The 57671-nt window shown below is 62.9% G+C and carries 47 protein-coding genes, 1 tRNA gene and 1 riboswitch (1 of these 49 running past the window's edge); of the genes, 27 read left to right on the top strand and 21 right to left on the bottom strand.

Annotated elements, in window-relative coordinates:
• Together NKI72_RS09705 and NKI72_RS09700 are read right to left on the bottom strand one after the other, a co-directional pair.
• A protein-coding gene (locus NKI72_RS09705; protein ID WP_352830471.1) for a 4Fe-4S dicluster domain-containing protein crosses the window boundary here: on the bottom strand, window positions 1-108 show its 5' portion. The gene continues 627 nt to the left of window position 1, outside the view; only the first 108 of its 735 coding nucleotides appear in the window; it begins with the start codon at window positions 106-108; its stop codon lies beyond the left edge, outside the window.
• A complete protein-coding gene (locus NKI72_RS09700; RefSeq protein WP_352830473.1) occupies window positions 105-3035 on the bottom strand; it encodes a molybdopterin oxidoreductase family protein in 2931 nt (976 codons plus the stop codon). The genes NKI72_RS09705 and NKI72_RS09700 overlap by 4 nt, the downstream gene beginning before the upstream one ends.
• A gap of 279 nt (window positions 3036-3314) precedes the next feature.
• On the opposite strand from NKI72_RS09700, the gene NKI72_RS09695 reads away from it, so the two are divergent.
• Complete coding sequence (locus NKI72_RS09695; protein ID WP_352770812.1) at window positions 3315-4217, top strand: LysR substrate-binding domain-containing protein; 903 nt, start codon at window positions 3315-3317, stop codon at window positions 4215-4217.
• Between the two features lie 5 nt (window positions 4218-4222).
• Here the strand turns inward: NKI72_RS09695 and NKI72_RS09690 are convergent, their stop codons facing one another.
• From NKI72_RS09690 to NKI72_RS09675, 4 genes are all read right to left on the bottom strand, one after another.
• On the bottom strand, window positions 4223-5479 hold the full coding sequence (locus NKI72_RS09690; protein WP_352830476.1) for an Hsp70 family protein: 1257 nt from the start codon (window positions 5477-5479) through the stop codon (window positions 4223-4225).
• Between the two features lie 108 nt (window positions 5480-5587).
• Complete coding sequence (locus NKI72_RS09685) at window positions 5588-6379, bottom strand: TIGR02186 family protein (protein ID WP_352455141.1); 792 nt, start codon at window positions 6377-6379, stop codon at window positions 5588-5590.
• Window positions 6379-7302, bottom strand: a complete 924-nt coding sequence (locus NKI72_RS09680) for a sulfite exporter TauE/SafE family protein (protein WP_023676949.1) — start codon at window positions 7300-7302, stop codon at window positions 6379-6381. Before NKI72_RS09680 ends, NKI72_RS09685 begins: the two co-directional genes overlap by 1 nt.
• A gap of 191 nt (window positions 7303-7493) precedes the next feature.
• Window positions 7494-11354 (bottom strand): peptidoglycan-binding protein, encoded by a 3861-nt coding sequence (locus NKI72_RS09675; RefSeq protein WP_352850091.1) that lies wholly within the window; start codon window positions 11352-11354, stop codon window positions 7494-7496.
• A 550-nt stretch (window positions 11355-11904) separates the two neighbouring features.
• Between NKI72_RS09675 and NKI72_RS09670 the strand changes: the two genes are divergently transcribed.
• The 7 genes from NKI72_RS09670 (at window position 11905) to NKI72_RS09640 (ending at window position 20857) form a co-directional block, all read left to right on the top strand.
• The gene (locus NKI72_RS09670; RefSeq protein ID WP_352850102.1) at window positions 11905-12366 is read left to right on the top strand and encodes a MerR family transcriptional regulator; all 462 of its coding nucleotides are present in this window, start codon (window positions 11905-11907) and stop codon (window positions 12364-12366) included.
• Between the two features lie 236 nt (window positions 12367-12602).
• Window positions 12603-14399: an acyl-CoA dehydrogenase gene (locus NKI72_RS09665; RefSeq protein WP_352850090.1), complete on the top strand. Its 1797-nt coding sequence runs from the start codon at window positions 12603-12605 to the stop codon at window positions 14397-14399.
• A gap of 238 nt (window positions 14400-14637) precedes the next feature.
• Window positions 14638-15807, top strand: a complete 1170-nt coding sequence (locus NKI72_RS09660; RefSeq protein WP_352830484.1) for an acyl-CoA dehydrogenase family protein — start codon at window positions 14638-14640, stop codon at window positions 15805-15807.
• A gap of 31 nt (window positions 15808-15838) precedes the next feature.
• The gene (locus NKI72_RS09655) at window positions 15839-17047 is read left to right on the top strand and encodes an acetyl-CoA C-acetyltransferase (RefSeq protein WP_352541294.1); all 1209 of its coding nucleotides are present in this window, start codon (window positions 15839-15841) and stop codon (window positions 17045-17047) included.
• A gap of 12 nt (window positions 17048-17059) precedes the next feature.
• The gene (locus NKI72_RS09650; RefSeq protein ID WP_352850088.1) at window positions 17060-19279 is read left to right on the top strand and encodes a 3-hydroxyacyl-CoA dehydrogenase NAD-binding domain-containing protein; all 2220 of its coding nucleotides are present in this window, start codon (window positions 17060-17062) and stop codon (window positions 19277-19279) included.
• Window positions 19280-19361: 82 nt separating this feature from the next.
• Window positions 19362-20006 (top strand): S24 family peptidase, encoded by a 645-nt coding sequence (locus NKI72_RS09645; protein WP_352448637.1) that lies wholly within the window; start codon window positions 19362-19364, stop codon window positions 20004-20006.
• Between the two features lie 11 nt (window positions 20007-20017).
• Window positions 20018-20857 carry a thermonuclease family protein gene (locus tag NKI72_RS09640; RefSeq protein WP_352850086.1) on the top strand — a complete coding sequence of 280 codons (840 nt, stop codon included), beginning with the start codon at window positions 20018-20020 and terminating at the stop codon, window positions 20855-20857.
• Here the strand turns inward: NKI72_RS09640 and NKI72_RS09635 are convergent.
• Window positions 20820-22475 carry a lysine--tRNA ligase gene (locus tag NKI72_RS09635; RefSeq protein ID WP_352850085.1) on the bottom strand — a complete coding sequence of 552 codons (1656 nt, stop codon included), beginning with the start codon at window positions 22473-22475 and terminating at the stop codon, window positions 20820-20822. The two genes, NKI72_RS09640 and NKI72_RS09635, sit on opposite strands and share 38 nt — an antisense overlap.
• Window positions 22476-22713: 238 nt before the next feature.
• Between NKI72_RS09635 and NKI72_RS09630 the strand changes: the two genes are divergently transcribed.
• Window positions 22714-23124: a tellurite resistance TerB family protein gene (locus NKI72_RS09630; RefSeq protein WP_023677339.1), complete on the top strand. Its 411-nt coding sequence runs from the start codon at window positions 22714-22716 to the stop codon at window positions 23122-23124.
• A 14-nt stretch (window positions 23125-23138) separates the two neighbouring features.
• On the opposite strand, the gene NKI72_RS09625 is transcribed toward NKI72_RS09630, so the two are convergent.
• Window positions 23139-23990 (bottom strand): ABC transporter substrate-binding protein, encoded by an 852-nt coding sequence (locus tag NKI72_RS09625; protein WP_352501702.1) that lies wholly within the window; start codon window positions 23988-23990, stop codon window positions 23139-23141.
• Window positions 23991-24261: 271 nt separating this feature from the next.
• On the opposite strand from NKI72_RS09625, the gene NKI72_RS09620 reads away from it, so the two are divergent.
• The 3 genes from NKI72_RS09620 (at window position 24262) to NKI72_RS09610 (ending at window position 26494) form a co-directional block, all read left to right on the top strand.
• Window positions 24262-24993, top strand: a complete 732-nt coding sequence (locus NKI72_RS09620; RefSeq protein WP_023677341.1) for a helix-turn-helix transcriptional regulator — start codon at window positions 24262-24264, stop codon at window positions 24991-24993.
• A 97-nt stretch (window positions 24994-25090) separates the two neighbouring features.
• A complete protein-coding gene (locus NKI72_RS09615; RefSeq protein WP_023677342.1) occupies window positions 25091-25729 on the top strand; it encodes an acyl-homoserine-lactone synthase in 639 nt (212 codons plus the stop codon).
• A 15-nt stretch (window positions 25730-25744) separates the two neighbouring features.
• Window positions 25745-26494: an enoyl-CoA hydratase-related protein gene (locus NKI72_RS09610; RefSeq protein WP_023677343.1), complete on the top strand. Its 750-nt coding sequence runs from the start codon at window positions 25745-25747 to the stop codon at window positions 26492-26494.
• A gap of 24 nt (window positions 26495-26518) precedes the next feature.
• Here NKI72_RS09610 and ppk2 read toward each other — a convergent pair whose 3' ends face one another.
• Window positions 26519-27421 (bottom strand): polyphosphate kinase 2, encoded by a 903-nt coding sequence (gene ppk2, locus NKI72_RS09605; protein WP_352541301.1) that lies wholly within the window; start codon window positions 27419-27421, stop codon window positions 26519-26521.
• Between the two features lie 197 nt (window positions 27422-27618).
• Here ppk2 and NKI72_RS09600 point away from each other — a divergent pair, with 197 nt between their 5' ends.
• The 3 genes from NKI72_RS09600 (at window position 27619) to NKI72_RS09590 (ending at window position 30848) form a co-directional block, all read left to right on the top strand.
• Window positions 27619-28881, top strand: a complete 1263-nt coding sequence (locus NKI72_RS09600) for a sensor histidine kinase (protein WP_352685727.1) — start codon at window positions 27619-27621, stop codon at window positions 28879-28881.
• Window positions 28882-28998: 117 nt separating this feature from the next.
• Entirely contained in the window at window positions 28999-29724 is a 726-nt protein-coding gene (phoU, locus tag NKI72_RS09595) for a phosphate signaling complex protein PhoU (protein ID WP_023677346.1), read from the top strand.
• 116 nt (window positions 29725-29840) lie between these two features.
• The gene (locus tag NKI72_RS09590; protein ID WP_023677347.1) at window positions 29841-30848 is read left to right on the top strand and encodes a magnesium and cobalt transport protein CorA; all 1008 of its coding nucleotides are present in this window, start codon (window positions 29841-29843) and stop codon (window positions 30846-30848) included.
• Window positions 30849-30931: 83 nt separating this feature from the next.
• Here NKI72_RS09590 and NKI72_RS09585 read toward each other — a convergent pair whose 3' ends face one another.
• On the bottom strand, window positions 30932-31456 hold the full coding sequence (locus tag NKI72_RS09585) for a GcrA family cell cycle regulator (protein ID WP_023677348.1): 525 nt from the start codon (window positions 31454-31456) through the stop codon (window positions 30932-30934).
• Between the two features lie 344 nt (window positions 31457-31800).
• On the opposite strand from NKI72_RS09585, the gene NKI72_RS09580 reads away from it, so the two are divergent.
• The 3 genes from NKI72_RS09580 to NKI72_RS09570 all read left to right on the top strand — a co-directional run bounded on the left by NKI72_RS09580 (window position 31801) and on the right by NKI72_RS09570 (window position 35099).
• On the top strand, window positions 31801-33000 hold the full coding sequence (locus NKI72_RS09580) for an aspartate aminotransferase family protein (protein ID WP_352470110.1): 1200 nt from the start codon (window positions 31801-31803) through the stop codon (window positions 32998-33000).
• A gap of 14 nt (window positions 33001-33014) precedes the next feature.
• Entirely contained in the window at window positions 33015-33926 is a 912-nt protein-coding gene (gene argF / locus NKI72_RS09575) for an ornithine carbamoyltransferase (RefSeq protein ID WP_352541304.1), read from the top strand.
• 162 nt (window positions 33927-34088) lie between these two features.
• Window positions 34089-35099 (top strand): Hsp33 family molecular chaperone, encoded by a 1011-nt coding sequence (locus tag NKI72_RS09570; protein ID WP_352470113.1) that lies wholly within the window; start codon window positions 34089-34091, stop codon window positions 35097-35099.
• Window positions 35100-35105: 6 nt separating this feature from the next.
• Here NKI72_RS09570 and apaG read toward each other — a convergent pair whose 3' ends face one another.
• On the bottom strand, window positions 35106-35498 hold the full coding sequence (gene apaG / locus NKI72_RS09565; RefSeq protein ID WP_352470114.1) for a Co2+/Mg2+ efflux facilitator ApaG/CorD: 393 nt from the start codon (window positions 35496-35498) through the stop codon (window positions 35106-35108).
• 227 nt (window positions 35499-35725) lie between these two features.
• Here apaG and NKI72_RS09560 point away from each other — a divergent pair, with 227 nt between their 5' ends.
• Complete coding sequence (locus NKI72_RS09560; protein ID WP_352850084.1) at window positions 35726-36877, top strand: ceramide glucosyltransferase; 1152 nt, start codon at window positions 35726-35728, stop codon at window positions 36875-36877.
• A 36-nt stretch (window positions 36878-36913) separates the two neighbouring features.
• Here NKI72_RS09560 and NKI72_RS09555 read toward each other — a convergent pair whose 3' ends face one another.
• The gene (locus NKI72_RS09555) at window positions 36914-38104 is read right to left on the bottom strand and encodes an O-succinylhomoserine sulfhydrylase (RefSeq protein WP_031211967.1); all 1191 of its coding nucleotides are present in this window, start codon (window positions 38102-38104) and stop codon (window positions 36914-36916) included.
• A gap of 70 nt (window positions 38105-38174) precedes the next feature.
• Window positions 38175-38252: riboswitch (SAM riboswitch) on the bottom strand.
• Window positions 38253-38385: 133 nt separating this feature from the next.
• Here NKI72_RS09555 and NKI72_RS09550 point away from each other — a divergent pair.
• Window positions 38386-39480 carry a 2'-deoxycytidine 5'-triphosphate deaminase gene (locus NKI72_RS09550; protein WP_352470117.1) on the top strand — a complete coding sequence of 365 codons (1095 nt, stop codon included), beginning with the start codon at window positions 38386-38388 and terminating at the stop codon, window positions 39478-39480.
• A 30-nt stretch (window positions 39481-39510) separates the two neighbouring features.
• Here the strand turns inward: NKI72_RS09550 and araD1 are convergent, their stop codons facing one another.
• The 4 genes from araD1 to chvE all read right to left on the bottom strand — a co-directional run bounded on the left by araD1 (window position 39511) and on the right by chvE (window position 44676).
• Window positions 39511-40503: an AraD1 family protein gene (araD1, locus tag NKI72_RS09545; RefSeq protein ID WP_352457733.1), complete on the bottom strand. Its 993-nt coding sequence runs from the start codon at window positions 40501-40503 to the stop codon at window positions 39511-39513.
• A gap of 187 nt (window positions 40504-40690) precedes the next feature.
• Window positions 40691-41983 carry a multiple monosaccharide ABC transporter permease gene (mmsB, locus tag NKI72_RS09540; protein WP_292659525.1) on the bottom strand — a complete coding sequence of 431 codons (1293 nt, stop codon included), beginning with the start codon at window positions 41981-41983 and terminating at the stop codon, window positions 40691-40693.
• Window positions 41980-43512 (bottom strand): multiple monosaccharide ABC transporter ATP-binding protein, encoded by a 1533-nt coding sequence (mmsA, locus tag NKI72_RS09535; protein WP_352850083.1) that lies wholly within the window; start codon window positions 43510-43512, stop codon window positions 41980-41982. The genes mmsB and mmsA overlap by 4 nt, the downstream gene beginning before the upstream one ends.
• Window positions 43513-43611: 99 nt before the next feature.
• Window positions 43612-44676: a multiple monosaccharide ABC transporter substrate-binding protein gene (chvE, locus tag NKI72_RS09530; RefSeq protein ID WP_254816339.1), complete on the bottom strand. Its 1065-nt coding sequence runs from the start codon at window positions 44674-44676 to the stop codon at window positions 43612-43614.
• Window positions 44677-44993: 317 nt separating this feature from the next.
• On the opposite strand from chvE, the gene NKI72_RS09525 reads away from it, so the two are divergent.
• Window positions 44994-45983, top strand: coding sequence for a LysR family transcriptional regulator (locus tag NKI72_RS09525; RefSeq protein ID WP_352448650.1), 990 nt, complete (start codon window positions 44994-44996; stop codon window positions 45981-45983).
• Window positions 45984-46297: 314 nt separating this feature from the next.
• Here the strand turns inward: NKI72_RS09525 and NKI72_RS09520 are convergent.
• Window positions 46298-46371, bottom strand: a tRNA-Gly gene (locus NKI72_RS09520).
• A 131-nt stretch (window positions 46372-46502) separates the two neighbouring features.
• Here NKI72_RS09520 and NKI72_RS09515 point away from each other — a divergent pair.
• Window positions 46503-46766 carry a DUF6460 domain-containing protein gene (locus tag NKI72_RS09515; RefSeq protein ID WP_023677362.1) on the top strand — a complete coding sequence of 88 codons (264 nt, stop codon included), beginning with the start codon at window positions 46503-46505 and terminating at the stop codon, window positions 46764-46766.
• A 4-nt stretch (window positions 46767-46770) separates the two neighbouring features.
• Here the strand turns inward: NKI72_RS09515 and NKI72_RS09510 are convergent, their stop codons facing one another.
• The gene (locus NKI72_RS09510) at window positions 46771-47673 is read right to left on the bottom strand and encodes a histone deacetylase family protein (protein WP_352819294.1); all 903 of its coding nucleotides are present in this window, start codon (window positions 47671-47673) and stop codon (window positions 46771-46773) included.
• A gap of 50 nt (window positions 47674-47723) precedes the next feature.
• On the opposite strand from NKI72_RS09510, the gene NKI72_RS09505 reads away from it, so the two are divergent.
• On the top strand, window positions 47724-49148 hold the full coding sequence (locus NKI72_RS09505; RefSeq protein ID WP_352685317.1) for an MATE family efflux transporter: 1425 nt from the start codon (window positions 47724-47726) through the stop codon (window positions 49146-49148).
• Window positions 49149-49151: 3 nt separating this feature from the next.
• On the opposite strand, the gene NKI72_RS09500 is transcribed toward NKI72_RS09505, so the two are convergent.
• Window positions 49152-50228, bottom strand: a complete 1077-nt coding sequence (locus NKI72_RS09500; protein ID WP_352541314.1) for a quinone-dependent dihydroorotate dehydrogenase — start codon at window positions 50226-50228, stop codon at window positions 49152-49154.
• Window positions 50225-50575, bottom strand: a complete 351-nt coding sequence (locus tag NKI72_RS09495; protein WP_352850082.1) for a DUF952 domain-containing protein — start codon at window positions 50573-50575, stop codon at window positions 50225-50227. The genes NKI72_RS09500 and NKI72_RS09495 overlap by 4 nt, the downstream gene beginning before the upstream one ends.
• 126 nt (window positions 50576-50701) lie before the next feature.
• Between NKI72_RS09495 and NKI72_RS09490 the strand changes: the two genes are divergently transcribed.
• Together NKI72_RS09490 and NKI72_RS09485 are read left to right on the top strand one after the other, a co-directional pair.
• Window positions 50702-51133 (top strand): hypothetical protein, encoded by a 432-nt coding sequence (locus NKI72_RS09490; RefSeq protein WP_352501713.1) that lies wholly within the window; start codon window positions 50702-50704, stop codon window positions 51131-51133.
• A gap of 119 nt (window positions 51134-51252) precedes the next feature.
• The gene (locus NKI72_RS09485; RefSeq protein WP_473556440.1) at window positions 51253-51915 is read left to right on the top strand and encodes a response regulator; all 663 of its coding nucleotides are present in this window, start codon (window positions 51253-51255) and stop codon (window positions 51913-51915) included.
• A gap of 3 nt (window positions 51916-51918) precedes the next feature.
• Here the strand turns inward: NKI72_RS09485 and NKI72_RS09480 are convergent, their stop codons facing one another.
• Window positions 51919-55407: a PAS domain-containing hybrid sensor histidine kinase/response regulator gene (locus NKI72_RS09480; RefSeq protein ID WP_352850080.1), complete on the bottom strand. Its 3489-nt coding sequence runs from the start codon at window positions 55405-55407 to the stop codon at window positions 51919-51921.
• 232 nt (window positions 55408-55639) lie between these two features.
• Here NKI72_RS09480 and mscL point away from each other — a divergent pair, with 232 nt between their 5' ends.
• Entirely contained in the window at window positions 55640-56062 is a 423-nt protein-coding gene (gene mscL / locus NKI72_RS09475; RefSeq protein WP_352457754.1) for a large conductance mechanosensitive channel protein MscL, read from the top strand.
• Between the two features lie 111 nt (window positions 56063-56173).
• Window positions 56174-57340: a pyridoxal phosphate-dependent aminotransferase gene (locus NKI72_RS09470; RefSeq protein ID WP_352850078.1), complete on the top strand. Its 1167-nt coding sequence runs from the start codon at window positions 56174-56176 to the stop codon at window positions 57338-57340.
• Window positions 57341-57671 lie beyond the last annotated feature (331 nt).

The following is a 57671-nucleotide window of genomic DNA, read 5'->3' as shown; positions in this document are numbered from 1 at the left end:
GGTATTCCATTCTTTGCAGGCGGTAACGCAGGCCTGGCAGCCGACGCAGGTGTCGAGATCGATGACAAGGCCGAGCTTCTTGTCGGTATGGGCGGGAAGGCAAGTCATTCGGCGGCTTCTCTTTTCATGCGGAACTCGGCGCCGAAACTGAGCTTGTCGGGCGAGAGCTCAGAGTCCGGCAGCTGGCGGAACCGCTCGAACTGCGGTTCGGTGAAGCCCGCTTCCTCGGGCGCGCATTTGACGATGCGCACGCGCAGGTCGAACCATGCGGCCTGGCCCGTTACCGGGTCGGAGTTCGAATAGCGTTTGCCGTTGGCATCGGCGGAGGTCTGGTCGCCGATGATGTGGTTGAGCAGGAAGCCGCGATTGGATTCGGCCGCGTCGTCCTTGAGCCCCCAGCTGCCGCGCCGTTTGCCGATCGCGTTCCAGGTCCACACCGTATCGGCGTTGACGCCGTCGGCCAGCTTGATCTGCCCCTTGACCTTGCCGTTGATGCTCTCGATCCAAACCCAATCGTCGTCGACAAGGCTGAGGCCGGCTGCCGTCCGGTAGTGCACGAACAGTCGGTTCTGGCTGGTGATCTGCCTTAGCCAGGCATTCTGCCCGCCCCAGGAATGGTACATGTGCATCGGCCGCTGCGTCAGCGCGTGCAGCGGATAGGCTTGGCTGTCGACCGCAGCCTCTTCGAAGGGCGCATACCAGAACGGCAGCGGATCCATATAGGTCTCGATGCGGCTGCGCTCCGCCTCCGGCGGCAGCACCCCGCCATGGCCGCGCGCCGCAAGGCGAAAGCGCTGCATCGGCTCCGAATAGAGTTGGAAGACGATCGGCTCGGCCTTCGGCATGAAGCCCATGCTCTCAGCCAATTCGAGATACGAGCGGTTGGCCATCTTGTAGTAGCGCTGATCGGCGGCGAAATCCTGGTGCCAGAAGCCGCCATTATCTATGTAGCGCTGCAACTGGTCGGGATTGACCTCGCCCTTGCCGACCGAGGCCCCGTCCTTGCCGCGCCAGCCGGCGAGCGGACCGACACCTGGCGTGCGCTCGTGATTGACGATGTAGTCGGCATAGTCGCGGTATTTGGCGGAGCCGTCGTCATGAACGAAGCCGGGCAGACCGAGCCCCGCGCCGAGTTCGATCAGCACCGTCTGGAACGGCCTGACGTCGCGGTCCGGCTCGACGACCGGATGGCGGATGGCGTCGCCCGGACCGTCGGCATGGCTGATCGGCCGGTCGAGCAGACTGATACAGTCATGACGCTCGAGATAGGTGGTGTCCGGCAGCACCAGATCGGCAAAAGGCACGGTCTCGGCATAATAAGCGTCGGAATAGATGATGAACGGGATCTTGTACTCGCCCGACGCTTCGATATCGGTCAGCATCGCCATCGTCTCGACCGTATTCATCGACGAGTTCCAGGCCATGTTGGACATGTACATAAACAGAGTGTCGATCTTGTAGGGATCGCCGGCCCAGGCGTTGCGGATAACCGTGTGCATGAGCCCGTGTGCGGCCAGCGGCGCATCCCAGGAGTAGGCCTTGTCGATACGAACAGGCTTGCCGCCTTCATCGATCAGCAGGTCCTCCGGTCCGCAGACGAAGCCGAGCGGCATGCCTTCGAGCGGTGTCATCGGCTTCACATTCTTGCCGGCGGGCATTGGACCCGGCGGCGCGGACCGCGGATAAGGCGGTTTGAAGCGGAAGCCGCCCGGCACGTCCACCGTGCCGAGAAGCACCTGAAGCAGATGAATGGCGCGGCAAGTGTGAAATCCGTTCGAATGGGCCGAGATGCCGCGCATCGCATGCATCGACACCGGCCGACCCTTGATGGTCTCGTGCCGGCGGCCGGCCCAGTCCGTCCAGGCCACCGGCAATTCGATTTGCTGTTCGAAGGCGACATGGGCGAGTTCTGCGGCAATGCGTCGGATGGTGTCGGCGGAGATGCCGCACCGGTCAGCGACGGCGTCCGGTGAATAGCTCTCGTCCAGATAACGGTCGGCGACGAGTTGGAAGACCGGCACGCAGCGGCGGCCGTCGACGAGAAAGCTGCCGGTCAATGCGGGCTTCGCGTCGGCATCGCTGGCATTGACAGGCATCTTCGCCACCCTGTCCCAAGCCTGCGGATTGCCCTCGCCATTGCGCATGAACAGCCCGTCATCGACAGCTCCAGGCTCCTGAACGACCAGGATGTGGGCATTGGTGTAGCGCAAGAGGTACTCGAGATCGATGCGGCCAGCCTTCAGCAATTCATGGATGAGGGCGAACACGAACAGGCCGTCGGTGCCGGGCCGGATGCCGATCCAGTCGTCGGCAATTGCATTATAGCCGGTGCGGCAGGGATTGATTGAAACCACCTTGGCGCCGCGCGCCTTGAGCTTGCCGAGTCCGATCTTGATCGGATTGGAATCATGGTCTTCGGCAACCCCGAACAGCATGAAATATTTGGTGTTGTCCCAGTCGGGCTCGCCGAACTCCCAGAACGAGCCGCCAATCGTGTAGAGGCCGCCGGCCGCCATATTGACCGAGCAGAAGCCGCCATGGGCGGCGAAGTTCGGCGTGCCGAACTGGCTCGCCCACCAGCCGGTCAGCGATTGCGACTGGTCGCGCCCGCTGAAGAAGGCAAGTTTCTTCGGATCGGTTCGGCGGATGTTCGAAAGCCGTTCTGTCGCGATCGACAAGGCTTCCTCCCACTCAATCTCGCGGAACTCGCCCGAGCCGCGCGGGCCGGTGCGCAGTAGCGGCTTCTTCAGCCGGGCCGGGCTGTAATGCTGCATGATGCCGGCGCTGCCCTTGCCGCACAGCACACCGCGGTTGACCGGGTGATCCTTGTTGCCGTTGATGTAGCGGACCTTGCCGTCTTTGATATGGACGTCGATGCCGCAGCGGCAGGCGCACATATAGCAAGTCGTCTTGGCGACGCTGTCGGAGACATCGGGCGACGTATCGACGCCGTCGCCTTCAGCGGGCGCGCGTGTATCGGCAAGCGGCCGTTGTGATGGTGCCGAATTGGCTCCGCGCAGCAGGTTGTTGGTCATGATCCGGTGATGCTCTTGCGCTCCGCGACCTTGGCTCTCGTCTTCGGGCCGGGGCCGCGCATGTAATGCTCTTCCGGCCGATAGCGTTCACCCAAGAGCCGCCGCCGCAGGCTGCGGGTCCAGTGCGCAAACACGGATTTGAACCGCCCCACCAATTCTACCCTCGACTGCTCTGGCGCGACTTTTTTCCAATTTCGGGTCAAAATTTAGAACAAAGCGACCGATCCGTCTAACAACTTGCTCTTGTAATTCCAATCGGATTTGCTTCTTAGTGTCGGAATGACCCTGGACCAGTTGCGGATCTTCGTTGCCGTCGCCGAACGGGCGCACATGACCAAAGCGGCCGAGTTGCTGGGCATCTCACAGTCGGCCGCGTCGGCCGCCATCCGCTCGCTCGAACAGCAGCACGGCGTCCAGTTGTTCAACCGAGTGGGCCGCAATATCGAGCTCGCCGAGACCGGACGCCGATTCTTGCCCGAGGCCAAGGCGGTCCTCGAGCGGACTGCGGCCGCCCACAATGTGCTGGAGCATGTCGCGCAGACGATATCAGGCAGTCTCTCGATCGCTGCCAGCCAGACCATCGCCAGTTATTGGCTGCCGCGCCGGCTCGCCTCTTTCCACGAAGCCTATCCTGCCGTCAGGCTGAGCGTGAGCATTGGCAACACCAGGCAGGTCGAGACCAATGTACTTGATGGCGCAGCCGATTTTGGCCTGGTCGAGGGGCGCACCGAATCCGACATTTTGCGCCGTGCCAAGGTCGATATCGATCGCATGATGCTGGTCGTGGCGCGCTCGCACCCTGAGATCGCAGAAGTTTCGCCTGGACATCCCGACCTTGGCGGGCTTCGCTGGATCATTCGCGAAGGCGGGTCGGGCACGCGCGAGGTGCTGGAGGACCTTGCCCGACGCGACGGGATTTCGTTCGCGGACCTGCAGATATTCCTGGTATTGCCGAGCAATGAGGCTATTCGCCAGGCAGTCGAGGCCGGCGCCGGCGCCAGCATCATTTCGGAACTCGTCGTCGCGCGCGCGGTCGCCGAAGGCAGTCTGCGTTCCGTGCCGGTCGATCTGCCGAAGCGCGAATTTGCCATGATCACGCATCGCGACCGGCAGCCAAGCCTGGCCCAGATGGCGCTCAAGGCGCATCTTGGCGGCAAAGCTGAGAGATTCGCGCCGCTTTAAGCCGATCAGCCGAACTTCCGCTGCGCGTCGAGCGCCAGCCCAAGCCCGACCGAGCCGAACACATCGCCTTCGATTACCGACGCCTGCGGCACCAGCGCCAGGATCTGCTGCCTGGCCAGCGGGATCGCGGTCGATCCGCCGGTCAGGAACACCGCGGTGATGTCCGAGGCCTTCACCTGTGCGTCGCGGATGGTCTGCTCGACCGTAGCCGCAACACGCTCAATGTCCCTGGCTATGGTGGCTTCGAGACCCTTGCGCGTGATTTCTGCCGTGAACCTCACCTCGGGCAGCGCGACCTCGACATCGGCCGACGATCGGTCCGTCAGCTCGATCTTGGCCTTTTCGACCAGCGCCGCCAGCGCGTGGCCGTAACGATGCTCGATGATGTGGATGAAGCGGTCGACCAGGTCTGCGTGCTCCGCCTCGTAGCGGATCTGGCGCAGATGCGTCATCGCCCTCGCGGTATAGACCAGGTTGATGCGCTGCCACGTCGCCAGGTCGATGAAGTAGCTCGCCGGCAGATTACGTTTGCCATCCTTGGTCGGTGAGAGATGGCCGAGCTGCGGCATCACATGGGCGATGCTCAGCAGCCGGTCGAAGTCGGTGCCGCCGATGTGGATGCCGCGGCTGGCCAGGATGTCGTCCTTGCGGTCAAGCGAGCGGGCGCGCTCGGGCGAGACCCGCACGATTGAGAAGTCGGACGTGCCGCCGCCCATGTCGACGATCAGCGCCAGTTCCTCGCGCGTCACCTTTTGTTCGTAGTCGAGTGCCGCGGCAATCGGTTCGAACTGGAAGGCGATCTGCTTGAAGCCGTGGGCACGAGCGGCGTTTTCGAGTTCGTGCTCCGCCTTGGCGTCGGCCTCGGCATCGTCGTCGACGAACTGCACGGGCCGTCCCAGCACGACGCTGTCGACCGCGTCATGGGCTTCTTCTTCCAGCTTCTTTTTCAGATGGCCGACGAACAGGCCGACAATCTCCATGAAGCCGATCGAGCGCGCCTTGATGCGCGTCTTTTCGTGGGCGAGCGAGCTGCCGAGCACACTCTTCAACGAGTGCATCAGGCGGCCTTCGATACTGTCCGTATAGTTGGCAAGGGCGCGTCGCCCGAAATAGGTGCGGTTGTCCTCGAAATTGAAGAATACCGCACTGGGCAGCGTGACTTGGCCGTCTTCCAACGCCACCAGCCGCGGCTGCCCGTTCCTGACCACGCTCACGGTGGAATTCGAAGTGCCGAAGTCGATACCGGCAAATGCTGGTCGCATCGTGCGTTCCTGTAGTTCTGATTTGGGGAGCAGCAGCTCGTATCCGGTCGGGCCGGGGGTCGCGGTCTAACCCATACCCTCGGAAAGGGAAACCACTTTTACGAGAGTTCAGTCTTTCCTGAACACCAGTCTTCCGAGCCAGCCGGTCAGCATGGCCAGCGATACGGCAAAGACACCGTAGAGGAAGGAATAGTCGTGCGCGACGCGGAAGATCGACTGTTCGAAACCGGACTTGCGGATTTCGAGCTGGGCGGAGCTTTCCTTGATGAACAGGCCGCTCTTGAACAGGAAGGCACGGGCCTTATGGGTGCCGACCGGAACGTTTGGGGCGAGCCTGACGGTGGCGCGGAACAGGTTCTGCGACAGGAACTGCACACCGCCGACATTCTCGCTGTAGAGGCCGGTCGCCGCCTTGCGTTCGCGCAGCGCGGCGGTGAACTCCTCGATTGTCGCCGGGCTGTCCTCCGCGTCGGCCGGCTGCAAATAGAGGTTGGAGGCGCCAAGCGACAGCTGCTTGTAGCTGTTCGGATCGGTGACGTCCTGCAGCGGCCGCGTCGTCGCCACCGAATAGGAGACAGGTACGTTTTTGAAGGTCTCCGACTCCAGATTGACCCAGACGCCGAGCACCCGGTCCTTGCGGCGCACGACGACCGGCCGAGCCGGGCCTTCCAGCACGACGATCACGTCGTAGCGCCCTTGCCGCGCGACAAGCGGATCGGCATTTTCCAGTGAGCCGAAAATGGTCAGGTCGGCGCCGGAAAAGCCGGCGGTAATCGAGACATTGTCGGTGGAAAGGCCGATCTGGATGTTTTCGGTTAGTGGCGCCTGCGCCTTCGCCGGTGGCGCAGCAGCCAGCAGCGACAGCAAGGCGGCGGCCGCGAGCGTCCTTAGGCCGGCCATCAGCTCAGGCCCACGCCGGACAGAGAATAGAGATTGGGCGGCGTGACGAAAAGATCGATGGCAAGCCGGATGGCTACCGCCAGCACGAGCAGCGCCAGCAGCGCCCTGAGTTGCTCGCCCCGCAGCCTCTGACCAGCCTTGGCGCCATATTGCGCGCCGGCGACGCCGCCTGCCATCAACAGGAAGGCGAGCATGACGTCGACCGTCTGGTTGGTGGTGGCGTGGACCAGCGTGGTGTAAGCCGAGGTGAAGATGATCTGGAACAGCGAGGTGCCGATGACGACGTTGGTAGGCACTTTCAAAAGGTAGATCAGGGCCGGCACCATGATGAAGCCGCCGCCGACGCCCATGATCGAGGACAGGAAGCCAATCGCCGCACCCAGCCCAAGCACCGGAATGACGCTGACGAAGAGCTTCGAGGCCCTGAACCGCATCTTCAGCGGCAGGCGGTGGATCCAATTATGCTGGCCGGATTTCTTCAACACCGGTGCGGCGCCGCTGCGAGTGGCGCGCAGCGCATTGACGCTCTCGACCAGCATCAGTCCGCCGACGGTGCCGAGCAGCACGACGTAGAGCAGCGAGATGAACAGGTCGAGCTGGCCGAGCCGGCGCAGGAGCGCAAAGACATAGATACCACCAGTCGAGCCGACGATGCCGCCGGCTAAAAGCACGCCGCCAAGCTTGAAGTCGAGCGTGCCGCGCTTCATGTGCGACAGGGCGCCGGAGAAGGAGGAAGCGATGACCTGGTTGGCGCCGGTGGCGACCGCGATTGCCGGCGGTATGTTGTAGAAGATCAGCAGCGGCGTAATGAGAAAGCCGCCGCCCACGCCGAACATGCCCGACAGGAAACCCACCGCCGCACCCATGGCCAGCAGCACGAAGATGTTGACGGAAATTTCCGCGATCGGGAGATAGATGCCCACCCGTCAGTCTCGATCAGTTTGCCTCCTGGCGAATGCAACCGTTGCGGGCATTTTGCGTCAAAAGGCTATCTCGTTCTTGCGCCGGCCGGGCCGTGAAGTCAAACTTCGCCGCACCGCCGAAACAAAAAACAACTCAATCAGTTAACAGGCAAATCTGTGGCAAGGGCGTCGCGGAAACGACGCATCCGCCGTTATTTACGCGCAAGCAGCGCCTTGACCAGCTTTTCGTCGATCGCGCCGGTTGCCTTCATATCGTTGTCGGCCTGGAAGGCCATGATCGCGTTCTTGGTTTTCTGGCCCATCATCCCGTCGGGATTGCCGGCCTCGTAGCCGTTCTTGTTGAGAATGCGCTGGATGTTCTGGACCGCTTTCTTCATGTCGATGCCGGCGGTCGTCTGCGGTGTGCCGTCCTGCCACGATTCAGGAACGTCGGCCGAATTGGCGGTTGGATCGAGCGGCTTGGCCTTCCACAGTTCAGCCGCGGCCCGCGCACGCTCCAGCTGCTCGGGCCTCAGTGCCTTGGCGATCTCGTCGCGCTTGGCCGCCGCATCCTTGTCGCCGGTCTTGGCGACGAGTGCGAACCATTTGTAGCTCTCCTCGAGGTTCTGCTTCATGCCGACGCCCTTCGCCGCGAGGATGCCGAGATTGAACTGGCTATCCTTGACACCGAGATCCGCCGCCGCCTGGAACCAGCGCGCTGCCGATTCATTGTCGGTCACGCCATCCGCCGCCATCGCAAACAGCACGGCAAGATTGTGCATCGCGCTGGCATTGCCCTGCGCTGCGGCAAGCTGGTACCAGGTTTTCGCTTTCTTGATGTCGCGTGCGACGCCGATGCCCTTCTCGTAGAAATTGCCGATGCGGTATTCTGCCGGCGCGAAACCGAGTTCGGCAGCTTTCTCATACCATTTGGCCGCCGCCGCCATGTCTTCTTTGACGCCGCGAGACTCGGCGTAGCGCGAGCCGATCTCGAACAGCGCCTTGGCGTCGCCGCCCGCCGCTGCATCGCGCAGGGCGGCCGGACCGGCATCGGCCGGAACGTCGATCTTGGCAACGCCTGCCGCGGCAGCATCCGCCGGCGGCACCGTGCCGGTCGTGTCCTGCGTCGCAGCGGTGGCTATAGCAGGCGCGGCAGCCATTGGCTCCGCGTCGCTGGCCGTCGCCGCTGCCGGCGTGGGCACTGCGGCCGCGGTGTCTTGCGCCGTCAGGTCGGCGGGCTCCGCGGAAGCCGAGGGCGCCGTCGATGTCTCGGCTGCCGGTGTAGCGGGGCCGGTTTGCGCCGCCGTGTCGTCCTTGGTCATCGATGCGGATGGCTCTGCCTGCCTGACGGTGGGCGACGGCGCGCTCTCCTGTGGTGTCGTCTGCGCGTCCGCCTTCGGGTCGCTGGCAACGCTGGCCAAATTGGTTTCCACCGGCTGTACGGCCACGGCCGGTGCCGCCTCATTGTTGGTAACTTCGACCGGGTCGGAGAAGAAGGCTTTGCCCAGTTGCAGGCCGGCAAGCGCCAGCATGATGGCGATTGCCCCCATCAGGATCGGCTTGCGCCGCGCCTTGAGCAGGTCGCCGATCCTGAGTGCCTTGACCGGGCCTTTCATCGTCGACTGGCGCTTGAGGGCGTCCGCCTCGGCAGCCGCCGCTTTCGCAGCCCGTCTGGCTGCCGCAATGAAGTCCGATTTTGCCGCCTCAGCGCCGCCTTCCCTGGTCGGCTGCCCGCGCTCGTCGCGCACGCGCTTCATGATGGCGCTGAGGTCGGGTGCGCCGGAGCCGGGTTCCAGTGGCCGGTTGGCGAGCTTGGGGTCGAGGGGCTCGTCGAGATCGACGCTCGGTATCTCGGCGCTCTGCGCCGAGCCTGCAAGCGGCGGCATCTCGGCGTCCTTCTTGCCCTTCAAGGCGCGCGCCAGCCCGCCTAACATCGATTTCCTGCCGCCGCCTTGCTCGGATTTTTCACGCGTCGTGTCTGAACCGAGAGCCGCCAGGGCTGCTGCGGCGGCGGCCTCGGCTGGCGTACGCGGACCTGGCTCGTCGCGCACGAGCGCCGCGGCGCGGCCGTCGAGATCGGCCATGCTGCCTGTCAACGGCAGCGGCTGGTCGAGGTCCATCGACGGTGCGTCCTGTACCGAGATCTTGGATGGCCGGCCGAAACGCTTGCTCAACTCCGCGCTTGCCGGTTCGCCCGTCTCCAATGAACCAAGCCTGTCAACGATCTTGAGCAGCGTATCGTGGATAGCCTCGAACGTTCTCGAATTGCGCTCGTCCGAACGCCGCGTCAGTGCCTCGAGCGTCTTCAGGTCCTGGGCGAGGCCGGTAACGGCCGCCGTGTTGGCGCTTGATCCGGCCAGTGAGCGGACGGCGCTCTCAGCCGCCTCGCGCGCCGCGCCGAGGATGGAATCGCGAGTTCCGGCCAGCGACTTCTCGATTTCGTTGAGACGCGGGCTGATGTCGTCGAATTCCGGCAGCGGCGTGCCAGGCTTGGAAAGATGCGCCGTCAGGCCGGCGACCTGCGCTTCAAGGCTGCGGATCAACGCCGGGTCGATGCTGGCGACCTGTGCCGCGGACGAATCCAGCCGGCTTGAGATGTCTTCGAGCCGGCTCTCCAGGCCACGGATCGCCGCCTCGTTGGCGGGATCTGGAACGCGCGTCTCAATCCGCTTGGCCAGCGCGGTGAAGCGGGCGTCGATGGCATCCATGATGCCGGCGCTATCGACCTGCGGCATGCGCTGGTCCAGCCTGTCGGCGACCTCGTCCAACCGGCGCTCAAGGTCGCGAAACAGCATGTTGCCTTGTTCGATTGCGTCGCCCTGGCGACGTTCCATCATGCTGGACAGCACGTCGAAGCGCTGCTCGAGCCCCTGGAAGATGTAGTCGGCGTCGGGCATGGCAGGTGCGTGGTCGATCTTGTCGGCAATAAGCGCGACTTGCCTGGCAAGGCGCTCCATCGCCTGTTCCGGCAGATTGGCTCGGCCGGCCAGTTCATCCACGCGGCTCGACAATGTGTTGAGACGGTCGATGACCTCCCGACCCGGACGATCCTGCGACACTTCTTCGATTTGCTGGGCCAGTGAATCGATCCGCTTCTCGATGCGTTCGAAGGGCTCGGGGTCGAACGAATTGGCTTGCGCGGCAACCGTCGAGGCGACGATCGCGCGGGAAATCTCGTCGAGCCGCTCGTCGATCTGACTGAATGTGTCGCCGCCGCGATTGTCCTGCTGGCGGGCGAAATGGTCGACCGCTCCGGCAAGCGTGCGGACCTTTTCCTCGAGCGAGCGCAGCGACAGCGATTCCGGCAGATTGCTGACGGCATTGCTGATCTGTTCGAGCCGCTCCGTTAGCGCCGACAGGCCGGGTGCATCGGAACGCTTGCGCTGATCGGCCTCGACGCGATCCTCGAAAGCGTTCCAGCGGCGGTCGAAATCGTCCCAGCGGCGTCCGACCGCCTGCACGCTCTCCTCGCGCGCCAGCGTATCGAGCGCGGCTTTGACCTGCTCAAGCTCGAGCCGCAGCATATTGACGCTTCTGTCGTCGCTTTTTTCGGCCAGTGTCTGGATGGCGCCGGAAAGCCGCTCGAATTCGACGCTGAGTTCGGCGCTGCCTTTGCCGCCGCCATTTGACTGGAAGGCTCGCTCAATATTCTTGCGCAGTACCTCGAACTCGCGTTGCAGGCCGGAGGTCATCTGCTGGCGCAACTCTTCGCGCAGGCCGCGCAATTCGCCGGCGATCTTGCCGGCTAGGGCGACGCCGTCCTCCTGGCCCCGCACCCGGTCGATATCGCGGGCGATCGCCTGGTAATTCTGGTCGAAAGCCGCTGCTGGACCTTTCGGCCGCTGCGCGCGTGGATCCTCATACCGGCGCTGCTGGCCATAGGGTTGGGCGCTGGGATAGCGTGGTTCTGCCGCTGGTCGGCGCGGATCGGCGTGGCTTGCCGTCTCCTCGCGCGTCCGCTCCAGCCGCTGCTCCAGAGTTTCCAGGGAGCGGTTGAGCTCTTCAAGCGTCGTGTGCGGCCGGCGTTGCCTGCCGGCGTTGAGTGTATCGAGGTAGGACCGCTTGCTGTTCATCAATGCGCCCGTTTCAGAATTGCTGGCTTTCACCAGGTTCCCAAAGTCCTGCCGGGACGAAGGCGACTGCTTGGCTTGTTGCAGTGGAAGACGAGCTTCCCGGTCTCATCCGCGCTCCGAAAAACCGTGAAAAATTCAGTACAGGATAGACACGGGTAACCGACATGCGCACATTTCGCCCCAACGTGGTAAACAACGCGTTAACCAAGCTTAAGAAGTTGCAACTTTGTCGGCTGGCTGCCGACGGCGCGGGTGTCTTCTTTGAACGCGCAAAAGACGTTGTAGAATTTTGATCAGCCGCATGATCGCTCCCGAAATCGGCAACGACCTTTTAGGTTGTCCGCTGGTGCTGCGGCATAAAGTTGCAAGACCAGAACACTCTTGCGTGCTGAGGCGGCTATCGATATAGAATTGACGTAAACGTAAATGAGCGGATTACGCCGTTTGCGATTTGTTTGTTGAAACCACGAGTGGAAGCACGCCCCCGCTTTCACTCAGGCGACGCAAGGTCGGCGACCGCGATGCCACCAGACGGGGAAAGCCAGTGACCATGAAACTTATTTCGCCCGGCCAAGCCGCGGCCAACACCAACGATATGTCGAGCGAAGCCGGTGAAGAGCTTGTCCGCATCGGCGAAATGGCCAAGAAATACGGAGTGACGCTGCGTACGCTGCGTTTCTACGAGGACAAGGGTCTGCTCAACCCGCAGCGCGACGGCTCGACCCGTCTTTATACACGCCGCGACAGGGCCCGGCTGAAGCTGATCCTGCTTGGCCGCAAGGTCGGGTTCTCGCTGCGTGACGTCAAGCAGATGATGGACCTCTACGATCCGAACGGCTCCAACACCAAGCAATTGCGGCTGGCGCTCGACAAGTCGGAGAAGCAGCTTGCCCGCCTGCAGAAGCAGCGGGCACTGATCGACGATGCCATCAGCGAACTGAGTGCTTCGATGTCGACCGTCCGGCAAATGCTGATCGAGCGCTCGACGCTGCAGGCCAGTGTGGCGAGCTAAACTAAGCTTCGATTTGTGACGAATAGGAGCCGCGCGGCTTTCGCTGCGCGGTTCTTCGTCGTTTGCCGCGCTTTGTCGTTTGTCGTCCTGGCGCGCGGGAGAAAATTTGCCGCAGCGCAGAATTGACGTTTACGCAAACGTCAATATTTGTTATCTCGACCACAACGTTGGTCCGTCTGCCATCCTCATATGCTGGGGCTGAGTTCGGGGCCAAGACCGCATGGTGGAGGAAACGCATGCCGATCTACAGAGCGCCGGTCCGGGACACGCTGTTCGTGCTGAACGAAGTGCTGGGATATCAGCGTTATTCCAATCTTCCCGGATTTTCCGACGCCACGCCGGATGTGCTCGAGGCCATCCTTGCCGAGGGCGCGAAGCTCGCCGAAAACGTGATGCAGCCGCTGAACCGCGTTGGCGACGTGGAAGGCTGCATGCGCCATGACGACGGTTCGGTAATGACGCCGAAAGGCTTCAAGGAAGCTTTCGACCAGTATCGCGAAGGCGGCTGGATGGGGCTCGCGGCACCTGTCGAGTTTGGCGGGCAAGGCTTGCCCTACGCAGTGCACACTGCGGTTGCCGAATACATGGTGTCGGCCAATATGTCGCTGATGATGTATGCCGGCCTGACGCAAGGCGCGATCGCTGCGATCATCACCCATGGCACCAAAGAGCAGAAGGCAACATGGTTGCCGAAGCTGGTCGAGGGCGCCTGGACCGGCACCATGAACCTGACCGAGCCACACTGCGGAACCGATCTTGGCTTGCTGCGCACCAAGGCCGTCCCAAATGGCGACGGCACCTACAGGATCTCCGGTCAGAAGATCTTCATCTCGGCCGGCGAGCATGACATGTCGGACAATATCGTCCACCTGGTGCTGGCCCGTATCGAGGGCGCGCCGGATGGCGTGAAGGGCATCTCGCTGTTCATCGTGCCGAAGCTCAAGCTCGATGCCTCAGGCAATCCGGGCGAGAAGAACACCGTCTCCTGTGGCTCGATCGAGCAGAAGATGGGTATCCATGGCAACTCGACCTGCGTCATGAATTACGACGACGCTGAAGGCACGCTGCTCGGCGAGGCCAATGGCGGGCTGAAAGCAATGTTCACCATGATGAATGAGGCGCGGCTTGGCGTCGGCCTGCAGGGCCTCTCGCTATCGGAGGTCGCCTATCAGAATGCGGTTTCCTACGCCAAGGATCGTCTGCAGGGCCGCTCGCTGTCAGGGCCGAAGGCGCCGGACAGGAAGGCCGATCCGATCATCGTCCATCCGGACATCCGCCGCAGCCTGATGACCATGAAGGCTTTCAACGAGGCCGGCCGCGCGCTGGCGCTGTGGACGGCGATCAAGTCCGACATCGCTCACCGCTCCGGAGACGACAAAGATCGCCAGGTCGCAGACGACTACACCGGCCTGATGACGCCGGTGGTCAAAGGCGTGCTCACCGACAAGGGGTTCGATCATGCGGTAATGGCGCAGCAGGTCTTCGGCGGCCACGGCTATATAGAAGAGCACGGCATGAGCCAGTTCGTCCGCGATGCGCGCATCGCCATGATCTATGAGGGTGCCAACGGCATCCAGGCGCTCGACCTCGTCGGCCGCAAGCTGGCCTTGAATGGCGGCCGCGCGGTCCAGGCTTTCTTTAAGGAAGTCGGAGAGTTCTGCGAGGAAAACCGCACCGACGAGACGATGGCGCCCTTCACCAAGGCGCTTAAAAAGGGCCTCAACGATCTGCAGGCGGCGACGATGTGGCTGGTGCAGAACGGCATGGCCAAGCCCGATAACGCCGGTGCCGCCTCGACCGATTACATGCATCTGTTCGGCCTGGTGGCGCTGGGCTATATGTGGGCGCAGATGGCCAGGGTGGCCGCAGCGAAATTGGCGAATGGCGCCGACGGCGCTTCGTCTTTCTACGACAACAAGCTGGTGACGGCGCGCTTCTTCATAGAGCGGATCATGCCGGAGACGTCGGCGCATCTTGCCCGCATCTCCAGCGGTGCCGACACATTGATGGCACTGCCGGCGGAAGCGTTCTAGCTTCGGCGTTCCCCTCCCCCTCGAGGGGAGGGTGGCCCGAAGGCCGGGAGGGGTCCTGCGTGCAGTGCGCCGACCTCCATTCTGGTGCATGCCCTGTGAGGAAAATGATCGCAATGCCGTGGCACATGGCGCAGGTTGTAAAAGATAAGGTCGAGCAAGTCATCGGCGACCCCACCCGGCCGCTTCGCGGCCACCCTCCCCTCGAGGGGGAGGGGAACGTCGGCGCGAGGGAGAAACCATGACCCACCCCGCCGAAATCCTTGGCCTTCCCAAGCCCGCCTGGGCGGCGGACGAGGTCGGCATGCTTTACGACATGGCGCACCGCTTCATGTCGGAAGAGATCGCGCCGCGTTACGACGAGTTCGAGAAGAACGAAATGGTCGACCGCGAGAGCTGGCTGAAGGCGGGTGCTGCCGGCCTGCTGTGCGCCTCGATGCCGGAGGAATATGGCGGATCGGGCGGCACCTTCGCGCATGAGAGCGCCATTATCGAGGCGATCGGCCATGTCGGCGTCGACGGGTTCGGCATTGGCCTGCACAATTCGATCGTTGCCCCCTATATCCTCCACTACGGCTCGGAGGAGCAGAAGAAGAAGTGGCTGCCGAGGCTGGCGAGCGGCGAGCTGATCGGCGCCATCGCCATGACCGAGCCCGGTGCGGGCTCCGACCTTCAGGGCGTCAAGACGCGCGCCGAAAAGGACGGCAACCAGTACAAGCTCAACGGCTCGAAGACCTTTATCACCAACGGCCAGCTCGCCAATTTCATCATCGTCGTTGCCAAGACCGATCCTGAGAAGGGCGCCAAGGGCATCTCGCTGATCGTCGTCGAGACCGACGAGCTGGAGGGTTTCGAGCGCGGCCGCAACCTCGACAAGATCGGCCTCAAGGCCAACGACACGTCGGAACTGTTCTTCAACGACGTACGTGTGCCGACCTCGAACCTGCTCGGCAACCACGAAGGCCAGGGCTTCGTCCAGTTGATGCAACAATTGCCGCAGGAGCGGCTGCAGATCGGCACCACTGCTATTGCCATGGTCGAGCGGGCGCTGGCGCTTACCATCGACTACGTCAAGGAGCGCAAGGCCTTCGGCAAGGCCATCATCGAATTCCAGAACACCCAGTTCAAGCTTGCCGAATTGAAGACCGAGGCGACCATCGGCCGCGTCTTCTATAATGACTGCGTTGCCCGCCACGTTAACGGCGGCCTCGACCCGGTGACCGCTTCGATGGCCAAATACTGGCTGTCAGACCTGCAAGGAAAAGTCGTCGACGAATGCCTTCAATTGCATGGCGGCTATGGCTACATGAATGAATATCCGATTGCGCGCATGTTTCGCGACGCCCGCGTCCAGCGCATCTACGGCGGCACCAACGAGATCATGAAATTGCTGATCGGGCGCTCGCTCTGAGCGAGTTTCAGCAAACCCAAGGAGCAGGAAAATGGCCGAAGCTTATGTCTATGATGCCGTGCGCACGCCGCGCGGCAGGGGCAAGAAGGATGGCTCGCTGCACGAAGTGCCGGCGGTGCGGCTCGGCGCCAAGGTGCTCGAGGCCATCCGCGACCGCAACGGGCTGGACACCGGCACCGTCGACGACATCATCTTCGGTTGTGTCGATCCGGTTGGCGAGGCGGGTGCGGTCATTCCACGTGCCGCCGCTTTCGAGGCCGGCTACGACACCAAGGCGCCTGGCATGCAGATATCGCGTTTCTGCGCCTCGGGCCTCGACGCCATCAATTTCGGCGCCGCCAAGATCGCGCAGGGCGCCGACGAGGTCGTCATCGCCGGTGGCGTCGAATCGATGTCGCGCGTCGGCATGGGCGCCTCCGGCGGCGCCTGGTTCATGGACCCATCGGTCGGCCTACCCGGCTGGTTCGTGCCGCAAGGAATCTCGGCCGACCTGATCGCCACCAAATACGGCTTTTCGCGCGACGACGTCGATGCCTACGCAGTCGAAAGCCAGAAGCGTGCCGCCAAGGCGTGGGGCGAGGGCCGCTTCAAGAATTCGGTGATCTCGGTCAAGGACCAGAACGGCCTGACCATCCTCGACCATGACGAACATATGCGGCCCTCGACCGACATGCAGTCGCTTGCCGCGCTCAACCCGTCCTTCGTCATGCCCGGCGAAATGGGCGGCTTCGACGCCGTCGCCGTGCAGAAGCATCCCGAGGTGGAACAGGTCAACCACGTCCACCATGCCGGCAATTCCTCCGGCATCGTCGATGGCGCGGCGGCCGTGCTGCTCGGCTCGAAAAAGGCGGGAAAGACGCTCGGCCTCAAGCCGCGCGCACGCATCCGTGCGTTCGCCAACATCGGCTCCGAACCGGTGCTGATGCTGACCGGCCCCGTCGACGTCACCGAGAAGCTGTTGAAGCGGGCGAAGATGAAGCTGTCGGACATCGACCTGTTCGAGCTCAACGAGGCCTTCGCTTCGGTGGTGCTGCGCTATATGCAGGCTTTCGACATTCCGCATGACCGGATCAACGTCAATGGTGGGGCCATCGCCATGGGCCATCCGCTCGGCGCCACCGGTGCGATGATTTTCGGTACGGTGCTGGATGAATTGGAACGCCGCGACCTCAACACCGCGCTGGTGACGCTTTGCATCGGCGCCGGCATGGGCACTGCAACGATCATCGAACGCGTCTGACGGAGAGAGATGATGAGCTACACCAATTTCACCCTCGACATCGACGCCGACGGCATTGCGCTGGTCACCTGGGACATGCCGGACCGTTCGATGAACGTCTTCACCGAGGAGGTGATGCTCGAACTGAATACCATCGTCGACAAAGTGGCGAGCGATGCAGCGATAAAGGGCGCGGTGATCACCTCCGGCAAGGATACGTTCTCGGGCGGCGCCGACATCACCATGCTGCAGAAGATGCTGGCGACCTTCGCCGCCGACAAGGCGAAGGACCCGGAGAAGGCGACCAAGGCGCTGTTCGACAATGCGGGCACCATGAACGGCCTGTTCCGCAAGCTGGAAACGTCGGGAAAGCCATGGGTTTCGGCGATCAACGGCACATGCATGGGTGGCGCGTTCGAATTGTCGCTCGCCTGCCATGGCCGTGTCGCGGCCGATTCAGACAAAGTGAGGATGGCGCTTCCCGAAGTGAAGATCGGCATTTTTCCGGGCGCCGGCGGCACCCAGCGCGTGCCACGGCTGACCGACCAGCAGCAGGCGCTGCAAATGCTGACGTCCGGCCAGACGCTGTCGCCTCAGAAGGCCAAGTCGATGGGCCTGATCCATGAGATTGCCGAGCCGGACAAGCTGGTCGAAACCGCCAAGGCGATGATCAGGAACGGCTTGAAGCCGGTGGCGCCATGGGATGAAAAGGGCTTCAAGCTGCCCGGCGCCCCGATCTATTCGGTGGCCGGTGCCAATCTGTGGCCCCCGGCCATCGCCATTCTGCGCCGAGAGACCTATGGCAATTATCCCGCCGCTGCCGCCATCCTGAAATGCGTCTATGAGGGCCTGTTGGTGCCGTTCGACACCGCCTTGCGGATCGAGCAACGCTATTTCACCGAGATCATGCAGACAAGGGAAGCGGCAGCGATGATCCGTTCGTTGTTCGTGTCGCTCCAGGAACTGAACAAGGGCGCGCGCCGCCCGGCCGGTGTGCCGGAAACGACGTTCAAGAAGATCGGCGTACTCGGCGCCGGCTTCATGGGCGCCGGCATCGCCTATGTGACGGCCAGGGCCGGCATCCCGGTGGTGCTGCTCGACCGCGACATGGAGTCCGCCGCCAAGGGCAAAGCGCATTCCGAGACCCTTATCTCGGATCAGGTGAAGAAGGGCCGTGCCAAGCCGCAGGACAAGGATCGGTTGCTGTCGCTGATCACGCCGACGGCCGATTACGCCGATCTTGCCGGCTGTGATCTTGTGGTCGAGGCGGTGTTCGAGGATTCGGCCGTCAAGAAGGATGCCACCGAACAGGCCGAGGCTGTGCTCAAGCCGTCGGCGATCTTCGCGTCGAACACGTCGACCATCCCAATCACATCGCTGGCCAGGAATTCGGCGCGCCCGAAGAATTTCATCGGCATTCATTTCTTCTCGCCGGTCGACAAGATGATGCTGGTCGAGATCATCCTCGGCAAGAAGACCGGCGACAAGGCGCTGGCCACCGCGATCGACTTCGTCCGCGCCATCAAGAAGACGCCGATCGTCGTCAACGATACGCGCGGCTTCTATGTCAATCGCTGCGTGCTGCGCTACATGTCGGAAGCCTACAAGATGCTGATCGAAGGTGTTCCGGCGCCGATGATCGAAAACGCGGCCAAGGCCGCCGGCATGCCGGTCGGTCCTCTGGCGTTGACCGACGAGACTGCGATCGACCTTGCCCAGAAGATCATGAAGCAGACCATGCGCGACCTCGGCGACAAGGCGGTCGACCCGAAGCAGATGGCGCTGATCAACACGATGGTCGACACGCATGGTCGCTTGGGCCGCAAGAACGGCAAGGGCTTCTATGACTATCCGGCAAAACCGGCCAAGAAGAAGCTGTGGCCAGGCCTCAGGGACCTCTACCCGCAGCTGTCGCCGGAGCAGGTCGATTATGAGGAACTGAAGCAGCGGCTGCTGGTCACCATCGCGCTTGAGGCGGTACGGGTGATGGAGGAGGGCATCGTTACCGATCCGCGCGAGGCCGATGTCGGCTCGATCCTGGCCTTCGGCTTCGCGCCCTATACCGGTGGTGCACTGTCCTACATAGACGGCATCGGCGCGAAAAAATTCGCTAAGATCGCCAGAGGCCTGCAGAAGAAATACGGTGCCGAGTTCAAGGCGCCGAAGCTGCTGCTCGACATGGCCGAGAAGGGCGAGACCTTCTACGAGCGCTTCGATCCTTATACCAGAAACGAGGCCAAGGAGGCGGCGTGACGCCGTCTTCGACGGTGGACAAGATGGCGGCCAAGGGATAGAACAGGGAAGGTATTTTTTCCTGTTTCGAAGGAAGAGCAAGGTGCTCTCGCACGACCGCGTTTGGGCCGCCATCGACGCTCTTGCCGAGCGTTATTCGCTTTCGGCCTCTGGACTGGCCAGGCGCGCTGGCCTCGACTCGACCGCCTTCAACAAATCGAAGCGGCTGTCCTCAGATGGACGGCCGCGCTGGCCGTCGACCGAATCGCTGGCCAAGATCATCGAGGCGACCGGCGCCTCGCTGGATGAATTTGCGGGGCTGGTCGAGGGTCGGGGTAATTCCGACGCACTACCCGTGCAGAGATCGTCGGTGCCGCTGCTCGGCTTCGCCCAGGCGGGCGCCGGTGGCTTCTTCGACGACGCCGGGTTTCCAGCGGGGCAGGGATGGGACCTGATCGAGCTTCCGGCACGGGCAACCGAAACCTCCTATGCCTTGAAGGTCCAGGGCGATTCCATGCTGCCGCTCTATCGCAATGGCGATGTCCTGATCGTCGAGCCAGGGGCTACCATACGAAAGGGTGATCGCGTCGTCGTCAAGACCAATGCCGGCGAGGTGATGGCCAAGGTGCTCGACCGCCAGACACCGAGGTCGATCGCGCTGGTCTCCCTCAATCCCGATCACCCGGACCGCGACATCCCCATGCGCGATGTCGAATGGGTGGCGCGGATTGTCTGGGCAAGCCAGTAGGCGCGGGGCCGGTGCGTCTGTCTCACCTTGCCTTGGCTGTTCTGGCGATCCCGGCGATGGCCATGGCAATTGTCGCCGGCGGCCGCGCCGTCCAGAGCGAGAGCGGCGGCCCCTGGGAGCAAATCCAGGTCGGCGCTGAACCTCAGCCCGCCGCGCCGGCTACGTCGGCCATCCCGAAACCAGTTCCGGCCAAGCAGGCGGCGCATTCGAGGGCAATCGATCCAGAAATCGTGGTGCCGCCGCAACCGGGTTCCAACGAGCTTGAACGGATAGAGCCGCGCGCCCCGTTGAGCGATCTGGCATTGGCCGGACCGCCCAAGCCCCCAAAAACGAAAATGCCCGACGACTGGAAAGGCACGAAACTATTCCAGCCCGTCGCGTCGGCCGCCGGGGTCATCGAAGCAAACGGCTATTCGATTGCGGTTTCCGGTATCGACATCGTCAAGCAGGAGGAGACTTGCACCGACGGCGGCGAGTCGTGGAATTGCGGCATTCGGGCGCGAACGGCCTTCCGCGCCTTTCTCCGCAGTCGTACGGTGGTCTGCGCCGTGCCGCCCGAAGGCGGTCGTGATCTGATCGCCGCCGAGTGCCGGATCGGCAATCAGGATATCGGCCAATGGCTGGTCGAAAATGGCTGGGCGCGCGCCGCCAAGGGCGGCCCTTACGCAGAAGCCGGCGAGAAGGCGCGTGCAGCAAAAAAAGGCGTCTTCGGGCCGGCGCCGAGCGTTTCAGGCCTGCCGCCGCTCCCGGCTGCTGCGTCGCGATCCGCGCCTGTAGCGCCTAGCTCGATCCTGGAGGAGCAAGACGGCGTCCTCATGCCGCCAGCTGACCAGCCAGCGCCCGCTGAATGAGCTCGCGCGTTTCGGCGATGCCGTAGAGCGCAGCGAAGGAGCCGAAGCGCGGTCCGCGTTCCTGACCTATCAGCACCTGATAGATCATCTGGAAGAAGGCGACGGAGACACCGGGTCCGCCCTCCGGGCTCTGCTTGGAATGGTCCTGGTAGCGCTCGATCTTGCGCGCAACATTGAGGGCAGCGTTCTGGATTGCCTCGCTGTCGGCATCAGCCGGCAGCGCGGCGAGCGCTACCGAAAGCTTGGTCAGCGCCTCGCGCTCGACCGCGTCGGCAGCACGGTACACTTTCGCCGGCTTCACGAAATCGTCGAAATAGCGGATGGCATATTCGGCCAGCCGGTCGAGCTCGGGATGGGTTGTCGGCGTCACACCCGGCGCGTGGCGCGAAATGAAACCCCACAGCACGTCCCTGTTCTGCGCATTCGAGGCGCTGACCAGGTTGAGCAGCAGCGAGAACGGAACCGGCAGGTCGACTGCCGGGGGATTGCCGTCATGCATGTGCCAGACCGGATTGCCCAGCCGCTCCTTCCAGTCCTGCCTCTGATAGGCAGAGAGGAACGTGTAATATTCGTCTACCGCCTTCGGGATGACGTCGAAATAGAGCTTCTTCGCGGTTCGCGGGCGCTGGAACATATAAAGGCTAAGGCTCTCGGTCGGCGCGTAAGTCAGCCACTCGTCGATGGTCAGCCCATTGCCCTTCGACTTCGAGATCTTCTGGCCGTTCTCATCGAGGAACAGCTCGTAATTGAAGCCCTCCGGTGCCGGAGCATCGAGCGCGCGGCAAATCTGCCCGGCGAGCTTGACGGAATCGATCAGATCCTTGCCGGACATCTCGTAATCGACGCCGAGTGCTGCCCACCGCATCGCCCAATCTGGCTTCCATTGCAGCTTGGCATGACCGCCGGTCACCGGCGTCTCGAAGCGCTCGCCGGTGTCCGGGTCGCGCCACACGATGGTGCCGGCGTCGAGCTTGCGCTCGTCGATCGCGACTTGCATGACGATGCCGGTCTTGGGATGGATCGGCAGGAAGGGCGAATAGCTCAGCGCCCGCTCCTCGCGCAGCGACGGCAGCATAATTGCCATCACCTTATCGAAGCGCTCGAGCATCTTGAGCAGCGTCGCGTCGAAGCGGCCGGAAGTATAATAGTCGGTCGAGGAAGCGAATTCGTAATCGAAGCCGAAACGGTCGAGGAAAGTGCGCAGCCGTGCGTTATTGGCGGCGCCGAAGGACGGATACTCATTGGAGAACGGGTCCGGTATCCTGGTCAGCGGCTTGCCGAGATAGGCGCGCAGCATGTCCTTGTTAGGCACATTGTCCGGCACCTTGCGCAATCCGTCCATGTCGTCGGAGAAGCACAGCAGCCGCGTCTTGACCTTGTCTTCAGTCAGTACGCGGAAGGCGTGGCGCACCATAGATGTGCGCGCCACCTCGCCGAACGTGCCGATGTGCGGCAGGCCGGACGGGCCGTAGCCGGTCTCGAACAGCACCGTTTCCGGGTAGCCGCTGCTCGCGTAGCGGGCGACGATCTTTTTCGCTTCCTCGAATGGCCACGCCTTGCTTTCGGCGGCGGCGGCGAGGACTTCCGGGCTGAGATCGATCGGCTGTTGTTCGGCCATGATGCTATTCCTGCAACTTTGCCAGCATCCATGCCGGCAGCCGCATGCTCTAGACCATGATCCCGAAAAGTGGAACCCGGTTTTCGGGCAGGACCGTGATCAGGCAAGAAGCCCCCGTCCCGATAGTCAGGATGGATCAACTTCCAAGGCGTGATCGGAGCGCCAACGATCGCGGCTGTTTTTCCTTGCGGCGCCGGTCCCTCGTTCCTAACTTCGGGACCATCTCAAGGAGTTGTAAATGCCATTGTCGCCACACGAAGCCATGATCTACCTGATGGTCATCACCTCGGCGTCAGACCGCGACATGACCGACGTCGAACTGGCGCGGATCGGCGACGTCGTTCGATCCTGGCCGGTGTTTGAGGATTTCAACCAGGAGCGGCTGGTCGAGGTCGCCCAGGCCTGCCAGAAAATGCTGCATGAAAAGGATGGGCTGGAGGGCGTCCTGGCGCGCGTCGCCGAGGCGCTGCCCGAACGCCTGCGTGACACCGCCTATGCCGCCGCCTTCGAGGTCGCAGCTGTCGATCTCGAAATGCGCCTGGAGGAGGTACGCGTTCTGCAGCTCGTCCGCCGGGAACTCGACCTCGATGCGCTGACGGTCGCCGCCATTGCGCGAGCCGCCAAGGCCCGCCTTCGCACACTGACCTGAGCCGGCGGCCAAGCTCAGAAAAAACTGACGGGAAAATAGCGCAGATAGAACTCGGCGAACGTGCCTTTCACCGAGATTTCCTGCAGCGCGTAGTCGAAAGCGGCGGCCAGTGCCGGATCGTCGGCCCTGGTGGCGATTGCCATGCCTGAGCCGAGATATTCGGGCGCCAGATAGGGGCCGCCGGCAAAGCGGCAGCAGCCCGCTGCATCCGAACCGCCGAGCCAGAAGGCGAAACGCATGCCGTCGCCGAAGGCGGCGTCGATCTTGCCGGCTTTCAGCTCGCCATAAAGCTCCTCCGGCTTTGCGAACGGGACGATTTGGACGTCGCCGAAATAATCGCGCAGCACCCGCTCGTGCGCGGAGCCGGCGATCACGCCGACACGCTTGCTGCGCAGCTTGTCGAACATTGGTTCGGTCAGCGCCTGTGTCTTCAGCATGATGAAGCGGGCCGGAAATTGCAGGTAGGAGCGTGAAAATGCGTATTTCGACCGCGACTCCGGCGTCGCGGCGATGCCGGCAATGATCGCTTCGCCCTCGCCTTTCCCGAGCGCACCTTCGAGCTCGGCCCAGGGCAGCGCCTGGATCTGGCATTTTTCGGCAACGCCGAGCTCGGCGCAGATGGCGCGCGCCAGGTCGACATGGAAGCCCGACAGCCGGCCTGCCCCATCGAGGAAATTGAACGGCGGGAAATCCGTGGTGGTCAGGAATCGCAGCCGCGGCAGCATCGAAAGGTCCGGCTTTGGCAGCCGCTCCTTGGCGTCCCAGAACACGGGCACCTGCGGCTCCGCGGCGAGCGCAGCAGCCGCAAGCGATTGCGCTCCGATCAATATCGAGATCAATGAAATGGATATGCGCCGAAACGCCACGCGACGACTCCGTTCGGTCTTGCCCCGGCTTTCGTACGAAATAACACAGGTTTTTGTACGAAAAAAACACAGGTGCGACGGTTTTTGGTTTCATCATTGCAATTTAGGGATATTGTTTAGTGAGTTTGCAAGTGACTGCGTGATGCCGGCTGAAGAGGAGCAGTAGGACGCACGGGGGAGGCAGCTTTGCAGTCCGGGGTTGATGGCGTGGTGCGGGTTGATCACTGCCATTGGCCTCAAGAGCGGAAGGCAACATGGGGTAGATGTTGCGATGGGTCATTTCGATCGTACGCTGGAGTTGATAGATCAGTTGCAGCACGCCGGCACAGCCGCCGCCGTCTGCGAAAAGCTGTTGGGGGTAACAAGCGGGTTCGGGCTGACGGCGCTGATGGCCGGGACGGTTCCGCAACCTGGCACGCCGAGAAACCAGCAAAAGGACCATGTGCTGCTCTGCGACTGGCCGGCTGAATGGCTTGAGCGCTACGTCGCGCGCAACTACGTCGATCACGACCCCGTCGTCAGCCACATGAAGCAGCTTCAAGCGCCATTCCAGTGGCGGGAAGCATCTCAGGGCATCCGCATCGGCAAGAGCGGCGGCGAGGTGATGGGCGATGCCGGGGAATTCAAGCTGCGCGACGGGTTGGCCTTCCCGCTAATCACGCTCGATGGCCAGATCGTCATGGTGTCGCTAGGCGGCGAGGCTGTCGAATTGTCGAGCGCCGAGTTCGGGTTGGTGTCGCTGGTCTCGACTTATGCGATTGGCCGCGCAATGCAGCTCCACACCATGGCGGGCAAAACCATCGATCATGTCGAATTAACGCCGCGTGAGCGCGAATGCCTGCAATGGGCTGCTGTTGGCAAGTCCGAATGGGAGATTTCACAAATTCTCGGCATTTCGGAACACACGTCAGAGAAACACCTTCTTAACGCCAAAAGCAAACTCGGTGCCGTCAACCGGGTCCAGGCCGTCGCGGAAGCGATAAGGCGCGGCTATATTAACTAGGTCGGCCGCGCCGGCCTAGAAATTCTTGCTTGCGTGATCGCGTAATTTTTTTGGGAAAGCACGGCCGTATCTTCCTATTGAAACTAGGAGACGGCAAATGCTTTTTTCCCTCACAACCCAGGAATTGATGGAACGGCCCGACCTCTGGGAGGCAGTTCATCGTTTGCGTTACAGAGTTTTCGTCGAAGAGATGGGATGGACCGATCTGCAGCGCCCTGATGGCCTCGAGATCGATCAATTCGACCACGACGAGGCAGTGCACCAGATCGTCATCCGCAATGGCGAGCTCGCCGGTTATCAGCGGATGTTACCGACAACCCGGGCCCATCTTCTAACCGATGTGCTGGCGGACCTTTATGAGGGAACCCCACCGTCGGGCCCGAATGTCTATGAACTGACCCGCTATGCGGTTGCGCCGGGATTCCGCGACGGTCGGCGCGGCGTGTCGACGGTCGGCACCGAGCTGATCGCCGGCTTCGTCGAGTGGGGTCTGAAGCGCAACGTCAACCAGGTGATCATCGAATTCGAGCCGATGTGGGTGCTTCGCGCGCTGCAGCTGCATTTCCTGGCAACGCCGCTCGGTTACCAGCGTACCTATGGCAACCAGCAGGTGGTTGCCACACTGCTCACCTTCAACGAGCACACGCTCGACGTGGTGCGTTCGCGCCGCAACCACTTTGCGCCGGTGCTGGCCAGAGGGTACCCGGACATGCTCGGACAGAGACGCGCCTCGTGAGATTGGAGAGAGGCCATGAACGTTCACTCAAAAGCAGAATTCCGCAATCACACGCTGATCGTCACGGTATCGTCGGGTGACGGCCGCCCGGTGCTGGACAGGCGGGCCTATGAAAGCCTGGCCAGGACATTCCACGAAGCCGCTGTCGACGACGACGTCCGCGTAGTGGTCCTGCGCGGCTTGGCCGGGTGCTTCTGCCTCGGTGCCGATTTCTCCGAATTTCTCGACGCCACCAAACATCGGCGACTGATCGCCGCCGTCACCGATATGTTCCGCACGCTGGCGACGTTTCCGAAACCGGTCCTTGCCTGTGTCGACGGCGACGCCGTCGGCGTCGGTTGCACCATCCTGTTCCACTGCGACATGGTGATCGCCTCGAGCAAGAGCACGTTTCGGGTGCCGTTCGTCGATTTCGGCCTGGTGCCGGACGCGGCGACCAGCATTCTGGCGCCGCAGAAGCTCGGCTATGCCGGGGCGTTCCGCTTCTTCTGCCTGGGCGACACGCTCGCCGCCGAAGATGCCAGGGCACTGGGCCTTGTCGGCGAGATCGTGACGGACGGCAGCGTCGAGGAAGCCACGTTGGCAAGAGCCAGGCAACTCGCCAAGAAGCCTGTCGCGGCGCTGCTACAGACGCGCGACCTGCTTAGGGGCGACACCGGCGCGCTCTGCGACCGCATCGATCAGGAGATCTCGCTTTTCCAGCAGGCGCTGCAGGACGACACCACGCTGAAGCGACTGCAGCGGATTGCCCGGCTGGCGGCATGAGAGCCGCGTATCGATGAGGTGAGCTTATTTTTCGAGGAAAGTCGGCCCTTCGCCGATGATCTTCTTGTCCTCCTTGCCGATGACGTCGAGGTCGCGGCCGTCATAGGGAAGCGAAAGGAGAATGCGCTGCATGACGGCCAGCCGCGCGCGCCGTTTGTCGTTCGCCCGCACAATGATCCAGGGCGCGAACTCCTTGTGCGTGCGCTCGACCATCAGGTCGCGCGCTTTGGTGTATTCGTCCCATTTGGTGATGCCGGCGATGTCGATTGGCGAAAACTTCCAGCTCTTCAGCGGGCTCCAGCGGCGGTCGTGGAATCGCTCGAGCTGCGTTTCCCGGCCGATGTTCAGCCAGAATTTGAAGAAATGTATGCCCTCGTTGCGAATCATCCGCTCGAAATGCGGAACCTCGTCCAGAAATTGCTCGTGCTGCTCGGGCGTGCAGAATCCCATCACCGGTTCAACGCCGGCGCGGTTATACCAGGAGCGGTCGAAGGTGACGAATTCGCCCGACGTCGGGAAGTGGTCGACGTAGCGCTGGAAGTACCATTGTCCAAGCTCGGTGGGCGTTGGCTTGGTCAGCGCCACGTTGCGCGCCGTGCGAGGGTTCAGATACTGGCGCAAAACGAAGATCGTGCCGCCCTTGCCGGCAGCGTCGCGCCCCTCGAACAGCGACATTACCCGCTTGCCCGTCGACTGCAGCCACGCCTGCGCCTTGACCAGCTCGATCTGCAGCTTCTCTAGCCTCTCGTCATACTCCTCGCTCTTCATCTTCTTGTCGTAAGGGTAACCGCCGGCAGTGAGCTTGCGGTCCTCGACCCAGTCGGGAAGCGCGGGGGCCTCGATGTCGAACGCCCTCTCCTTGCCGCCGATCATGATCTTCAGCGGCCCCGATGAGGGTGCGGCGGGGCTTTCCTTGGCGTTTTTCATCGAGGCGAACCTTTCCAGCTTCCGGACTCGTGCTATTGGGAGCCTTACTGCATCGGCCCGAAAATCGGAATCGATTTTCGGAAAGAACGATGCAGCAGATAAAGAGGTAGAGCGTCCTTTGTGCGCCCAATTGGACGCACTGCGCTCTAGCGCCGGTCCAGCAAGAAGTTCTTGAAGTGGCCGCAGACGGAGCGCAAATGGCCGACATCGGCACAGAGCGGAGAGGCAGGGCGCAAACCGTCGCCATGCGGCTGTGGAACAGCCGCTGGCTGCTGGCGGCCGGTCTCGTTGCGGTTCTGATGGTCTATGGTTTTGCCGGCATGTCTGGCTATGTGGTGCTGCTGGCTGGCGCCGTGCTGGTTGCCGCTGCGATGCTGCCGGCCGGCATCGCCCGCCAATCGACCGAAAATGCCGCGGCCATCGAGTCGGGCGTGCAACAACTTTCCGGCGAATATCTCGCGGCGGCGGTTGCCGATCCGCTGATCATTTTCGATCGCTCCGCCGCCATCGTCCACGCCAACGCCGCTGCCTTTGCCGCCTTCGGTGGGATTGCCCCCGGCATGTCGCTGTCGCTGAAATTCCGCGCGCCGGAAATGCAGGCCTTGCTGGATAGCATCTTGGCGGGCAACGTCGCTTCGGACAGCGTCGACTACATAGAAAAGCTGCCGGTCGAACGAGCCTATCGGGTGAGCGCGTCTTCAGTCGGCCATGCCACGGATCTCTACGTGCTGGTGTTCAAGGACCAGAGTGAGGCGCGCCGGATCGACAGAATGCGTGCCGACTTCATTGCCAATGCCAGCCACGAGCTGCGCACGCCTCTCGCCTCGATCGCCGGCTTCATCGAGACGCTGCGCGGGCCGGCCCGCAACGACCCCGCGGCGCGCGAGCAGTTCCTGCAGATCATGCAGAACCAGACCAGCCGCATGGCGCGCCTCATCGACGACCTTCTGTCGCTGTCGCGCCTGGAGATGAAGCCCTATCTCAAGCCGGGAACCGAGGTCGACCTGCGCCAGGCCATCGACAGCGTCATCGATTCGCTTGGGCCGCTCGCAAAGGAAAACGGCGTCGTCATCGAGCGTGATTTCGCGGAAGGGCCGCTCGACGTGCCCGGCGATCGGGACGAGCTTTTCCAGGTCTTCGAAAACCTGCTGGAAAACGCCTGCAAATATGGTCAGTCGGGCGGACGTGTCGTGGTGTCGATCATACGCAGCGACAGCGATCCCGAACCGGGCATCGACGTCACCATCAGGGATTTCGGCCCCGGCATCCCCGAAGAGCACATCCCGCGCATCACCGAGCGCTTCTACCGCGTCGACGTCGAGAACAGCCGAACCCAGAAGGGCACCGGCCTTGGCCTGTCCATCGTCAAGCATATCCTGACCCGCCACAACGCCAGACTCTCCATCAGGTCGGAGGTCGGCAAGGGTGCGGCGTTCACGGTCCATTTGCCGGCTCGCTAACGTAGTACTATCTCTAGCACATAATGGGCCGTTTCTTTTTTCTGTCATCCGGCTAGCGTATCAGCGGGGATTCGAGGGAACGACTCAACCACGAGATCCCGGGAAGGCATTTCGTCCATGCAGTCCGTGCATATCGTCAGCGCCTATGACGAGGAGCTGAAATATCTGTCGAAGCGCATCGCTGCGATGGGCGGGCATGCCGAGCGCATGGTCGAGCAGGCGGTCGCGGCGCTGGTCAATGCGGATCCGGGGCTTGCCCAGAAAGTCATTCGGGACGACCTAGTTCTGGATGAGGGACAGCGCGAGATCGACGACAAGGCGATCATCATCATCGCCAAACGCCAGCCGATGGCGACGGATCTGCGCGAGATCGTCGGCGCGATCCGCATCTCGGCTGACCTCGAACGGGTAGGCGACCTCGGCAAGAACGTCGCCAAGCGGGTGGTTGCCGTCGCAGACGGGCGCCAGCCGAACAGCCTGTTCCGCGGCCTCGAGGCTTTGGCCAATCTGGCACTGACCCAGCTCAAGGAAGTACTCGACGTCTATGCGTCGCGGTCGGTGGAGAAAATCGGTTTCGTGCGCGACCGCGACGACCAGATCGACGCCATGTACACCTCTCTGTTTCGCGAATTGCTGACCTACATGATGGAAGACCCACGCAACATCACGCCCTGCACACATCTCCTGTTTTGCGCCAAGAACATCGAGCGCATCGGCGACCACGCCACCAACATCGCCGAGACGATCTACTATATCGTCACCGGCGACCAGATGCCGGCCGATCGTCCGAAGGGCGATAAGACGGACAAGATTATTCTTCCCGCAACCCAACCAGCGAAGTGAGTTCTCTCAGCACTGATGCGAATTTCGGATTCGCCACCCGACAGAAAATTGCGCTAAGCTTTCGACGCGCCGACTTCTCAGTTCCGCGATGAAGGCCCCGCCTTCAGGAGGCTGCGATGGAATATGTCCGCGAGTTTGCTCCTGCGCCGCCGATGTCGGGTATAATCGCTTGCGGCGTCTATACGGCTGGGCGGCGCATCGCCGACATTCCGATCGAGGAAGCCGGCGAATGGGCCGGGAAGCCGGGCCACGTGGTCTGGATCGGACTGCTGGAGCCCGACCGCAATTTGTTGCTGCGCGTCCAGGCGCAATTCCATCTGCATGAGCTGGCGATCGAGGACGCCGAGCATCCGCACCAGCGACCGAAGATCGAGCAATATGGTGATGCCCTGTTCATCGTTGCCCGCACGGCGCAGCTGATCGACAGCCGCGTCACCTTCGGCGAGACGCATCTGTTCGTCGGCGCGGGCTACATCGTCAGCGTCAGGCATGGCCCGTCGACCTCCTACGCCGCCGTTCGCCAGCATTGGGAAAGCTGCCCGCATTCCCTTGCCAAGGGCGAGGATTTCGTCCTCTACGCCATTCTCGATTTCATCGTCGACAACTATATGCCGGTGCTTGAGCAGATCGAAAACGAGGTCGAGGCGATCGAGGACAAGGTTCTGCTGAAACCGATGACCGGCTCCGATATCGAGCGGCTTTACATGCTGCGCCGCGATCTCTTGCGCCTGCGTAATGCGGCCCTGCCGCTGGTGGAGGTCTGCCGGCGGCTCACCAGCGCCGATCTGCCGCAAATCCACACAGCCATGCACCCGCTGTTTCGCGACGTCACCGACCACATCCGCACTGTCCAGGAAAAGATCGACAGCCTGCGTGAGGTTCTCGCCTTCGCCTTCGAGGCGAGCCTTCTGGTCGGTCAAAGCCAGGAGACGGCGATCTCCAAGAAGCTTGCCTCATGGGCCGCAATCTTGGCCGTGCCGACGGCATTCGCCGGCATTTACGGCATGAATTTCAGCGACATGCCGGAACTGAGGATGGAATATGGCTACCCGGCCGTCCTGGCGGCAATTGCCCTGATCTGCACGTTTCTTTACTGGCGGTTTCGCAAGAATGGGTGGCTATGAAGTGGGTGAATGATCAATAGTGAATAGGGCTAGGCAAGAGCCTTGCTTTCTTACTCCAAGCTCAGCCCGCCACCATTCACCATTCACCTGCTCCGCCGCCGCTCCGATGCCGGCTGGAACGCCACGCGGGCGTGGTACTTGCAGTAGGGGCCGGTTTCGGCGGCGTCGTTGCCGCAGAAATGGAAGTCTTCCGAAAGCGGATCGCCGTTCGGCCATTTGCAAGTGCGCTCGTTGAGTTCGACAAGTTGCAGATGCCGCGAGATCGGCACGACGACGTTCTCGACCGGGCGGATATAGTGGCGCGCCACCGGTTCGGCATCGAACTGCGCCTTGAGCGCGGTCGCACCGATCGACATCGAGGTGGTGGCATGGCGCGTGGCGCTTGCTGCCCGGGACACCGATTTCTGGATCGTCGATCCCTGCACCGTCTTCTTCTGGCGTGCCGGTGAGGCGGTCGTGCGTCCGCGACCGGACAGTTTCAGCCGGTGCACTTTGCCGATGACCGCATTGCGGCTGACCCCGCCAAGCTGTGCGGCGATCTGGCTGGCGCTGAGGCCCTCCGACCACAATTTTCTGAGAAGTTCGACTCGCTCGTCAGTCCAGTTCATGAGACCGCGCTCCTGCTGAAACGTGCGGCAATCGGAATCCATTCCCGACCCGGCTTCTGCCGGGCAGACACCACATATATCGGGTGATTAGGTCCGCCGCACGAAATCTAGTTATTTCTCTACTACAATTACCTTATGCGCTGACTCGGTGACAAGAGTCCCAAGGCCAACACGAATCGGTTTTTTCGGTTTTCCCCAACTTGCCCGGTCGCTTATGAGCCGGCGTTATGCTGGGGACTTGCCGCGCGACCTTTTCGTTGACTTCACGGCCGAAAAACAGGATAAGCCACAAGGGCCGCCGCTTTGGCGGCTTTTTGATTTTTCCGGTTCCGGAGACGCATATAATGAGCGGTTCGGCGCTTTTCGAGACCTTTGTTCGCGCACCCCTGGCTTTCGACCACGGTGAAGGCACCTGGCTGGTCACCGACAAGGGCGAGCGATATCTCGATTTCGCCGGCGGCATCGCCGTGAATTCGTTGGGCTACAGCCATCCGCATCTGGTCGCGGCCCTCACCGAGCAGGCCGCCAAGCTCTGGCACGTCTCTAATCTGTACGAGATTCCGGGACAGAGCCGGCTCGGCGAGCGGCTGGCCGACGCAAGCTTTGCCGACAAGGTGTTCTTCACCAATTCCGGCGCAGAGGCGCTCGAATGCGCCATCAAGACGGCGCGGCGCTACCACTTCGTCAAGGGCCATCCCGAGCGCTACCGCACAATCACCTTCGAAGGCGCCTTCCACGGCCGCACCCTGGCGACCATCGCCGCCGGCGGCCAGTACAAGTATCTGGAAGGTTTCGGCCCCAAGGTCGACGGCTTCGACCAGGTCGGTTTCGACGATGTGGATGCCACCGAGAAGGCGATCACGCCTGAAACCGCGGCGATCCTGATCGAGCCGGTGCAAGGCGAGGGCGGCATCAGGCAAGTGCCGACGCAATCGCTGAAGCGGCTCAGGCAGCTCTGCGATCAGCACGGACTGCTCCTGATTTTCGACGAGGTCCAATGCGGCGTCGGCCGCACCGGAAAGCTGTTCGCGCATGAGTGGGCGGGTGTCACCCCCGACCTCATGGCGGTGGCCAAAGGCATCGGCGGCGGCTTCCCGATGGGTGCCTGCCTCGCCACCGACGAGGCAGCGGTCGGCATGACCGCCGGCGTGCACGGCACCACCTTCGGCGGCAATCCGCTGGCAATGGCGGTCGGCAACGCCGTGCTCGACGTGGTACTGGAAGACGGCTTTCTCGAAGACGTCCAGCGCAAGGCACTGCTGTTGAAGCAGGGGCTCGCCGGTGTCGCCGACGAATTTCCGGATGTTATCGAAAGCATCAGGGGCACCGGCCTGATGCTCGGGCTTAAATGCGCGATGCCCAACACCAAGGTCACGGTGGCACTGCGTGACCAGCATCTCTTGACGGTTCCGGCCGGCGACAACGTTATCCGCCTGCTGCCGCCTCTCACCGTCACCGACGCCGAGATCCACGAAGCGCTCGAGCGCATTCGTGCCGGCGCCAAGAGCCTGGCAGATGCCATCGTCGCTGCCGCTGCGAAGTAATCCTGGAATTCCTGATGTCCCTTCGCCATTTCACCGATCTTTCCGCCGTTTCCGAAGGCGATCTGCGCTTCATGCTCGACGACGCAGCGGTGCGAAAGGCAAGGCTCAAGGCCGGCGAACGCAGCAAGCCGCTCGAAGGCAAGGTGCTGGCGATGATCTTCGACAAGCCGTCGACGCGCACGCGCGTGTCGTTCGACGTCGGTATGCGGCAATTGGGTGGCGAGACGATCATGCTGACCGGCACCGAGATGCAGCTTGGCCGCTCGGAGACCATTGCCGACACGGCCAAGGTGCTGTCGCGCTACGTCGATGCCATCATGATCCGCACCACCTCGCATGACCGGCTGCTGGAACTAATGGAAAACGCTACGGTCCCCGTCATTAACGGGCTGACCGACGAGACCCATCCCTGCCAGCTGATGGCCGACATCATGACCTTCGAAGAGCACCGCGGTCCGGTGGCCGGTAAAACGATCGCTTGGACCGGCGACGGCAACAACGTGCTGCATTCGCTGCTGGAGGCATCCGCGCGGTTCCATTTCAAGCTGAATGTCGCCGTGCCCGAGGGCAGCGAACCGGCCCAGAAGCATGTCGACTGGTCGAAAGCCAATGGCGGCAAGCTGAAATTCACCCGTTCGCCCGAGGAGGCCGTTCACGAGGCCGACTGCATCGTCACCGACTGCTGGGTGTCGATGGGCCAGGAGCACCGTGCCCGCGGCCACAATGTCTTCCTGCCCTATCAGGTCAATGCGGCACTGATGGCGAAAGCCAAGCCGGATGCGCTGTTCATGCACTGTCTGCCGGCGCATCGCGGTGAGGAGGTTACCGACGAGGTCATCGACGGACCGCATTCGGTGGTGTTCGATGAGGCCGAGAACCGGCTCCATGCCCAGAAGGCAGTCCTGGCCTGGTGCCTGGGCGTTTGATACGAGCCGCGGTGATCCGCGCCGGCCTGATCTGCGCCGCCTTGATCTGGGCCGCCTTGATCCGGGAGTTGGTGGTGCCTATCTCAGGCGCATCACGCAAATCGAGCGCGTCTCGTCGCATGCGCCCCGGAGGGCGGCATCGCCGCGCCCCGGAGCTTTGTCATGTTGGAAACTCATCAATTGGCTGAACATAAACCCAAGCTCGGCGAATTCGGCTACGCCGGCGACGACCATGTCGTGCCGTTCGAGGTCGGCCCGCTCGACGTGCGCGGTCGCACCGTCCAGCTCGGGCCGATGCTCGATGCTATTCTCAGCCGCCACGACTATCCCGAGCCGGTCGCCCGGCTCCTGGCTGAAGCCTGTGTGTTGACAGTATTGCTCGGAACTTCGCTGAAGTTCGAGGGCAAGTTCATTCTGCAGACCCGCACCGACGGGCCGGTCGACATGCTGGTCGCGGATTTCTCCACGCCGCACGCGCTGCGCGCTTATGCCCGCTTCGATGCCGACCGGCTGCAGGCTTTGACTTCTGCCGGCGAGACGTCACCGCAGACGCTGCTCGGCAGCGGCGTCCTGGCGCTGACCATCGACCAGGGCGCTCACACACAACGCTACCAGGGCATCGTCCAACTCGACGGCGTCACACTGGAAGATGCCGCACGCACTTATTTCCGCCAGTCGGAGCAGATTCCGACCGACCTCCGGCTTTCGGTTGCCAAGCTTCTGACGCCCGGCGTCGGCGGTGCCCGCGAACAATGGCGGGCCGGTGGCCTGCTGGCACAATTCCTGCCGCAGTCGGCGGAGCGCATGCGCGTACCCGACCTTCCAGGTGGCGACGGCGATCCGCGTGAGGAAATCCACGACCCGACCGACAATTCCTGGCAGGAGCTGCTGGCGCTGCTTGGTACTGTTGAACCGACCGAGCTGATCGATCCGACGATCGGCGCCGAACGGCTGCTTTACCGGCTTTTCCACGAGCATGGCGTCCGCGTGTTCGGCGGGGTGCCGGTCGCCGACCAGTGCTCATGCTCGAGGGAGAAGATCCACGGCATCCTTGAAGGCTTTTCCGCCGAGGAGATCAGGGACAGCACCGAGGATGGCAGCATTCACGTCGCCTGCGAATTCTGCTCGAAGCAATATGACTTCGACCCGGCGGAGTTTGCAGCGGCCGGATGACGGCCGTCAATTGACGGTGCGCCGCATTCCCGGCAAGTCGAGCGAGAAGGCGGGGATGGCGACGTCGAACGTCTCGCCCCGCCTGTTGCGCATGGTGTAGTGCCCGACCATGATGCCGGATGGCGTCGAGAGCGGGCATCCAGACGTATACTGATAGCTGTCGCCGGGGTTGAGTCCGGGTTGCTCGCCGACGACCCCGGGGCCGCGCACTTCCTCGACCTTGCCGGTGCCGTCGGTAATGTGCCAGTAGCGCGACAGAAGCTGCACGAACTCATCCGACTGATTGTCGATGGTCACCTGATATCCCCAGACATAGCGGTTTTGCGGCGGGTCGGAGTGATCCTCCAGATAGAACGGCCTGACCTGCACTTCGATGTTGCGGGTGACGGCGCTGTACATAAACTGCTCCAAAGCAATGTAGATGGAACTTTCGACGCTCAGCGCAGTTTGATCAACGATGCGCGTCATCTCCTTGCCCGACTCGAGCGCAGGTGCCGAAAAACAATGTCATTTAAGTGACACATGACAATGATGGTGTGCAGGCTTGTGCCGGGCGACTCAGCGTTCTGTCGAATTGTTGAAAACGGCCGTCATGCGGCCGGCACTTCTGGAGTGACCAGATCTCGATGGAACCGACATTCGCAGCCGCTCTCCTTTCCATAGCCCTCCTTCTTTCAAATCTCGCCAGCATCCTGTTAGCTTCGCTGAAGCTGAAGCGACCAGCCAGGATCGCACCGCCCGCCAACGCGCCGCCGGTATCGATCGTCATCCCGGCACGCGGCGTCGAGCCGTTTGCCGAAGAGACGCTGGAGCGCGCCTTCTCACTCGACTGGCCGCGCTACGAACTCATCTTCTGCGTTGCCCATGCCGACGACCCGGTGGTCAAGCCGATCACCGCCGCAATGGCGCGCTTTCCAGCTATTCGCGCCCGCCTTCTAGTCGGTGACGACCGCATCAGCGGCAATCCAAAACTCAACAATTGCGTGAAGGGTTGGGAAGCGGCGCATTATCGCTGGGTCATCCTTGCCGATTCCAATGTGCTTATGCCGAGCCACTACGTCCAGCAGCTGATGGCGGCATGGCGGCATGGCACTGGCCTCGTCTGCTCGACGCCGATCGGCTCACGGCCGGACAGTTTCTGGGGGGAGGTCGAATGCGCCTTTCTCAACACGCTGCAGGCACGCTGGCAGTACGCTGGAGAGGCGCTCGGCCTCGGCTTCGCGCAGGGCAAGAGCATGTTGTGGAACAAGCCGATGCTCGACGCCAATGGCGGCATCCGCGCGCTTGCCGCCGAGATCGCCGAGGACGCCGCCGCGACCAAGCTGGTCAACGGGCTCGGACTGCGGGTCAATCTTGTCGCCTCGCCCTTCGAACAGCCGCTCGGCCGGCGCACGCTTGGCGAGATCTGGTCGCGGCAGGCGCGCTGGGCGCGGCTGCGCCGCGTCACCTTCGCGCTGTTCTTCGCCCCCGAGATCCTGATCGGCGCGGCGCCGCCGCTGGTGCTTGCGCTGATCGCGGCGGCGGACGCCGGCGGCAGCCTGCCGGCAACCGCCATCGCCGTGCTGGTCGCGGCCTACCTGCCGGAATGCGCCTTGGCCTCGGCCAAGGGATGGCAGCTGTCGCCGCGCACGATCCCGGCGATGATGGCGCGAGACCTGATGCTTCCCGCCATTTGGGCGCGCGGATGGCTGAGCGGCGCCGTCGACTGGCGCGGCAACGTGATGACTATCCAGACAAAGACCGTCGCGGAGCTGGAAGAGACCCCGTCCGGCGCCTGATCGGCGCGTCCCCGCTCGCCTCTGTTCGGCCAGCCCTTATCCGGCAACTCTCAGTGCCTGCTCGATGTCTTCGAGCAGGTCGTCGGCGTCCTCAAGGCCAACTGACAGCCTGAGTGTTCCCGGTCCGATGCCGAGCTCGGCGCGGGCCTCATCGGTCAAGTTCTTGTGCGTCGTCGTCGCCGGATGGGTGATCAGGCTCTTGGCGTCGCCGAGATTGTTGGAAATGAGCACGACGTCGAGTGCGTTCTGGAAGGCAAAGGCCGCCTGCTTGCCGCCCTTCACATCGAGGCAGATCAGCGTCGAGCCACCCGACATCTGCTTCTTGACCACGGCCGCTTGCGGGTGGTCGGCACGGCCAGGATAGATGACACGGGCGATTTGCGGGCGCTCGGCCAGGAAATCCGCGATGCGGCCGGCACTTTCCGTCTGCTGGCGTACGCGTAGCGGCAGCGTCTCCAGGCCTTTCAGCAGCGTCCAGGCATTGAAGGGCGAGAGGCTTGGGCCGGTGTGGCGGAAATAGTCATGCAGGTTCTCGTCGATCCATTTCTTGTCCGACAGAACGATGCCGCCAAGACAGCGCCCCTGGCCGTCAATATGCTTCGTGGCCGAATAGACGACGATGTGGGCGCCGAGCTGCAGGGGTTTCTGCTGCAAGGGCGTGGCGAACACATTATCGACGATCAGCCTGGCGCCGATCGAATTGGCAAGTGCCGCGACGGCGGCAATGTCGATCACTTCCAGCGTAGGATTGGTCGGGCTTTCCAGGAAGAACAGTTTGGTGTTCGGCTTGACCGCCTTTTCCCAATTGGCGATGTCGGTGCCGTCGACCAGCGTTGCCTCAATGCCGTATTTCGGCGCCAGCGTCTCGACCACCCAGCGGCAGGAGCCGAACAGCGCGCGCGCCGCCACGATATGGTCGCCCGCCTTGGCGCTGCACAGCAGTGCTGCCGTCACCGCCGCCATGCCGGATGCCGTGGCGCGCGCGTCTTCGGCTCCTTCCAGCGCGCACATGCGTTTTTCAAACATGTCGACCGTCGGATTGGCATAGCGCGAATAGATGAAGCCCGGCTCCTCGCCCTTGAAGCGGGCCTCCGCCGCTTGCGCCGTCTCGTAGACATAGCCTTGGGTGAGATACATCGCCTCGGAGGTCTCGCCGAAGCCGGAACGCAGCGTTCCGGCATGCACGAGTGCGGTCTGAGGCTTCCAGTCGCGCTTCTTGGTCATCATTCCATCCAAACACCAAAATTGGTCCAAACAACAAAAAACCGGTCGCGAAAGTCGCAACCGGTCCATATGGCCTTGCGGCCCGACGGTCCTTTAGCGACTTGTTTAACGTGGCTGCAAGCCGACCGGCCAAATCACCACGGGATAACGAGCTTTAGACCCGCGCCACGCTTGCGTCAATTGCCGGCATGATTAAGAGGGTTGTACCAAGCAGGTGCCAAACGCGTCCACGGTCGGACCTGCGACAGAACAAGACCTCGCCCGGCGTTCGAACGGAGCCAGACTTGCGGCAGACAGGCATTCTTCCCGATCAGGATATTTCCGCGCTGTTCCAGACGGGCGCGCTGAAATCGCCGCGCACGCTCGATGCCGATCAGATCCAGCCGGCCAGCCTTGACCTCAGGCTCGGCGACAAGGCCTGGCGGGTGCGTGCTTCCTTCTTGCCCGGCCCGGACCACAGGGTTGCCGACAAGCTCGACCGGCTGAAGCTGCACGAGATCAACCTCGCCGAAGGTGCCGTGCTGGAAACCGGCTGCGTCTACATCGTGCCGCTGCTCGAAAGCCTGGCGCTGCCCGCCCATATTTCCGCCTCCGCCAACCCGAAAAGCTCGACCGGACGGCTCGATATCTTCACTCGGGTAATGACCGACCGCGGCCACGAGTTCGACAAGATCGCCGCCGGCTATGAAGGCCCGCTCTACCTGGAGGTCAGCCCGCGCACTTTCCCGATCGTCGTGCGGACCGGCTCGCGGCTGTCGCAGATCAGGTTCCGCACCGGCAATGCGCTCTTGTCGGAAAACGAGCTGCACGAGTTGCACCGCGCCGAAATGTTGGTCGCCACCGAACCACCCAACATCTCAGGCGGGGGCATCGCGCTATCGATCGATCTCGACGGAGACAAGGACGGGCTGGTCGGCTATCGCGGCAAGCACCACACCGGCCTGGTCGACGTCGACAAGCGCGCCGCGCAGGATGTCGTCGATTTCTGGGAGCCGCTCTACAAGAGCGGTGCCGGCGAGCTGGTGCTCGATCCGGACGAATTCTATATTCTGGTGTCGCGCGAGGCGGTGCATGTGCCGCCGCTCTACGCGGCCGAGATGACGCCCTTCGATCCGCTGGTCGGCGAGTTCCGCGTCCATTATGCCGGTTTCTTCGACCCGGGTTTCGGCCATTCGGCGTCGGGCGGCACCGGCAGCCGGGCGGTGCTCGAGGTACGCAGCCACGAAGTGCCGTTCATCCTCGACCACGGCCAGATCGTCGGACGGTTGGTCTATGAGCACATGCTGAAACGGCCGCGGGCGCTCTACGGCACTGATCTCGGCTCGAATTATCAGGCACAGGGCCTGAAACTGTCCAAGCATTTCCGCGCCGCGCGCTGACCTTCCTCTCACTTGCGGGCTACGCCCTGCTCAAAGTGCCTTCACCGCCACCTTCACCGGCTGCTCGATTTCAAGCGGGTTGCGCAGTGGCAGGCCGAAATCCTGCGCCTCGATTTCGAATACGTCACCGGCCTCGGTCCTGATGCCGTCGGCAAAGGACAGCGTCGCCGTGCCGAACATGTGCACATGCACGTCGCCCGGCTGGCGGAAGGCCGAGTATTTGAAGTGGTGATGCTCGAGATTGCCAATGGTGTGCGACATGTTCGCCTCGCCCGACAGGAACGGCTTTTCCCAAAGCAGCTTGCCGTCGCGCAGGATGCGTGAAGCGCCGCGGATATCGGACGGCAGATCGCCGATCAGGATCTCCGGCCCGAACGAAGCGTTGCGCAGCTTGGAATGGGCAAGGAAGAGATAGTTCACACGCTCGGTGACATGGTCGGAAAACTCGTTAGACAGCGTGAAGCCGACGCGGAACGGGGCGCCGTCGTCGCCGATCACATAGATACCGGCGATTTCCGGCTCCTCGCCGGCATCCTGGGCGAAGGCCGGCGACATAAGCGCCGCCCCGGGCGCCACCGCCATGGTGCCGTTGCCCTTGTAGAACCACTCCGGCTGCACGCCGATCTGGCCCTTCGCCGGCTTGCCGCCCTCAAGCCCCATGCGGAACATCTTCATTGAATCGGTCAGCTGTTCCTCGCCGTCCGTGCTGAGCTTCTTGTGCATGGAATCGCGGGTCGCGGCGGAGCCGAGATGCGTCAGCCCGGTGCCGGTGAGATGGAGATGCGCCGGATCGGGATGGTTGATCGGCGACAGCAGCCGGCCCTTCTTGTAGGCAGCGTCGAGGTCGACGGTTTCGCCGAAGCCCTTGCGCTCGATCAGGGCGACAAGCCCGCTGCCGGTACGCGCGGCTTCCATCGCCAGCGAATAGACGCTGCGGGCGCCGTTGATGACGCGGGTCTTGCCGCCGTTGCGGGCAACGACGCGGATCGTCTCGGCGTCGTCGAGGATTTGTGAGATCAGCATGGTAACCCTCTCTGAATTGTGGGCTGGCCTGCCCTTTCTCGGCAAACCCTGCCCTGCGCGGCCCGGACCCTGTCCGCGCCTCGGTTGAAATTCTTCGTCCGGATTGCGCTCGCGGATCAGGTCCCTCGGGGGACTTCTTTGCGCCCGGCAGCGTCGCGATGTGACCCGTATGCCTCCTGGTTGCCTCTCAAGCCTTGTTCTTGTTGTAGACGTCGAAGACGACGGCGCCGAGCAGCACCAGGCCTTTGACCACCTGCTGCCAATCGACATTGACGCCCATGATCGACATGCCGTTGTTCATGACGCCCATGATGAAGCCGCCGACCACCGCGCCGATCACCTGGCCGACGCCGCCCATCGCCGAAGCGCCACCGATGAACACCGCGGCGATGACGTCGAGCTCGCTGCCGAGGCCGGCCGCCGGCACAGCCTGCCCCAGGCGCGCTGCGATAATCAGGCCGCCGAGTGCCGACAGCACGCCCATATTGATGAACACCATCAACGTCAGCCGTTCGGTCTTGATGCCCGATAGCTGGGCTGCCTTGGCATTGCCGCCCATCGCATAGATGCGACGGCCGATCGTCATGCGTTTGGTAACGAAGACGAACAACGCGATCAGCACGCCCATCACCATGAGAACGATGGGGAGGCCCCTATAGGTGGCGAATTGGTAGACGAGAAACAGCGCCAGCGCGCTGATCACCAGGGTCTTGACGACGAACAGCGAGAAGGGCTCGGCTTCGTAGCCATGCTTCTCGCGGGTGCGCCGTGCCCTGAGCCCGAAATAGGCATAGGCGAGCACGGCGACGAGGCCGATCACGATCGTCGTCAGGTGCAGCGTCAGGCCGCTGCCGACAATGGTTTTGCCGGCGGCGTTCACGGTTGGCGGTATCAGCGTCAATGGGCCGATCAGGTCCGGAATGAAGCCGGAACTGAGCGCCTTGAAGCCGACGGGAAGCGGCCCTACGGAAGACCCGCCACCCAGCAGCGCCTGGCAGATGCCGCGGAAGATCAGCATGCCCGCCAGCGTGACGATAAAGCTCGGTATTCGGTGATAGGCAATCCAGTAGCCTTGTGCCGCGCCGATCGCACCACCGACGATCAGGCAGATGATCGACACCACCAGCGGATTGCTCAATGGGCCAAGCGGCCAGATGACCATCATCATCGCCGCCAGCGCGCCGATGAAGCCGGCGACGGAGCCGACGCTGAGATCGATGTGGCCCGAAACGATCACCAGAAGCATGCCCAGCGCCATCACGATGATGAAGCTGTTCTGCTGCACGAGATTGCTGAGGTTCACCGGCTTGAACAGCGTTCCGGACGTGGTGAACTGGAAGAACACCATGATTGCGATCAACGCCAGCACCAACCCGTATTCGCGCAGGTTGGTGACCAGCGCCGAGACGGCAATGCGAGGTCCCTGTTGTAGATCCTGGGCAACGCCGGTCTGCGGCCCGGGAGCGCTTTCGGTGCTCATGATGCTTTTCCTTCTCCGCGGACGATGGCGCGCATTATCTTTTCCTGGCTGGCGTCGCTTGCCGCCATTTCGCCGACGATGCGTCCTTCGTTCATGACGTAGATGCGGTCGGTGATGCCGAGCAGTTCGGGCATTTCCGACGAGATGACGATGATTGCCTTACCCTCGGAGGCGAGACGCGCGATGATCGTATAGATTTCATACTTGGCGCCGACGTCGATACCGCGTGTCGGCTCGTCGAGGATCAGCACTTCCGGATTGGCGAACAGCCATTTCGACAGCACCACCTTCTGCTGATTGCCGCCAGAAAGGTTGCCGGTCATCTGGTAGACGCTCGAGGCGCGGATATTGGTCCTGCCGCGATAATCGTTGGCGACCGAAAGCTCGCGCAAATCGTCGATCACGCCGTGGCGCGACACGCCGGGCAGGTTGGCCAGCGTGATGTTGTGCTTGATGTGGTCGATCAGGTTGAGCCCGTAGGTCTTGCGGTCCTCGGTAACGTAGGCGATGCCGTGTTCCACCGCCTTGCTCACCGAAGAGACGTCGATCGGCTTGCCGTTGAGGAACACCTCGCCGGTGATGCGACGGCCATAGGACCGGCCGAACAGGCTCATGGCAAACTCGGTCCGGCCGGCGCCCATCAGCCCGGCAATGCCGACCACTTCGCCCTTGCGGGCGTTGAGGTTGATACCCTTGATGACCTGCCGCTCGGCATGGATGGGGTGGTAGACCGACCAGTTTTTCACTTCGAGAACGGTCTCGCCGATCTTCGGCTCGCGCGGCGGATAGCGGTCGTCGAGCGAACGGCCGACCATCGAGGTAATGATGCGGTCCTCCGAGATGTCCTTCTTGGCCAGCGTCTCGATGGTCCGCCCGTCACGGATGATGGTGACCTTGTCGGCGACCCGGTTCACCTCGTTGAGCTTGTGCGAGATCAGGATCGAAGTGATGCCTTGCCGCTTGAATTCGAGCAGCAGATCGAGCAGCGCCTGGCTGTCCTTTTCGGACAGGCTCGCGGTTGGCTCGTCGAGAATGAGCAACTTCACTTCCTTGCTGAGCGCCTTGGCGATCTCGACCAGCTGCTGCTTGCCGACGCCGATATTGGTGATCAGCGTGTTGGGGTCTTCCTTGAGGCCGACCTTCTTGAGCAGGGCACTGGTGCGCGCCTCATTGGCATTCCAGTCGATGACGCCGTATCTGGCGTGCTCGTTGCCGAGAAAGATGTTTTCGGCGATCGACAGCATCGGCACCAGCGCAAGCTCCTGGTGGATGATGACGATGCCCTTGCGCTCGCTGTCATGGATGCCTTTGAAATGGCACTCATCGCCGCGATAGATGATCTGGCCATCATAGGTGCCGGACGGATACACACCCGACAGCACCTTCATCAGCGTCGACTTGCCGGCGCCGTTCTCGCCGACCACGGCATGGATCTCGCCTTCCTCGACCATGAGCTTGACGTTCGACAGCGCCTTGACGCCGGGAAACGTCTTGGTGATGTCGCGCATCTCCAAAATCGTCGATGACATTGAGAATACCACTCCTGCGAGGTCCGCAAACAATACCGGGCTGGCTCGCCAACGAAAAGGGGCCCTGCCTGCGCAGGACCCCAGGCTTTGTAACCGCGATTACTTCAGCTCTTCGGCCTTGATGTAGCCGGAGTCGACCACCAGGGCCTGATAGTTCGACTTGTCGACGTCGTGCGGTGTCAACAGGATCGAGGGAACGACCTTGACGTCGTTGTTGTAGGTCGTGGTGTCGAGGCCTTCCGGCTTGCCGCCCGAGAGCACCTTGTCGACGAGTTCGACCGTCGCCTTGGCGAGTTCGCGGGTGTCCTTGAACACCGTCGAATACTGTTCGCCGGCGATGATCGCCTTGACCGAAGCGGTCTCGGCGTCCTGTCCGGTGACGATCGGCCATGGCTGATCGGCGGTGCCGTAGCCTACGGCGCGCAGCGAAGCGATGATGCCGCGCGACAGGCCGTCATAGGGCGAGAGCACGCCATCGACGCGGCTGCCGTCCGAGTAGTTGGCGGAGAGCAGATTGTCCATGCGGGCCTGGGCGGTTGCCGCCAGCCAGCGCAGCGTGCCGACCTTGTCCATGCCCATCTGGCCGGACTTCACGACGAGGGTCTTGTCGTCGATCAGCGGCTGAAGAACCGACATGGCGCCGTTATAGAAGAAGAACGCATTGTTGTCGTCCGGCGAACCGCCGAACAGCTCGATGTTGAACGGGCCCTTCTTCTCGGGATAACCGAGACCCTTGAGCAGCGATTTGGCCTGGATGACGCCGACGCCGAAATTGTCGAAGGTGGTGTAGTAGTCGACATTTGGCGTCTTCTTGATCAGGCGGTCGTAAGCGACGACGACAACGCCGGCGTCATTCGCCTTCTGCAGCGCATCGCCCATCGTGGTGCCGTCGATCGAAGCGATGATCAGCGCCTTCGGGCCCTTGGTGATTTCGTTTTCCAGCTGGCTGAGCTGGTTCGGAATGTCGTCCTGCGCGTACTGCAGGTCGACAGTGTAGCCCAGAGCCTCGAGCTGGGACTTGACGGCGTCGCCGTCGTTGATCCAGCGCTGCGAGGTCTTGGTGGGCATCAGCACGCCGATCAGGCCTTCGCCCGCCTGCGCCGGCAGCGTCATGGCCGCGATGCCTAGGGCCGCGACGGCGGCCAGTGTCTTGATAATCTTCACATTAACTCTCCCTGGTTGATGGACGCGTACCCTTGGGTTTCGTGGGCCGCGCAATCGTGCAGGAGCGCCAAACGCGCCGCTGCCGTCAATCGATCTCCGGTATCCTCCCAATCGGCCCCGAGACTCTGGTTTCAATCGATACGAGTTTTCCCTCGTCACCGACCGTCAAGCCTCAGGACGCGCGAAGGGTGTGTCGCTTTGCCATAACTGTCAAATGCGATCTTTGATGGTTGCTATATCGAGACTGATATGGCTTAGGCTAGTGACGACGCTGCCGGATCCAGCCAGGGCGCCGGGCGTAAGAGTAGAGAAGAATCATGGCGGCGCTGCGAAATCCTGACGGAATATCAGCCAGTTACGATGAAATTCCGGGTGATGGCGGAACCTTGCTGCGCAGCGGCTTGAGCCTGCGTCACATGCGCATGATCGCGGCCCTCGACGAGCACGGCCGGGTGAGTGCCGCGGCCCAGGTGATGAACATCTCGCAGCCGGCGGCCTCGCGCATGATCGCCGAGATGGAGGCGGTGCTCGACGTCAAGCTCTGCGAAAGGCTGCCGCGCGGCATCACGCTGACACCCTATGGCAAGGCGTTGGCACGGCGCGCGCGATCGATCCTGCTCGAGATGCGCGAGGTCGACCGCGAGATTTTCGAGCTCAAGGCGGGCAAGGGCGGCTCAGTATTCCTGGGCGCGGTGACAGCACCGGCGATCGAGCTGGCGGTGCCGGCGATCCGCGAGATCCGGCGCCTTTATCCGCGCATCGAAATCACCATGCAGGTCGAGACCTCGAACGTCCTGGCGCGCGAGCTGATCGCCTCGCGCCACGATTTCATCATCGCCCGCATCCCCGACGACCTCAATCCGCGGCTGTTCGAAGCGCGCGTCATCGGCGTCGAGAAAGCCTGCCTGATCGTGCGCCGCGGCCACCCGCTGACCAAGGGCAAGGCGGTGCGGCTGGAAGACACCGCCGCCTATGACTGGGTTTTCCAGTCGGGCGGCTCGCCGCTGCGCCAGGCGATGGAAAGCAACTTTTTGAACCGCAACATCGCGCTGCCGGACCGCATCCTCAACACCAGCTCGCTGCTATTGACTCTGGTCATGGTCGCGCAATCCGACGCCATTGCGCCGGTTTCGATCCAGGTCGCGAAGTTCATCCAGAACCCCGAAGGCCTGGCCGGCGCCATCGATGTTGTCCAGACTGAATTCGACATCGAGGTCAGGCCCTACAGCCTGATCACGGTGAAGAACCGCGCGCTGTCACCGGCAGCCAAGATGCTGCACGACTTTATTCTGCGGGAGGTGGGATAAGGGCTGGAGCGGCAAGCGGAGCGCATCCCGTGGCCGGCCAGACGACCAGACAGGCCCGCCAGCAGCGGCGCCGATGCACGTCGGCCACTATTGCCTGATGCTCAAAAAAAGCCCGCCAGCAGAAGCCAGCGGGCCAAGGGTAGACTTTCCGGTTGGGGTCATTCGAGGCCCCGCCGACCCTCAATGTGAGATATTCCACGAACTGGCACATCGGCCAAACAGATGAAAGACGGCCAGCCGGGCTGTAAAACTGCCTATAAATCCGCTGGTTTTCAGCTTGGCCAGAACAAGTGCAATGCACCGGGGGCAAAAGCTGGAGCGGGTAGCGGGAATCGAACCCGCGCGTTCAGCTTGGGAAGCTGACAAGCTACCATTACATCATACCCGCGCTGGTTCCTCCGATATCATGGCCCGGCGCCGATGCGCAATCCGGTTTGAGGGCTCGGCTTGATGCAGGGCTATCAACTGCGTATTTCTAGGCATGTGCCCGAATCGCGGCACCCGACTGTGGAGACAGGCTTGTCCGCACTGAACCGCTTTCTCGGCGATACGCCGCTCCGGGTGATCCTGAAGCTGCTTGTGGTGTCGTTCCTCGTCGGGCTGGTCATGAATGCCTTCGGCTGGTCGCCGATGGATGTGCTTTATGGCATTCGCAAATTCTTCATCGACCTGTGGAATTTGGGCTTCCACGCCATCGACCGCTTTCTCGGCTACATCCTGCTCGGTGCCGCGATCGTCGTGCCGGCCTTCATCCTGCTCAGGATCGCTAACTACCGGAAGTGAATTTTCAGGCGTAGCCCGCCGCCACCTCGAACAGGATGGCGTGCCGTGCAGCAAGTGCTGCGACATCCGTCGAATAGCCGCCGCCGATAACGCCGCATACCGGTATCCCAAGCGTGCGGAAATGGCGGATCACCATATCGTCGCGGGCGCGCAGCCCGTCATCCGTGAGCGACAACCTGCCGAGCCGGTCCTCGACATGGACATCGACGCCGGCATTGTAGAAGACGAGGTCCCAGCGCCTTCGCGCCGACAGCTCCGGCAGGATGGCGTCCAGCCGCTCCAGATAGGCTGCATCGCCGGCGCCGTCGGGCAGGGCGACATCGAGATCGGAGGCGATCTTGCGCGCGGGGTAGTTGCGGTCGCCATGCATGGAGAAGGTAAACACGCGCGGCTCGTCGTTCAGGATATCCGCCGTGCCGTCGCCCTGATGCACGTCGAGGTCGACGACCAGAATGTTTTGGACAGCAGCTTCGGCGAGCAGCACCAGCGCGGCAACGGCTACGTCGTTGAAGGTGCAGAAGCCGGCGCCTTGCGCGCGCCGTGCATGATGGCTGCCGCCGGCGGTGTTGCAGGCGATGCCGTTCAGCAACGCTAGCCGCGCCGCCAGCACCGTGCCGGCCGTTGCGAGCTTCGCCCTCAGCGAAACCCGCGGTCCGACGGGAAAGCCGATCTCGCGCTCGATCGCCACCGGCACTTTGCAGGCAAGCACCTGGTCGACATAGTCTGCCGCGTGGGCAAGCTTCAGCCATGATGGCCGCGCCGCCTCCGGCTTGTTGAGCGCTTCGGGACGTGCCAGGCCGCGTGCCCGCAACGCATCCATCAGCAGCGGATATTTGCTCATCGGGAAGCGGTGGTTGACGGCGAAGCCGGCGTCATAGTCGGGATGATGAACGATCTGCAAGGGCATGGGGCGGCCGGTGCGCCAGAGGCGGATTTCGGTTGACCATAACGGGGTGGATGGTTGCGCGAGGTCCGCAAACTGGGGCACATCGGCTGGCCGATCAAGCCGCAACGGGAAGCAACACGCGTTTGGAGCAGGCTTTACCCACCGAAGCCCACGCCACCGAAGCCGGGGCCTTCGTCGTCACCAACCGCTCGGTGCTCGCCATCGCCGTGCCGATGACGCTTGCCTATCTGACGACGCCGCTGCTCGGAATTGTCGACACGGCGGTGGTTGGGCAGTTCGGCGACGCCGCCCTTCTCGGCGGCCTGGCGGCCGGCGCCCTGATCTTCGATGTCGTCTTCACCACCTTCAATTTCCTGCGCTCCGGCACCACCGGCCTCGTCGCCCAGGCCTTCGGGCGCGGCGATGCGCTGGAGGAGCAGGCGGTGTTCTGGCGCGCCGTGCTGATCGCGGTCGTCGCCGGCGTCGTGCTTGCCGCGCTTGCGCCGCTGGTCTCCACCGCCGGGCAATGGTTCATAGGCGCCGAACCGCGCGTCAGCGCGGCGATGGACGTCTATATCCGCATCAGGATGCTCGCGGCACCGTTCTCGCTGATCAATTACGCCATCCTCGGTTACGTGCTTGGGCGCGGCGAGGGCGGGCTCGGGCTGATGCTGCAGTTGATGCTGAACGGCATCAACATCGTCCTCTGCTTCCTGCTTGGCCTGGAGCTCGGCTGGGGCGTTGCCGGCGTTGCCTGGGCAACGGTCACCGGCGAATTCGTCGCCATGCTGCTTGGTCTCGCCATTGTCGGCCGGCGCTTTTGGGCGGCGCCCAGGCTGCCGCGCCACCGCGTCCTCGATCTGCCGGCATTCCTGCGCATGATGTCGCTCAATCGCGATATCATGATCCGCTCCTTTTCGCTGCTCGCCGCCTTCGCGCTGTTCACGCGCCAGGGCGCACAATTCGGCACTCTGACGCTGGCCGCCAACGCCGTGCTGATGAACCTCTTCCTGGTTGCCGGCTATTTCCTCGATGGTTTCGCCACCGCTGCCGAACAGCTCGCCGGGCGCGCCATCGGCGCCCGTGCCGCCACGGCGTTTGATCAGGCGGTGCGTCTGACGCTGCTTTGGGGGCTCGGTCTGGCCGGCGCGGCGACGCTCTTCTTCCTGCTGGAGGGCACGGATCTGATCGCCCTGATCACGACCTCGACGGACGTCCGCGCCATTGCCGACATCTACCTGCCCTGGGCGGCGTTCACCGCGCTCAGCGGCGTGCTGGCTTTCCAGATGGACGGTGTCTTCATCGGCGCAACATGGTCGCGCGACATGCGCAACATGATGCTGTTGTCATTCCTGGCGTTCAGCGCCGCGCTGCTGATCCTGGCGCCGGCCTTCGGTAATCACGGCTTGTGGGCGGCGTTGCATGTCTTCCTGCTGGTACGCGGCTTCAGCCTGCTCGCCATATTGCGGCTGCGGGTGCGCACAGCCTTTAACTGATCGCTAAAGCGGTTTCGCCGCCCAGTGATCGAGGCGGCTGTCGCGAAGCTCGCACAGCGACTTCAGCCCTTGATTGTCCATGAAACGGGCCATGCCGGAAAGAATGCGCCCCGGCAGCGCGGGCCCGGCATAGATCATGCCGGTATAGAGCTGGACGAGATCGGCGCCGGCACGGATCTTTTCCAGCGCCGTCTCGGCGGAATCGACGCCGCCGACGCCGATGATAGTGGGATCCGGGCCAAGCAGTTTTCGCATCCTTGCCAGCACGATAGTCGAGCGCTCGAACAAGGGTTTCCCCGAAAGCCCGCCGGTCTCGCCGGCAAGGCCGGCGCTGCTCAGGCCGGCTCGCGCGATCGTTGTGTTGGAGACGATGACGCCGTCCATTTGCTTGTCGCTGATCTCGGCAGCGATGTCCTCAAGCTCGGCCTCGACCAGATCCGGCGCGATCTTGAGGAACACGGGCGGTTTTGCCGGTGCCGCCGCACGCGCGGCCATGACCCGCGACAGGAGCTCGCCAAGCTGTTCGCGCGCCTGCATGTTGCGCAGGCCCGGCGTGTTCGGCGAGGAGATATTGATTGTCAGATAGCCGGCGTATCGCGCGAATCGGATCACGCCGCGCTCATAATCACTGACGCGGTCGGCGCTGTCCTTGTTGGCGCCGATGTTGATGCCGATGATGCCGGGGCGGCCTTTTCGGGCGGCAAGACGCTTCTCTGCGGCGGCGTGGCCTTCATTGTTGAAGCCCAGCCGGTTGATCACCGCCCCGTCCGAAGGCAGCCGGAAGATGCGCGGCTTCGGATTGCCCGTCTGCGGCAGCGGCGTGATGGTGCCGACCTCGGCGAAGCCGAAGCCGAGGCCGAGCAGCGCGTCCGGCACTTCGGCATTCTTGTCGTAACCCGCGGCCATGCCGAGCGGGTTCGGGAAATCCAGCCCGCAACGGCTGACCTTTAACCTGTTGTCGTGCGGCGGACGACCGGCGACCGGCAGCCCGCATCTCAGCGCGGCAATCGACAGCCCATGCGCGGTTTCCGGATCGAGCGTAAACAGCAGTTTCTGGCCGATCCGGTCGAACGCGCTCATTCGGCCTCCAGCGCCGGGAATTCATGCCGGCCGTCAGCGCCGAGCGGCAATGCCTGCACCGAAACGATCGCATCGAGGCCGAGCCCGCCATAGAGATGCGGGAACAGGGCGCCGCCGCGCGAGACCTCATATTTCAGCGCATCGCCGAGGCGCGCGCTGTCGACGGCAACCAGCAGCAACCCGGCCTGGCCGGCGAAATGTTTTACTGCCGTTTCCCGAACCTGCCCGGCGGTGGAAAAATGGATGAAGCCGTCGGCAACGTCGATAGGCGCGCCGGTGAAGCGGCCTTCTCTTTCAGCCTCGCGCCACAGCGCCTCGGGAACTATCTTGTAGATGATCTCGGACATGGTTGCGCTATAGTCCGAACCGACCACGCGGGGAAGGGCAGGCCCGTGTTCTTCTCCATTTCAGGTTGGTCCCCATTTCAGGCGCAAACTGTGATAGATTGCGCTGACTGGCTCATGGAGGAAAACATGCGTCTGAAACACGTCTTGATCCCCGCAGCAGTGGTGTCGCTTGTCGCGGCGTCGGCCTTTTCCGAGGAAGCCGATCGCTACCGGTTGGAGAAATCGGCCAATGGCTATGTCCGCATGGATACGCAAACCGGCGCCATGTCGCTCTGCGAGGAACGCTCTGGCCAGCTCGTCTGCAAGACGGCGGCCGACGAACGTGCCGCCCTCCAGGATGAGGTCGACCGGCTGCAAAATTCGGTGAAGGCGCTCGACGAGCGCGTCGCCAAGCTCGAAAATTCGCTTGCCGCGCGTTTCGAATCGACTTTGCCCAGCGAGGAGGATTTCAACAAGACGATGGGCTACATGGAGCGCTTCCTGCGCAGCTTCATGGACATCGTCAAGGACATGGACAAGGACGAAGACGGCGCCAAGCCCAATTCGCAAAAGACCTAGGCAATTCGCAAAAAGACCTGGGGCGGGAATAGCAAGCCGGCCACGCCGAACAGCAGGCGTAGCGTTATGATCGTTCAGATCCTGCAAGGCGGAAAATCGCCAACGGGATTCGGGGAGGGATATCACCGTTGGGCTACACATTCGTCATTGCCGACGATCATCCGCTTTTTCGCGGTGCATTGAGGGAGGCACTCGCGGGCATCGGAGACGTTGCCGCCATTCACGAGGCCGGCGATTTCGAAAGCGCCAAGGCGCTGGTCCTGGCCAATGAGGATGTCGATCTGGTGCTGCTCGATCTCTCGATGCCGGGGGCAAGCGGTCTTTCCGGCCTGATTTCGCTGCGCGGCATCCATCCGGCGGTGCCGATGATGGTGGTCTCGGCGCATGACGATCCGGTGACGATCCGGCGCGCGCTCGATCTCGGCGCCTCCGGCTTCATCTCCAAATCGGCCAGCATGGAGGAGATCCGCAATGCGGTGCAGTCGGTGCTCGCAGGTGATATCGCGGCACCCGCCGGGGTCGATCTCGGTGTCGAGCGCGATCCCGAGATTTCCGACCTGATCAAGCGCCTGCAAGCGCTGACTCCACAGCAGACGCGCGTGCTCGGCATGCTGGCTGAGGGACTGCTCAACAAGCAGATCGCCTATGAGCTCGGGGTCTCCGAAGCGACGATCAAAGCGCATGTCTCGGCCATCCTGCAGAAGCTCGGCGTCGACAGCCGCACGCAGGCGGTGATCCTTTTGTCCAAAATCGGCAGCGACCCGCTGCAGACGGCCGGCTGATTCCTATTCGGCCGCCGGCGCCAGCGGCCTGACCCTGGCCATCATCGAGCGCAGCATCGCCGGTTTCAGTGGTTTGCTGATCACCGGCACGTCCAGCCTGCCGGCAGCGGCGCGAACCTCGCTGGAGCGGTCGGCGGTGACCAGCACGGCCGGCAGGTCCTCGCCATGGATCGCACGCAACTGGGCGATCGATTCGAGGCCGGTCCTGTTGTCGAGATGATAGTCGGCAAGCACGATGTCCGGCCGATGCATGCCGGACCTGTCGAGATCCTCCGCGCCGGAAAGCGTGTCGACGCTGCAGCCCCAACCCTCGAGCAGGAGCCGCATGCCGTCGAGGATGCGGGCGTCGTTGTCGATGCAGAGCACATTGAGCCCGGCAAGCGAGGCCGCTGCACGGGCAGGCGGCTTCGCCTCCGCCTCACGCCGCGGTGCCTGCACGGCCGCCACCGGCAGCAACACGGAAAAGCGTGTGCCCTTGCCTGGGTTGGAGAAGATCCGGATTTCGAGGCGCAGGACGCGGGCGATGCGGTCGACAATGGAGAGCCCAAGGCCGAGGCCTTCCGCCTCGCGTGCGCCCTCGTCGAGCCGGGTGAATTCGCGGAACACGGTGTTGAGCTTGTCGCCGGCAATGCCGATGCCGGTGTCGATAACCTGGATCTCGGCCAATTCGCCGCGCCGCCGCACGCCGACCAGGATGCGGCCATGGCGCGTGTATTTAATGGCGTTTGAGACCAGGTTCTGGATCAGCCGGCGCAGCAGATTGCGGTCCGTCATGACGCTGAGCGACGACGGCATGATCGAGAGTTCGAGCTTCTTTTCGGCGGCAAGCGGCCGGAAGTCGTTGCCGATCTGGCGCAGCAGCCCGTCGAGGCCGAAGCTCGTATCGTCCGGCTTCATCGCGCCGGCATCGAGGCGCGAAATGTCGAGCACCGCACCGAGGATGGTCTCGACCGATTCCAGCGACGATTCGATGTTCATCGCCGCCTTGCCGGCAGGTCCCTTGCCGGTCTTCTCGATCAGCGACGAGCAATAGAGGCGGGCGGCGTTCAGCGGCTGCAGGATGTCGTGGCCGGCGGCAGCGAGGAAGCGGGTCTTGCCGAGATTGGCCTCCTCGGCCAGCATCTGCGCCTGCGCCAGCTCCTCGTTGACGCGGGTGAGCTCGGCGGTGCGGCTCTTCACCCGCTGTTCCAGGGATTCGTTGGCGCGCTTAAGCGCCAGATCCTGCTCGACACGTCCGGAAATGTCGGCGTAGGTGGCGACGATGCCGCCATCCGGCATCGGATTGGAGCGCAATTCCAGGATGCGCCCGCTTGTCTTCAGCTCCATCTGCCATGGGCTGACGAAGCTGGTCAGGCGGTTGAGCATGGTGACGCGCTGGTCTGCCGGTATGTCACCGCGCTCGGCAAGGTGGCGCAGGATACGATCGAGTGAGACGCCGACCTGGCCCATCTCGTCGGGCAGGTCGAACAGCGCCCGGTACTGGCGGTTCCAGCAAATCAACCGGAAATCGCGGTCGAAGACAGTGATGCCCTGTTCCATCTGGTCGAGTGCGATCTGCAGCAGATCGCGATTGTGCTGCAGCGCCTCCGTGGCGTCGTCGAGCAGGCGGAAGGCGTCCTTGGATTCGCGGTCGTTGCGTCGCAGCAGCAGCGACAGGATCAGCCGCGCCGAGGATGAGCCGACGGCACTGGCCAGAAGTTGTTCGGAGAAGCGGATGACGTCCATGCTGGCCTGTTCGTTGCCGAGCAGGGAAGTGCCGCTGCTCTTTTCGAACGACTGAAAGGACCGCTCGGTCCGTTCGACACCGAGATAGCGCGCGATCGTGTCCTTGAGGTCGTTGACGGTAATGGTGGTGCGGAAGCGGCGCAGGCTGGGCAGCGGACCCGCTTCGCGCGGCACGAAGATCGACGCCTGGATGCGTTCCAGCGGCACCGACGCCCGCGACAGCGAGCCGAACACAAAAAACAGCGTGTTGATCGAGAGGCTCCACAGCACGCCATGGTTCAGCGGCTCGGCGACGGTGCCGAAAAGCGCTTGCGGCCGCAACGCATCTAAGCCGAACAGGCCGTGGACGAGGATGCCGGTATCGGGCGCGACGAGCGAGGGAAGCAGCAGCGTGTAGCTCCAGACGACGATGCCGGCGACCATGCCAAGTGCGGCACCCCGGCCGTTGGCGCCGCGCCAGACCAGGCCGCCGATCAACGCCGGCGCGAACTGCGCGATCGCGGCGAACGACATCAGGCCGATCGAGGACAGCCGCGCGCTGTTGGTGCTCTCGCGGTAGTAGAGGAAGGCGATAAACAGCATGATGAAGATCGCCGCCCGCCGTACATTGAGGATGAGCGTCGACCAGTCCTCGTTCTCGGAGGTCGTGGTCCGCAGCAATCGCCTCACGAACAGCGGAATGACCAGGTCGTTGGAGATCATGATCGACAGCGCGACGCTTTCGACGATCACCATTGCGGTCGCCGCCGACAGCCCGCCGATGAAGGCGGCCATGGCCAGCACGTCGTGGCCGCTGAACAGCGGCAGCGACAGCACGTAAAGGTCGCTGCTGGTCTTGGGGCCGACCAGTTCCAGGCCGGCCAATGCGATCGGCAGCACGAACAGGTTGATTGCCACCAGATAGAGCGGAAACACCCATGTCGCGGTGCGCAGCTCGGCCTCGCTGCGGTTTTCGACGATGGTGACGTAGAACTGGCGCGGCAGCATGAGGATGGCAAAGCCGCTCAGGCATGTCAGCACCAGCCAGGTAGCGAGCGAGGTGTTGTAGCCCATCGCCTGGCGCACCTTCGTGTTTTCGGCGAGCTGGTCGAACATATCGCCTGGCCCGCCGAAGATCAGGAACGTGACCATCAGGCCGATCGCCAGGAAGGCGGCGAGCTTGACCACGGTCTCGACCGCCACAGCCAGCACCAGCCCGTCCTGGTGCTCGGTGGCATCGGCGTGGCGCGTGCCGAACAGCACCGCAAACAGCGCCAGCAGCATGGCAACGACCAGCGAGATGTCGCTGACGAACGGATCGAACGACGGCGGCGAGCCGGTATAGTGCTCGACCATCAGGCTGACCGAGCCGGAGATGGCCTTCAATTGCAGCGCGATATACGGCACGGCGCCGATGGTCGCGATCAGCGTGGCGATCGCCGCGACAGCAAAACTCTTGCCGTAGCGGGCGCCGAGAAAGTCGGCGATCGAGGTGATCTTCTCGGTCTTGGCCAGCCTGACGATGCGCTGCAGCAGCGGAAAGCCGAACACAAACACCAGCACCGGTCCGATATAGATGCCGAGGAACTCGAGGCCGCGCTCGGAGGACAGCCCGACCGAGCCGAAGAAGGTCCAGGAGGTGCAGTAGATGGCGAGGCTGAGCGCATAGATGAAGGGCCGGGCGCGGCCAGGCCCGGTTGAAGTCGAGCGGCGGTCGCCCAGGCTGGCGATGACGAACAGCAACGTCACATAGGCGATCGCGATGATGACGATGAACCAGCCCTGCACGGCTCGAACTTCCTCCCTGCGCCGATTTTTTCATCCGGCCTTGCAGACGCAATCACAGCTTGGCCACTGAGTCCATCGCGGCTTTCGGCGCATTATGGCCGCGGCTTCGCGCAATCCAGGCCGGGGAAACACGTCTTTGCGCCTGTCGCAACCGCAGGTTTTTGCTATTCTGCCCGCCGGTCGATGCCGAGGCGTGGACGGCAGCACGGCCGGTCAGGACAAGGAGGGTCGAATGCTGAAAGAATTTCAGGAATTCATTTCCAGGGGCAATGTGATGGACCTGGCCGTCGCCGTCATCATTGGCGCTGCCTTCGGCAAGATCGTCACCTCGCTGGTCGACGACATCATCATGCCGGTCATCGGGGCGATTTTGGGCGGATTGGACTTCAACAACTACTTTCTGCCCTTGTCCTCGGCCGTTAACGCCACATCGCTGGCTGAGGCAAAGAAACAGGGCGCGGTCTTCGCCTATGGCAGCTTCATCACCGTGGCGCTGAACTTCCTTATCCTCGCCTTCATCATCTTCGTGATGGTCAAGGCGGTGAACAATCTGCGCCAGCGGCTGGAGCGTGAAAAACCGGCCGCCCCGGCCGCTCCGCCGCCGGCCGACGTCGCGCTGCTCACCGAAATTCGCGATCTCCTCGCCAGAAAGTAGCGCCTGCGGTAACTTTCTGGACCAAAACCCCGGTCGCTTGCGGCCGGGGTTTTCTGTTTTCGTCCGCCCTGAAACACGCTAGCAGTCGAGCAAACGAAAACGGACCCATCCATGACCCTGATCGATACTCTGCGCGCCGAAGCGCGGGCGGCGCCTGAAAGCGGCATTGTCGCCGTCATGAACCGTGGCCGCGGCCGCGACGGCATGATCCCGCTCTGGGCCGGCGAGGGCGACCTGCCGACGCCTGCCTTCATCACCGATGCAGCCGCCAAGGCACTCGCCGGCGGCGAGACCTTCTACACCTGGCAGCGGGGCATTCCCGAACTCAGGCAGGCGCTCGCCCGCTACTATACCAGGCATTTCGGCAAGACTTTCGCCAACGAGGAATTCATCGTCACCGGCTCCGGCATGCACGCCATCCAGATGGCCATCGATGCGGTGGCCGGCAAGGGCGACGAACTCGTCTACCTGTCGCCGGCATGGCCGAACTTCGCCGCCGCCGCCGGCGTCGCCGGCGCCGTGCCGGTCCCGGTCACGCTCGACCAGTCGGGCAATGGCTGGTCTTGCGATGCCGACAAGATCGCAGCGGCGATCACGCCACGGACCAAGGCGCTGTTCGTCAACACGCCGTCCAACCCGACCGGCTGGACCGCCGACAAGGAGACGCTGCAGGCGATCCTCGACCTTGCCCGTGAAAGGGGCCTGTGGATCATCGCCGACGAGATCTACTCGCTGTTTCATTACGGCCATGGCCGCGCGCCGTCCTTCATCGACATCATGGCCGATGAGGATCGCATCCTGTTCGTCAATTCCTTTTCCAAGAACTGGGCGATGACCGGCTGGCGCATCGGCTGGATCAAGATCCATCCCGCCTTGCAGCAGGTGTTCGAGAACCTGGTCCAGTATTCGACGTCCGGCGTTGCGCAGTTCATGCAGCGCGGCGCCGTCGTTGCCCTCGATGAGGGCGACGCCTTCATCGTCGAGCAGGTGGAGCGGGCGAGGGCGGCGCGCGACCTGGTGTGCGGCATTCTCGCCGAAACCGGCAGGGCGCGGTTCACCGTGCCGCAGGGCGCATTCTATCTGTTCTTCGCGGTCGACGGCATCTCCGATTCCCGCGCTGCCGCCTTCGACATGGTCGACCGCGCCAATGTCGGCCTGGCTCCCGGCACCGCCTTCGGCCCCGGCGGCGAAGCCTTCCTCAGGCTGTGCTTCCACCGCCGTCTCGACCAGCTCGAGGAAGCCGCGCACCGGCTGGCGAAATGGATGAAGAATATGTGAGGTTCAGGTCGGACGGAGCCGGATACGGGCGCAGGCAACCTGGATCGCTGCACTTCTCGGCCGCTGTAACGGCATGGATCCTAGGGTCTGCGCTCCGCTTCGCGTTCGCTCCGCCCTAGGATGACGAAGCGAAGGGAGGCTTCCAGCCAATCTCCGACGTCCGCGATTGGCCTTACGCCACCACACGTTCGTCATCCTAGGGCGTAGCAGGAGCGAAGCGACGTAGCGGAGACCCTAGGATCCATATGTGGACGGCGCCCTGCCTGCAACGGTTGTTTTGCGTCGTTTTCGATCGCTTGCGTCCATATGTCCGGCCTTTGAGCACGGTCCT

Source organism: Mesorhizobium sp. M0437, from assembly GCF_040321335.1.
Taxonomy (GTDB): domain Bacteria; phylum Pseudomonadota; class Alphaproteobacteria; order Rhizobiales; family Rhizobiaceae; genus Mesorhizobium.
Note: the sequence above shows the minus strand (reverse complement) of the source record. Positions and strands in the feature narration are given on the sequence as shown.

Coding starts and splice junctions, on each gene's coding strand:
- NKI72_RS09505 (WP_352685317.1), top strand. CDS start 47,724: ATGGTTGCGCGAGGTCCGCAAACTGGGGCACATCGGCTGGCCGATCAA.
- argF (WP_352541304.1), top strand. CDS start 33,015: ATGTCCCTTCGCCATTTCACCGATCTTTCCGCCGTTTCCGAAGGCGAT.
- NKI72_RS09620 (WP_023677341.1), top strand. CDS start 24,262: ATGGGTCATTTCGATCGTACGCTGGAGTTGATAGATCAGTTGCAGCAC.
- apaG (WP_352470114.1), bottom strand. CDS start 35,498: ATGTACAGCGCCGTCACCCGCAACATCGAAGTGCAGGTCAGGCCGTTC.
- NKI72_RS09525 (WP_352448650.1), top strand. CDS start 44,994: ATGGCGGCGCTGCGAAATCCTGACGGAATATCAGCCAGTTACGATGAA.
- NKI72_RS09600 (WP_352685727.1), top strand. CDS start 27,619: ATGGCCGACATCGGCACAGAGCGGAGAGGCAGGGCGCAAACCGTCGCC.
- NKI72_RS09665 (WP_352850090.1), top strand. CDS start 12,603: ATGCCGATCTACAGAGCGCCGGTCCGGGACACGCTGTTCGTGCTGAAC.
- NKI72_RS09690 (WP_352830476.1), bottom strand. CDS start 5,479: ATGCGACCAGCATTTGCCGGTATCGACTTCGGCACTTCGAATTCCACC.
- NKI72_RS09650 (WP_352850088.1), top strand. CDS start 17,060: ATGAGCTACACCAATTTCACCCTCGACATCGACGCCGACGGCATTGCG.
- NKI72_RS09590 (WP_023677347.1), top strand. CDS start 29,841: ATGGAATATGTCCGCGAGTTTGCTCCTGCGCCGCCGATGTCGGGTATA.
- mmsA (WP_352850083.1), bottom strand. CDS start 43,512: ATGTCATCGACGATTTTGGAGATGCGCGACATCACCAAGACGTTTCCC.
- mscL (WP_352457754.1), top strand. CDS start 55,640: ATGCTGAAAGAATTTCAGGAATTCATTTCCAGGGGCAATGTGATGGAC.
- NKI72_RS09470 (WP_352850078.1), top strand. CDS start 56,174: ATGACCCTGATCGATACTCTGCGCGCCGAAGCGCGGGCGGCGCCTGAA.
- NKI72_RS09675 (WP_352850091.1), bottom strand. CDS start 11,354: ATGAACAGCAAGCGGTCCTACCTCGATACACTCAACGCCGGCAGGCAA.
- NKI72_RS09615 (WP_023677342.1), top strand. CDS start 25,091: ATGCTTTTTTCCCTCACAACCCAGGAATTGATGGAACGGCCCGACCTC.
- NKI72_RS09635 (WP_352850085.1), bottom strand. CDS start 22,475: ATGGCCGAACAACAGCCGATCGATCTCAGCCCGGAAGTCCTCGCCGCC.
- NKI72_RS09555 (WP_031211967.1), bottom strand. CDS start 38,104: ATGATGACCAAGAAGCGCGACTGGAAGCCTCAGACCGCACTCGTGCAT.
- araD1 (WP_352457733.1), bottom strand. CDS start 40,503: ATGCTGATCTCACAAATCCTCGACGACGCCGAGACGATCCGCGTCGTT.
- NKI72_RS09660 (WP_352830484.1), top strand. CDS start 14,638: ATGACCCACCCCGCCGAAATCCTTGGCCTTCCCAAGCCCGCCTGGGCG.
- NKI72_RS09490 (WP_352501713.1), top strand. CDS start 50,702: ATGCGTCTGAAACACGTCTTGATCCCCGCAGCAGTGGTGTCGCTTGTC.
- NKI72_RS09670 (WP_352850102.1), top strand. CDS start 11,905: ATGAAACTTATTTCGCCCGGCCAAGCCGCGGCCAACACCAACGATATG.
- NKI72_RS09495 (WP_352850082.1), bottom strand. CDS start 50,575: ATGTCCGAGATCATCTACAAGATAGTTCCCGAGGCGCTGTGGCGCGAG.
- NKI72_RS09560 (WP_352850084.1), top strand. CDS start 35,726: ATGGAACCGACATTCGCAGCCGCTCTCCTTTCCATAGCCCTCCTTCTT.
- NKI72_RS09630 (WP_023677339.1), top strand. CDS start 22,714: ATGCCATTGTCGCCACACGAAGCCATGATCTACCTGATGGTCATCACC.
- mmsB (WP_292659525.1), bottom strand. CDS start 41,983: ATGAGCACCGAAAGCGCTCCCGGGCCGCAGACCGGCGTTGCCCAGGAT.
- NKI72_RS09695 (WP_352770812.1), top strand. CDS start 3,315: ATGACCCTGGACCAGTTGCGGATCTTCGTTGCCGTCGCCGAACGGGCG.
- NKI72_RS09610 (WP_023677343.1), top strand. CDS start 25,745: ATGAACGTTCACTCAAAAGCAGAATTCCGCAATCACACGCTGATCGTC.
- NKI72_RS09655 (WP_352541294.1), top strand. CDS start 15,839: ATGGCCGAAGCTTATGTCTATGATGCCGTGCGCACGCCGCGCGGCAGG.
- NKI72_RS09510 (WP_352819294.1), bottom strand. CDS start 47,673: ATGCCCTTGCAGATCGTTCATCATCCCGACTATGACGCCGGCTTCGCC.
- phoU (WP_023677346.1), top strand. CDS start 28,999: ATGCAGTCCGTGCATATCGTCAGCGCCTATGACGAGGAGCTGAAATAT.
- NKI72_RS09570 (WP_352470113.1), top strand. CDS start 34,089: ATGTTGGAAACTCATCAATTGGCTGAACATAAACCCAAGCTCGGCGAA.
- NKI72_RS09700 (WP_352830473.1), bottom strand. CDS start 3,035: ATGACCAACAACCTGCTGCGCGGAGCCAATTCGGCACCATCACAACGG.
- NKI72_RS09500 (WP_352541314.1), bottom strand. CDS start 50,228: ATGAGCGCGTTCGACCGGATCGGCCAGAAACTGCTGTTTACGCTCGAT.
- NKI72_RS09585 (WP_023677348.1), bottom strand. CDS start 31,456: ATGAACTGGACTGACGAGCGAGTCGAACTTCTCAGAAAATTGTGGTCG.
- NKI72_RS09580 (WP_352470110.1), top strand. CDS start 31,801: ATGAGCGGTTCGGCGCTTTTCGAGACCTTTGTTCGCGCACCCCTGGCT.
- NKI72_RS09685 (WP_352455141.1), bottom strand. CDS start 6,379: ATGGCCGGCCTAAGGACGCTCGCGGCCGCCGCCTTGCTGTCGCTGCTG.
- ppk2 (WP_352541301.1), bottom strand. CDS start 27,421: ATGAAAAACGCCAAGGAAAGCCCCGCCGCACCCTCATCGGGGCCGCTG.